At 68.6% G+C, this 54622-nt stretch carries 66 protein-coding genes (1 of these 66 cut by a window edge); 55 read left to right on the forward strand and 11 right to left on the reverse strand.

Annotated elements, in window-relative coordinates; translation table 11 throughout:
• Positions 1 to 156: 156 nt before the first annotated feature.
• From ABGB01_RS10960 to truA, 40 genes are all read left to right on the forward strand, one after another.
• Positions 157 to 4032 (forward strand): DNA-directed RNA polymerase subunit beta', encoded by a 3876-nt coding sequence (locus tag ABGB01_RS10960; protein ID WP_347772933.1) that lies wholly within the window; start codon positions 157 to 159, stop codon positions 4030 to 4032.
• A 717-nt stretch (positions 4033 to 4749) separates the two neighbouring features.
• Positions 4750 to 5124 carry a 30S ribosomal protein S12 gene (rpsL, locus tag ABGB01_RS10965; RefSeq protein ID WP_043623420.1) on the forward strand — a complete coding sequence of 125 codons (375 nt, stop codon included), beginning with the start codon at positions 4750 to 4752 and terminating at the stop codon, positions 5122 to 5124.
• Entirely contained in the window at positions 5124 to 5594 is a 471-nt protein-coding gene (gene rpsG, locus ABGB01_RS10970; protein ID WP_020542314.1) for a 30S ribosomal protein S7, read from the forward strand. Before rpsL ends, rpsG begins: the two co-directional genes overlap by 1 nt.
• A gap of 189 nt (positions 5595 to 5783) precedes the next feature.
• Positions 5784 to 7883 (forward strand): elongation factor G, encoded by a 2100-nt coding sequence (gene fusA / locus ABGB01_RS10975; protein ID WP_347772936.1) that lies wholly within the window; start codon positions 5784 to 5786, stop codon positions 7881 to 7883.
• 219 nt (positions 7884 to 8102) lie between these two features.
• A complete protein-coding gene (gene tuf / locus ABGB01_RS10980) occupies positions 8103 to 9296 on the forward strand; it encodes an elongation factor Tu (protein ID WP_347772938.1) in 1194 nt (397 codons plus the stop codon).
• 255 nt (positions 9297 to 9551) lie between these two features.
• Positions 9552 to 9860, forward strand: coding sequence for a 30S ribosomal protein S10 (gene rpsJ, locus ABGB01_RS10985; RefSeq protein WP_012887830.1), 309 nt, complete (start codon positions 9552 to 9554; stop codon positions 9858 to 9860).
• Between the two features lie 14 nt (positions 9861 to 9874).
• Positions 9875 to 10528, forward strand: a complete 654-nt coding sequence (gene rplC / locus ABGB01_RS10990; RefSeq protein ID WP_132336998.1) for a 50S ribosomal protein L3 — start codon at positions 9875 to 9877, stop codon at positions 10526 to 10528.
• Complete coding sequence (rplD, locus tag ABGB01_RS10995; RefSeq protein ID WP_347772940.1) at positions 10525 to 11169, forward strand: 50S ribosomal protein L4; 645 nt, start codon at positions 10525 to 10527, stop codon at positions 11167 to 11169. Before rplC ends, rplD begins: the two co-directional genes overlap by 4 nt.
• Positions 11169 to 11471, forward strand: a complete 303-nt coding sequence (rplW, locus tag ABGB01_RS11000) for a 50S ribosomal protein L23 (protein ID WP_080043238.1) — start codon at positions 11169 to 11171, stop codon at positions 11469 to 11471. The genes rplD and rplW overlap by 1 nt, the downstream gene beginning before the upstream one ends.
• A 131-nt stretch (positions 11472 to 11602) precedes the next feature.
• Entirely contained in the window at positions 11603 to 12439 is an 837-nt protein-coding gene (gene rplB / locus ABGB01_RS11005) for a 50S ribosomal protein L2 (RefSeq protein WP_132509668.1), read from the forward strand.
• Between the two features lie 11 nt (positions 12440 to 12450).
• Entirely contained in the window at positions 12451 to 12729 is a 279-nt protein-coding gene (gene rpsS / locus ABGB01_RS11010; RefSeq protein WP_090930455.1) for a 30S ribosomal protein S19, read from the forward strand.
• A 24-nt stretch (positions 12730 to 12753) separates the two neighbouring features.
• Positions 12754 to 13107, forward strand: a complete 354-nt coding sequence (gene rplV, locus ABGB01_RS11015) for a 50S ribosomal protein L22 (RefSeq protein WP_132599484.1) — start codon at positions 12754 to 12756, stop codon at positions 13105 to 13107.
• Positions 13107 to 13964: a 30S ribosomal protein S3 gene (gene rpsC, locus ABGB01_RS11020; protein WP_132599487.1), complete on the forward strand. Its 858-nt coding sequence runs from the start codon at positions 13107 to 13109 to the stop codon at positions 13962 to 13964. Before rplV ends, rpsC begins: the two co-directional genes overlap by 1 nt.
• Positions 13965 to 13966: 2 nt before the next feature.
• Positions 13967 to 14386 (forward strand): 50S ribosomal protein L16, encoded by a 420-nt coding sequence (gene rplP / locus ABGB01_RS11025; protein ID WP_347616789.1) that lies wholly within the window; start codon positions 13967 to 13969, stop codon positions 14384 to 14386.
• 82 nt (positions 14387 to 14468) lie between these two features.
• Entirely contained in the window at positions 14469 to 14705 is a 237-nt protein-coding gene (gene rpmC / locus ABGB01_RS11030) for a 50S ribosomal protein L29 (protein ID WP_132337013.1), read from the forward strand.
• Positions 14698 to 14991 (forward strand): 30S ribosomal protein S17, encoded by a 294-nt coding sequence (rpsQ, locus tag ABGB01_RS11035; protein ID WP_132509671.1) that lies wholly within the window; start codon positions 14698 to 14700, stop codon positions 14989 to 14991. The genes rpmC and rpsQ overlap by 8 nt, the downstream gene beginning before the upstream one ends.
• A 324-nt stretch (positions 14992 to 15315) precedes the next feature.
• Positions 15316 to 15687: a 50S ribosomal protein L14 gene (gene rplN / locus ABGB01_RS11040; protein WP_347616788.1), complete on the forward strand. Its 372-nt coding sequence runs from the start codon at positions 15316 to 15318 to the stop codon at positions 15685 to 15687.
• 8 nt (positions 15688 to 15695) lie between these two features.
• Positions 15696 to 16001 (forward strand): 50S ribosomal protein L24, encoded by a 306-nt coding sequence (rplX, locus tag ABGB01_RS11045; RefSeq protein WP_347617702.1) that lies wholly within the window; start codon positions 15696 to 15698, stop codon positions 15999 to 16001.
• A complete protein-coding gene (gene rplE, locus ABGB01_RS11050) occupies positions 16001 to 16576 on the forward strand; it encodes a 50S ribosomal protein L5 (protein ID WP_132509674.1) in 576 nt (191 codons plus the stop codon). Before rplX ends, rplE begins: the two co-directional genes overlap by 1 nt.
• Before the next feature lie 2 nt (positions 16577 to 16578).
• A complete protein-coding gene (locus ABGB01_RS11055) occupies positions 16579 to 16764 on the forward strand; it encodes a type Z 30S ribosomal protein S14 (RefSeq protein WP_132337023.1) in 186 nt (61 codons plus the stop codon).
• 208 nt (positions 16765 to 16972) lie between these two features.
• The gene (rpsH, locus tag ABGB01_RS11060) at positions 16973 to 17371 is read left to right on the forward strand and encodes a 30S ribosomal protein S8 (RefSeq protein WP_132509675.1); all 399 of its coding nucleotides are present in this window, start codon (positions 16973 to 16975) and stop codon (positions 17369 to 17371) included.
• 16 nt (positions 17372 to 17387) lie between these two features.
• Positions 17388 to 17930, forward strand: coding sequence for a 50S ribosomal protein L6 (rplF, locus tag ABGB01_RS11065; protein WP_347616787.1), 543 nt, complete (start codon positions 17388 to 17390; stop codon positions 17928 to 17930).
• A 2-nt stretch (positions 17931 to 17932) separates the two neighbouring features.
• Positions 17933 to 18316, forward strand: a complete 384-nt coding sequence (gene rplR / locus ABGB01_RS11070) for a 50S ribosomal protein L18 (RefSeq protein ID WP_347772946.1) — start codon at positions 17933 to 17935, stop codon at positions 18314 to 18316.
• A gap of 49 nt (positions 18317 to 18365) precedes the next feature.
• Positions 18366 to 18995, forward strand: a complete 630-nt coding sequence (rpsE, locus tag ABGB01_RS11075) for a 30S ribosomal protein S5 (RefSeq protein WP_347772948.1) — start codon at positions 18366 to 18368, stop codon at positions 18993 to 18995.
• A gap of 2 nt (positions 18996 to 18997) precedes the next feature.
• Positions 18998 to 19180, forward strand: a complete 183-nt coding sequence (gene rpmD, locus ABGB01_RS11080; RefSeq protein WP_080043226.1) for a 50S ribosomal protein L30 — start codon at positions 18998 to 19000, stop codon at positions 19178 to 19180.
• A 1-nt stretch (position 19181) separates the two neighbouring features.
• Entirely contained in the window at positions 19182 to 19649 is a 468-nt protein-coding gene (rplO, locus tag ABGB01_RS11085) for a 50S ribosomal protein L15 (RefSeq protein WP_132509680.1), read from the forward strand.
• A 169-nt stretch (positions 19650 to 19818) separates the two neighbouring features.
• Entirely contained in the window at positions 19819 to 21123 is a 1305-nt protein-coding gene (gene secY, locus ABGB01_RS11090) for a preprotein translocase subunit SecY (protein ID WP_347772951.1), read from the forward strand.
• Positions 21123 to 21773, forward strand: a complete 651-nt coding sequence (locus ABGB01_RS11095; protein ID WP_347772953.1) for an adenylate kinase — start codon at positions 21123 to 21125, stop codon at positions 21771 to 21773. Before secY ends, ABGB01_RS11095 begins: the two co-directional genes overlap by 1 nt.
• Before the next feature lie 112 nt (positions 21774 to 21885).
• Positions 21886 to 22695 carry a type I methionyl aminopeptidase gene (map, locus tag ABGB01_RS11100; protein WP_347772955.1) on the forward strand — a complete coding sequence of 270 codons (810 nt, stop codon included), beginning with the start codon at positions 21886 to 21888 and terminating at the stop codon, positions 22693 to 22695.
• Between the two features lie 14 nt (positions 22696 to 22709).
• On the forward strand, positions 22710 to 23135 hold the full coding sequence (locus tag ABGB01_RS11105; protein ID WP_347772957.1) for a DUF1707 domain-containing protein: 426 nt from the start codon (positions 22710 to 22712) through the stop codon (positions 23133 to 23135).
• Positions 23136 to 23229: 94 nt separating this feature from the next.
• A complete protein-coding gene (locus tag ABGB01_RS11110) occupies positions 23230 to 23631 on the forward strand; it encodes a VOC family protein (protein WP_347772959.1) in 402 nt (133 codons plus the stop codon).
• A gap of 84 nt (positions 23632 to 23715) precedes the next feature.
• On the forward strand, positions 23716 to 23901 hold the full coding sequence (locus ABGB01_RS11115) for a DUF4236 domain-containing protein (protein WP_347646486.1): 186 nt from the start codon (positions 23716 to 23718) through the stop codon (positions 23899 to 23901).
• 344 nt (positions 23902 to 24245) lie between these two features.
• Positions 24246 to 24467, forward strand: a complete 222-nt coding sequence (gene infA / locus ABGB01_RS11120) for a translation initiation factor IF-1 (RefSeq protein ID WP_030451477.1) — start codon at positions 24246 to 24248, stop codon at positions 24465 to 24467.
• Between the two features lie 24 nt (positions 24468 to 24491).
• Entirely contained in the window at positions 24492 to 24605 is a 114-nt protein-coding gene (gene rpmJ / locus ABGB01_RS11125; protein WP_003956441.1) for a 50S ribosomal protein L36, read from the forward strand.
• A 221-nt stretch (positions 24606 to 24826) separates the two neighbouring features.
• Positions 24827 to 25207 (forward strand): 30S ribosomal protein S13, encoded by a 381-nt coding sequence (rpsM, locus tag ABGB01_RS11130; RefSeq protein WP_132617274.1) that lies wholly within the window; start codon positions 24827 to 24829, stop codon positions 25205 to 25207.
• A gap of 45 nt (positions 25208 to 25252) precedes the next feature.
• Positions 25253 to 25657, forward strand: a complete 405-nt coding sequence (gene rpsK / locus ABGB01_RS11135) for a 30S ribosomal protein S11 (protein WP_132337049.1) — start codon at positions 25253 to 25255, stop codon at positions 25655 to 25657.
• Positions 25658 to 25678: 21 nt separating this feature from the next.
• On the forward strand, positions 25679 to 26305 hold the full coding sequence (gene rpsD, locus ABGB01_RS11140; RefSeq protein ID WP_347772964.1) for a 30S ribosomal protein S4: 627 nt from the start codon (positions 25679 to 25681) through the stop codon (positions 26303 to 26305).
• A gap of 133 nt (positions 26306 to 26438) precedes the next feature.
• A complete protein-coding gene (locus ABGB01_RS11145; protein WP_132337053.1) occupies positions 26439 to 27455 on the forward strand; it encodes a DNA-directed RNA polymerase subunit alpha in 1017 nt (338 codons plus the stop codon).
• A 180-nt stretch (positions 27456 to 27635) separates the two neighbouring features.
• Positions 27636 to 28160 carry a 50S ribosomal protein L17 gene (rplQ, locus tag ABGB01_RS11150; protein WP_347772966.1) on the forward strand — a complete coding sequence of 175 codons (525 nt, stop codon included), beginning with the start codon at positions 27636 to 27638 and terminating at the stop codon, positions 28158 to 28160.
• A gap of 75 nt (positions 28161 to 28235) precedes the next feature.
• Positions 28236 to 29120 carry a tRNA pseudouridine(38-40) synthase TruA gene (gene truA, locus ABGB01_RS11155; RefSeq protein WP_347772968.1) on the forward strand — a complete coding sequence of 295 codons (885 nt, stop codon included), beginning with the start codon at positions 28236 to 28238 and terminating at the stop codon, positions 29118 to 29120.
• On the opposite strand, the gene ABGB01_RS11160 is transcribed toward truA, so the two are convergent.
• From ABGB01_RS11160 to ABGB01_RS11170, 3 genes are all read right to left on the reverse strand, one after another.
• Positions 29085 to 31289, reverse strand: coding sequence for a hypothetical protein (locus ABGB01_RS11160; RefSeq protein WP_347772970.1), 2205 nt, complete (start codon positions 31287 to 31289; stop codon positions 29085 to 29087). The two genes, truA and ABGB01_RS11160, sit on opposite strands and share 36 nt — an antisense overlap.
• A gap of 101 nt (positions 31290 to 31390) precedes the next feature.
• On the reverse strand, positions 31391 to 32296 hold the full coding sequence (locus tag ABGB01_RS11165) for a hypothetical protein (protein ID WP_347772972.1): 906 nt from the start codon (positions 32294 to 32296) through the stop codon (positions 31391 to 31393).
• 24 nt (positions 32297 to 32320) lie between these two features.
• Positions 32321 to 33004 (reverse strand): CAP domain-containing protein, encoded by a 684-nt coding sequence (locus ABGB01_RS11170; protein WP_347772974.1) that lies wholly within the window; start codon positions 33002 to 33004, stop codon positions 32321 to 32323.
• A gap of 386 nt (positions 33005 to 33390) precedes the next feature.
• Between ABGB01_RS11170 and rplM the strand changes: the two genes are divergently transcribed.
• The 3 genes from rplM to glmM all read left to right on the forward strand — a co-directional run bounded on the left by rplM (position 33391) and on the right by glmM (position 35793).
• Positions 33391 to 33834: a 50S ribosomal protein L13 gene (rplM, locus tag ABGB01_RS11175; RefSeq protein WP_347616775.1), complete on the forward strand. Its 444-nt coding sequence runs from the start codon at positions 33391 to 33393 to the stop codon at positions 33832 to 33834.
• Positions 33835 to 33908: 74 nt separating this feature from the next.
• Entirely contained in the window at positions 33909 to 34433 is a 525-nt protein-coding gene (gene rpsI, locus ABGB01_RS11180; RefSeq protein ID WP_347616774.1) for a 30S ribosomal protein S9, read from the forward strand.
• 1 nt (position 34434) lies between these two features.
• Positions 34435 to 35793 carry a phosphoglucosamine mutase gene (glmM, locus tag ABGB01_RS11185; protein WP_347772977.1) on the forward strand — a complete coding sequence of 453 codons (1359 nt, stop codon included), beginning with the start codon at positions 34435 to 34437 and terminating at the stop codon, positions 35791 to 35793.
• 165 nt (positions 35794 to 35958) lie between these two features.
• Here the strand turns inward: glmM and ABGB01_RS11190 are convergent, their stop codons facing one another.
• The 6 genes from ABGB01_RS11190 to coaA all read right to left on the reverse strand — a co-directional run bounded on the left by ABGB01_RS11190 (position 35959) and on the right by coaA (position 41382).
• Positions 35959 to 36675, reverse strand: coding sequence for an ABC transporter permease subunit (locus ABGB01_RS11190; RefSeq protein WP_347772979.1), 717 nt, complete (start codon positions 36673 to 36675; stop codon positions 35959 to 35961).
• On the reverse strand, positions 36675 to 37589 hold the full coding sequence (locus tag ABGB01_RS11195; RefSeq protein ID WP_347772981.1) for an ABC transporter ATP-binding protein: 915 nt from the start codon (positions 37587 to 37589) through the stop codon (positions 36675 to 36677). The genes ABGB01_RS11190 and ABGB01_RS11195 overlap by 1 nt, the downstream gene beginning before the upstream one ends.
• Positions 37586 to 38443, reverse strand: a complete 858-nt coding sequence (locus tag ABGB01_RS11200; RefSeq protein ID WP_347772983.1) for an ABC transporter permease — start codon at positions 38441 to 38443, stop codon at positions 37586 to 37588. The genes ABGB01_RS11195 and ABGB01_RS11200 overlap by 4 nt, the downstream gene beginning before the upstream one ends.
• On the reverse strand, positions 38436 to 39344 hold the full coding sequence (locus tag ABGB01_RS11205) for an ABC transporter ATP-binding protein (RefSeq protein ID WP_347772985.1): 909 nt from the start codon (positions 39342 to 39344) through the stop codon (positions 38436 to 38438). The genes ABGB01_RS11200 and ABGB01_RS11205 overlap by 8 nt, the downstream gene beginning before the upstream one ends.
• A 39-nt stretch (positions 39345 to 39383) precedes the next feature.
• On the reverse strand, positions 39384 to 40310 hold the full coding sequence (locus ABGB01_RS11210; protein WP_347772987.1) for a DUF389 domain-containing protein: 927 nt from the start codon (positions 40308 to 40310) through the stop codon (positions 39384 to 39386).
• 169 nt (positions 40311 to 40479) lie between these two features.
• A complete protein-coding gene (gene coaA / locus ABGB01_RS11215; RefSeq protein ID WP_347617701.1) occupies positions 40480 to 41382 on the reverse strand; it encodes a type I pantothenate kinase in 903 nt (300 codons plus the stop codon).
• Between the two features lie 161 nt (positions 41383 to 41543).
• On the opposite strand from coaA, the gene ABGB01_RS11220 reads away from it, so the two are divergent.
• The 12 genes from ABGB01_RS11220 (at position 41544) to tsaD (ending at position 52144) form a co-directional block, all read left to right on the forward strand.
• Positions 41544 to 42956, forward strand: coding sequence for an alkaline phosphatase PhoX (locus ABGB01_RS11220; protein WP_347772989.1), 1413 nt, complete (start codon positions 41544 to 41546; stop codon positions 42954 to 42956).
• Between the two features lie 10 nt (positions 42957 to 42966).
• Positions 42967 to 43317, forward strand: a complete 351-nt coding sequence (locus tag ABGB01_RS11225) for a holo-ACP synthase (protein WP_347616766.1) — start codon at positions 42967 to 42969, stop codon at positions 43315 to 43317.
• Between the two features lie 9 nt (positions 43318 to 43326).
• Positions 43327 to 44850 carry an NAD(P)H-hydrate dehydratase gene (locus ABGB01_RS11230; RefSeq protein WP_347772991.1) on the forward strand — a complete coding sequence of 508 codons (1524 nt, stop codon included), beginning with the start codon at positions 43327 to 43329 and terminating at the stop codon, positions 44848 to 44850.
• An 80-nt stretch (positions 44851 to 44930) separates the two neighbouring features.
• The gene (gene alr / locus ABGB01_RS11235; protein WP_347773504.1) at positions 44931 to 46079 is read left to right on the forward strand and encodes an alanine racemase; all 1149 of its coding nucleotides are present in this window, start codon (positions 44931 to 44933) and stop codon (positions 46077 to 46079) included.
• A gap of 20 nt (positions 46080 to 46099) precedes the next feature.
• The gene (locus ABGB01_RS11240; protein WP_347772993.1) at positions 46100 to 47149 is read left to right on the forward strand and encodes an alpha/beta hydrolase; all 1050 of its coding nucleotides are present in this window, start codon (positions 46100 to 46102) and stop codon (positions 47147 to 47149) included.
• Positions 47149 to 47607 carry a tRNA (adenosine(37)-N6)-threonylcarbamoyltransferase complex ATPase subunit type 1 TsaE gene (gene tsaE / locus ABGB01_RS11245; protein ID WP_347772995.1) on the forward strand — a complete coding sequence of 153 codons (459 nt, stop codon included), beginning with the start codon at positions 47149 to 47151 and terminating at the stop codon, positions 47605 to 47607. Before ABGB01_RS11240 ends, tsaE begins: the two co-directional genes overlap by 1 nt.
• 167 nt (positions 47608 to 47774) lie before the next feature.
• Positions 47775 to 48449 (forward strand): hypothetical protein, encoded by a 675-nt coding sequence (locus tag ABGB01_RS11250; RefSeq protein ID WP_347772997.1) that lies wholly within the window; start codon positions 47775 to 47777, stop codon positions 48447 to 48449.
• Positions 48450 to 48452: 3 nt separating this feature from the next.
• Positions 48453 to 48989 carry a class F sortase gene (locus tag ABGB01_RS11255; protein WP_347772999.1) on the forward strand — a complete coding sequence of 179 codons (537 nt, stop codon included), beginning with the start codon at positions 48453 to 48455 and terminating at the stop codon, positions 48987 to 48989.
• A 32-nt stretch (positions 48990 to 49021) separates the two neighbouring features.
• Entirely contained in the window at positions 49022 to 49951 is a 930-nt protein-coding gene (locus ABGB01_RS11260; RefSeq protein WP_347773000.1) for an aminoglycoside phosphotransferase family protein, read from the forward strand.
• A gap of 78 nt (positions 49952 to 50029) precedes the next feature.
• Positions 50030 to 50677, forward strand: coding sequence for a tRNA (adenosine(37)-N6)-threonylcarbamoyltransferase complex dimerization subunit type 1 TsaB (gene tsaB / locus ABGB01_RS11265; RefSeq protein WP_347773002.1), 648 nt, complete (start codon positions 50030 to 50032; stop codon positions 50675 to 50677).
• Positions 50678 to 50688: 11 nt separating this feature from the next.
• A complete protein-coding gene (rimI, locus tag ABGB01_RS11270) occupies positions 50689 to 51120 on the forward strand; it encodes a ribosomal protein S18-alanine N-acetyltransferase (protein WP_347773505.1) in 432 nt (143 codons plus the stop codon).
• Positions 51113 to 52144, forward strand: coding sequence for a tRNA (adenosine(37)-N6)-threonylcarbamoyltransferase complex transferase subunit TsaD (gene tsaD / locus ABGB01_RS11275; RefSeq protein WP_347773004.1), 1032 nt, complete (start codon positions 51113 to 51115; stop codon positions 52142 to 52144). The genes rimI and tsaD overlap by 8 nt, the downstream gene beginning before the upstream one ends.
• Positions 52145 to 52179: 35 nt before the next feature.
• Here tsaD and ABGB01_RS11280 read toward each other — a convergent pair whose 3' ends face one another.
• Positions 52180 to 53991 (reverse strand): hypothetical protein, encoded by a 1812-nt coding sequence (locus ABGB01_RS11280; protein ID WP_347773006.1) that lies wholly within the window; start codon positions 53989 to 53991, stop codon positions 52180 to 52182.
• Positions 53992 to 54245: 254 nt separating this feature from the next.
• Positions 54246 to 54622 carry the 3' portion of a class I SAM-dependent methyltransferase gene (locus ABGB01_RS11285; protein ID WP_347773008.1) on the reverse strand. 802 nt of this gene lie beyond the right edge of the window, so the window shows 377 of its 1179 coding nt (coding positions 803-1179); the start codon falls outside the window, past its right edge; its stop codon occupies positions 54246 to 54248.

The raw sequence follows: 54622 nt of genomic DNA on the forward strand, positions 1-54622 counted from the left end.
TGTGCCTGAACGTCGAGGTGCTTTCCAGCGACGGCATGTCCATCGAGATGCGTGACACCGACGAGGACGTCTTCCGCGCCGCGGAGGAGCTCGGAATCGACCTGTCCCGGCGCGAGCCGAGCAGCGTGGAAGAAGTCTGAGGGGGAGATCGCACAAATGCTAGACGTCAACTTCTTCGACGAGCTTCGGATCGGGCTGGCGACGGCCGACGACATCCGTCAGTGGTCGCACGGCGAGGTCAAGAAGCCGGAGACCATCAACTACCGCACGCTCAAGCCGGAAAAGGACGGACTCTTCTGCGAGAAGATCTTCGGCCCGACCCGCGACTGGGAGTGCTACTGCGGCAAGTACAAGCGCGTCCGGTTCAAGGGCATCATCTGTGAGCGCTGCGGCGTCGAGGTGACCCGTGCCAAGGTGCGTCGTGAGCGGATGGGCCACATCGAGCTGGCCGCGCCGGTCACGCACATCTGGTACTTCAAGGGCGTTCCGTCGCGCCTCGGCTACCTGCTCGACCTGGCCCCGAAGGACCTGGAGAAGGTCATCTACTTCGCGGCCTACATGATCACGCATGTCGACACCGAGATGCGTGAGCGTGACCTGCCCTCGCTGGAGGCGAAGATCTCCGTCGAGCGGCAGCACATCGAGCAGCGCCGCGACGCCGACGTCGAGACCAGGCAGAAGAAGCTCGAGAGCGACCTGGCCGAGCTCGAGGCCGCCGGCGCCAAGGGCGACCAGCGCCGCAAGGTCCGTGAGGGCGCCGAGCGCGAGATGCGTCAGCTGCGCGACCGCGCCCAGCGCGAGATCGACCGGCTCGACGAGGTCTGGAGCCGCTTCAAGAACCTCAAGGTCCAGGACCTCGAGGGCGACGAGCTGCTCTACCGCGAGATGCGCGACCGCTTCGGCCGCTACTTCAAGGGCGGCATGGGCGCGCAGGCGATCCAGGAGCGCCTGGTCAGCTTCGACCTCGACGCCGAGGCCGAAAACCTGCGCGAGACCATCCGCAGCGGCAAGGGCCAGAAGAAGGCCCGCGCGCTCAAGCGGCTCAAGGTCGTGTCGGCGTTCCTCAACACGACCAACTCGCCGCGCGGCATGGTGCTCGACTGCATTCCGGTCATCCCGCCGGACCTGCGTCCGATGGTGCAGCTCGACGGTGGCCGGTTCGCGACCTCCGACCTCAACGACCTCTACCGCCGGGTCATCAACCGCAACAACCGGCTCAAGCGTCTGCTCGACCTCGGCGCGCCCGAGATCATCGTGAACAACGAGAAGCGGATGCTGCAGGAGGCCGTCGACGCGCTGTTCGACAACGGCCGTCGCGGTCGCCCGGTCACCGGTCCCGGCAACCGTCCGCTGAAGTCCCTGAGCGACATGCTCAAGGGCAAGCAGGGTCGTTTCCGCCAGAACCTGCTGGGCAAGCGCGTCGACTACTCCGGCCGTTCGGTCATCGTCGTCGGCCCGCAGCTCAAGCTGCACCAGTGCGGCCTGCCCAAGCAGATGGCGCTGGAGCTGTTCAAGCCGTTCGTGATGAAGCGGCTGGTCGACCTCAACCACGCCCAGAACATCAAGTCGGCCAAGCGCATGGTCGAGCGGGCGCGTCCCGTGGTGTGGGACGTTCTGGAAGAGGTCATCACCGAGCACCCCGTGCTGCTCAACCGCGCGCCGACGCTCCACCGCCTGGGCATCCAGGCGTTCGAGCCGCAGCTGGTCGAGGGCAAGGCCATCCAGATCCACCCGCTCGTCTGCACCGCGTTCAACGCGGACTTCGACGGCGACCAGATGGCCGTGCACCTGCCGCTGTCGGCTGAGGCCCAGGCCGAGGCACGCATCCTGATGCTCTCGACCAACAACATCCTCAAGCCGGCCGACGGCAAGCCCGTGACGATGCCCACCCAGGACATGGTCATCGGCCTCTACTGGCTGACCACCCAGAAGGACGGCGCGCTGGGCGAGGGCCGCGTGTTCGGCTCGATCGCCGAGGCTCAGATGGCCTTCGACCGCCGCGAGCTGGAGATCCAGGCGAAGATCCAGATCCGGCTGAAGGACGTCCTGCCGCCGCGTGACTGGGTCGCGCCCGAAGGCTGGGAGCAGGGCGACCCGATCCGGCTGGAGACGACGTTCGGGCGGTGCCTGTTCAACCAGACGCTGCCCGACAGCTACCCGTTCGTCGACTTCCAGGTCGGCAAGAAGCAGCTGTCCACGATCGTGAACGAGCTGGCGGAGACCTACCCCAAGATCGAGGTCGCCAACGCGCTCGACGCGCTCAAGGACGCCGGCTTCCGGTGGGCGACGCGCTCCGGCGTCACGATCTCCATCGAGGACGTCGTCGCGCCGCCCAACAAGACCGACATCATGGAGAGCTACGAGCGCCGGGCCGACAAGGTCCAGCGCGAGTACGAGCGCGGTCTGATCACCGACGAGGAGCGCCGTCAGGAGCTCATCGAGATCTGGACGCACGCGACGGCCGACGTCGAGACCGACATGGTCACCGCCTTCCCGGCGACCAACCCGGTCTGGATGATGGTCAACTCCGGCGCCCGCGGTAACAAGATGCAGGTCCGGCAGATCGCCGGCATCCGCGGCCTGGTGTCCAACACCAAGGGTGAGACGATCCCGCGGCCGATCAAGGCCTCGTTCCGCGAGGGCCTGTCGGTGCTGGAATACTTCATCTCCACCCACGGCCAGCGGAAGGGTCTCGCCGACACCGCCCTGCGCACCGCCGACTCGGGCTACCTGACCCGTCGTCTGGTGGACGTCGCCCAGGACGTCATCGTGCGCGAGATCGACTGCGGCACCGACCGCGCCGTCCCGCTGCACGTCGGCGAGCGCGACGCGGCCGGCAACCTGGCCAAGGCCGAGAACGCCGAGTCCAACGTGCACGGCCGCATCCTGGCCGAGGACGTCGAGGTCGACGGCAAGGTCATCGTCCCCGCGGGTGTCGACATCAACGACAACCACGTCGCGGCCCTGGTCGAGGCGGGCGTCGAGACGGTCCGCACCCGCAGCGCGCTCGTCTGCGAGGCCAAGATCGGTGTCTGCGCGACCTGCTACGGCCGCTCGCTGGCCACCGGCAAGCTCGTGGACGTCGGCGAGGCGGTCGGCATCATCGCCGCCCAGTCGATCGGTGAGCCCGGCACGCAGCTGACGATGCGTACGTTCCACACCGGTGGTGTGGCCGGCGCCGACATCACCCACGGTCTGCCCCGTGTCACGGAGCTGTTCGAGGCGCGCATCCCCAAGGGTGTCGCCCCGATCTCCGAGGCCGAGGGCCGGGCTCGCATCGACGAGACCGACAAGACCAGAAAGGTCGTGATCACCCCCGACGACGGCTCGGAGGAGATCGCCTACCCGGTGTCGATGCGCTCGCGCCTGCTCGTGCAGGACGGCCAGCGTGTCACGGTCGGTCAGCAGCTGGTCGCCGGTGCGGTCAACCCCAACGAGGTGCTGCGCATCCTCGGCCCGCGGGCCGTGCAGCTGCACCTGGTGGCGGAGGTCCAGCAGGTCTACCGCTCGCAGGGTGTGTCGATCCACGACAAGCACATCGAGATCATCGTGCGGCAGATGCTCAAGCGCGTGAACGTGCTGGAGTCCGGTGACACCGACCTGCTGCCCGGCGAACTCGTCGAGCGTCCGCGCTTCGAGCAGATGAACCGCGAGACGGTGGCGGAGAGCGGCTCCCCGGCCGCCGGCCGTCCGGTGCTCATGGGCATCACGAAGGCGTCGCTCGCCACCGAGTCGTGGCTGTCGGCGGCCTCCTTCCAGGAGACGACCAGGGTCCTGACGGACGCGGCGATCCACGCCAAGTCCGACTCGCTCCTGGGCCTGAAGGAGAACGTCATCATCGGTAAGCTCATCCCTGCGGGCACCGGCATGCCGCAATACCGCAACATCCGGGTGGAGCCGACCGAAGAGGCCAAGGCGGCCATGTACACCGTCGGCGGTTACGACGGCTCGGCGGCCGACTACACCTTCGGCACCGGCAGCGGCGAGGCCGTGCCGCTGGAGGAATACGACTTCGGCCAGTACAACCGGTGATTCCTTAGTCAACGGCAGCTGAACGCGCCCGGGTTTCCGATCAGGAGACCCGGGCGCTTCGCGTTCGCACCCGCGCGTGTCCGGGGTGGTTTCCGGCTCCTTGCGTTGTCCGGGCCTCGGCGTGGAGGTGGGGCGCGTCGCGGGGCGACCCGCGGGGGCGTGCCGGTGCCCGGCTGGCCACGGAGACGGCCCACAGGGCGCCGTAGCGGTGCTGTGCCACGTGCGGGGTCAGAGGGCGTCTCCCTGGAGGTCCCCAGCCCTGTACGGCGTCTGGGTGACGTCGGCACCGCCGTACCGGAAGGAAGGGGGTTGATCCTGACCCCCGTGCGGGGACGAACACGCCGGTCCGGGGGACGAGAGGGTCTGCGGGCCTATATCATGGTCGCGGAGCTGTAGATGGGCTGGATGAAATAGGCCCCGGCGATCCGGAGTGGCAAGGCTTGTCCGCCTTGTCGCGCCGTTTTGACGTGTCGCATGGGTCTGGGTAGTCTTGGACATCGTGCCCGTCTCTATGCGGGCTCTCGACCGTGCGCTCAATTGCGAGCGTAGGACGGCTTCCTGGCTCGTAATCCTCGCGGACGTGTCTGTGTGAATAGCGCGACACGCCCGAGCGCGGGGGCACCGGGACAGGGAAAGACAGCAGGTCATGACACCGGCAGAACCTGCACATGCACCACAACTGACGTAACACCGGCCAAGGCACGAAACGGAGTGGCAGTGCCCACTATTCAGCAGTTGGTCCGCAAGGGCCGGCAGGACAAGGTCGCCAAGACCAAGACTCCTGCCCTCAAGGGGAGCCCTCAGCGGCGCGGCGTGTGCCAGCGCGTCTACACCACCACCCCGAAGAAGCCCAACTCGGCACTGCGCAAGGTGGCCCGCGTTCGGCTCACGAACGGCATCGAGGTCACGGCCTACATCCCCGGTGTGGGTCACAACCTGCAGGAGCACTCCATCGTGCTCGTGCGTGGCGGTCGTGTGAAGGACCTGCCTGGTGTTCGCTACAAGATCATCCGCGGTTCGCTCGACACCCAGGGTGTCCGCAACCGCAAGCAGGCCCGTAGCCGCTACGGCGCGAAGAAGGAGAAGAGCTAATGCCTCGTAAGGGTTCTCCTGGCCGTCGTCAGCTCATGGCTGACCCGGTTTACAGCTCGCCGCTGGTGACCGCACTGATCAACAAGGTGCTCCTGGACGGCAAGCGCTCCATCGCGCAGTCCATCGTCTACGGCGCCCTCGAGGGCTGCAGGGAGAAGACGGGCAACGACCCGGTCGTCACCCTGAAGCGCGCGCTCGACAACGTCAAGCCCACCCTCGAGGTTCGCAGCCGTCGCGTCGGTGGCGCGACCTACCAGGTGCCGGTCGAGGTGCGCGCGGCGCGCAGCACCACCCTGGCCCTGCGCTGGCTGGTGCAGTACTCCCGCGCCCGCCGCGAGAAGACCATGACCGAGCGCCTCATGAACGAGCTCCTCGACGCCAGCAACGGCCTCGGGGCGAGCGTCAAGAAGCGCGAGGACACGCACAAGATGGCCGAGTCCAACAAGGCCTTCGCTCACTACCGCTGGTAGGCAGCGCGGCGCGCTGGTTGCCGGCCTGGAGCCGTCACCCTGGTGGCGACTCGCCGAAGGACAACCGTAGGCCCTTGCAACTGAGGGGGCGGGGAAGCTTGCTTCCCCGCGGATAAACGACCGTAGGCCCTAGCAGTTGTAGGGGGCGTGCGGAGGGCCCAGCCCTCCGCAGGAGAGGACGCGAGAGAAGTGGCCACCACGACCGCTCTTGACCTGGCCAAGGTCCGCAACATCGGGATCATGGCCCATATCGACGCGGGCAAGACCACCACGACTGAGCGCATCCTGTTCTACACCGGCATCAACTACAAGCTCGGTGAAGTCCACGAGGGCGCAGCCACGATGGACTGGATGGAGCAGGAGCAGGAGCGCGGCATCACGATCACGTCCGCCGCGACGACCTGTGAGTGGCTCAGTCACACCATCAACATCATTGACACCCCTGGGCACGTCGACTTCACCATCGAGGTGGAGCGTTCGCTGCGTGTCCTCGACGGCGCCGTCGCCGTGTTCGACGGTGTCGCCGGTGTCGAGCCGCAGTCAGAGACGGTGTGGCGACAGGCGGACCGCTACAACGTCCCGCGCATCTGTTTCGTCAACAAGATGGACCGTGTCGGCGCCGAGTTCCACCGCTGCGTCGACATGATGATCAGTCGTCTGGGCGCCACCCCGGCCGTCATCCAGCTCCCCTGGGGCGTTGAGGCCGACTTCAAGGGCGTCATCGACCTCATCACGATGAAGGCCCTCATCTGGAGCGCCGAGGCGGCCAAGGGCGAGATGTACGACACCGTCGACATCCCGGCCGACCACGCCGAGGCCGCCCGTGAGTGGCGCGACAAGCTGGTCGAGACCGTCGCCGAGAACGACGACGAGCTGATGGAGCTCTTCCTCGAGGGCACCGAGCCCACCGAGGAGCAGCTGGTCGCGGCCCTGCGCCGCGCGACGCTGTCGAGCGCCATCAACCCGGTCCTGTGTGGCACCGCGTTCAAGAACAAGGGCGTGCAGCCCCTGCTCGACGCGATCGTCGCCTACCTCCCCGCCCCGACCGACATCCCGGCCTTCAGTGGCCACGCGGTCGGCAACGAGGAGAAGGTCATCGAGCGGCACGCGGACCCGACCGAGCCGTTCTCGGCCCTGGCCTTCAAGATCGCCAGCGACCCGCACCTGGGCAAGATCACCTACCTCCGCATCTACTCGGGCACGCTCGAGGCCGGTTCACAGGTCGTCAACTCTGTGAAGGGCAAGAAGGAGCGGATCGGCAAGATCTACCAGATGCACGCCAACAAGCGCGAGGAGCGCCCGTCGGCGATCGCCGGCCAGATCGTCGCGGTCATGGGTCTGAAGGACACCACGACCGGCGACACCCTGTCCGACCCGGCGAACCAGGTCGTGCTCGAGTCGATGACGTTCCCGGCTCCGGTCATCAACGTCGCCATCGAGCCCAAGACCAAGGGCGACCAGGAGAAGCTGTCCACCGCCATCCAGCGGCTGGCCGAGGAGGACCCGTCCTTCCAGGTCCGCCGTGACGAGGAGACCGGTCAGACGGTCATCTGGGGCATGGGCGAGCTGCACCTGGAGGTGCTTGTCGACCGCATGCGGCGCGAGTTCAAGGTCGAGGCCAACGTGGGCCGCCCGCAGGTGGCCTACCGCGAGACCATCCGCCGCAAGATCGAGAAGGTCGACTACACCCACAAGAAGCAGACCGGTGGTTCCGGTCAGTTCGCGCGGGTGATCATCAACCTCGAGCCGCTGGGCGAAGGCAACGACGGCTACGAGTTCGAGAACAAGGTCACCGGTGGCCGCGTCCCGAGGGAGTACATCCCGTCGGTCGACGCCGGCGCCCAGGAGGCCGCCGAGTTCGGCGTGCTGGCCGGTTACCCGATGGTCGGCGTGAAGGTTACGCTGACCGACGGCGCCGCCCACGACGTCGACTCCTCGGAGATGGCCTTCAAGATCGCCGGATCCATGGCCTTCAAGGAGGCCGCGCGCAAGGCGGACGCCGTGCTTCTCGAGCCGATGATGGCCGTCGAGGTCACCACGCCCGAGGACTACATGGGTGACGTCATCGGTGACCTCAACGGTCGCCGCGGGCAGATCCAGGCGATGGACGAGCGGGCCGGCGCCCGTGTCGTCGAGGCGCTCGTGCCGCTGTCTGAGATGTTCGGCTACGTGGGTGACCTGCGTAGCAAGACGCAGGGGCGCGCGAGCTACAGCATGCAGTTCGACTCCTACGCGGAGGTGCCCCCGGGCATCGCCAAGGAGATCGTCGCGAAGGCCCGGGGCGAATAACCCCTGGTCCCGAGGCGGTTGAGGCGGCGGAGATCGTCGCCCCGCTGCCGAGGGGCCCGGGGCGAACAGTTCCTGGGCCGGTCCCTCCGGGGGCCGATCCAGGAACTGCGTCCTGGTCCCTGGCAGGGTGGTGAGAGCCACCCCGCCGCCAAGGGGTTCGGGAGTTCCCGGGCCCAAGTGTGCAGACGAAAGTCAGTCAGATTCTCAAGGAGAGAACCAGTGGGCAAGGCCAAGTTCGAGCGGAACAAGCCGCACATGAACATCGGCACCATTGGGCATATCGACCACGGTAAGACCACACTGACCGCGGCGATCACCAAGGTGCTCCACGACCGTTACCCCGAGCTGAACGCCGCGACGCCGTTCGACAAGATCGACAAGGCGCCGGAGGAGAAGGCTCGCGGCATCACGATCTCGATCGCGCACGTCGAGTACCAGACGGAGAAGCGTCACTACGCGCACGTTGACTGCCCGGGTCACGCCGACTACGTCAAGAACATGATCACCGGTGCCGCTCAGATGGACGGCGCCATCCTCGTGGTCGCCGCCACCGACGGCCCGATGCCGCAGACGAAGGAGCACGTCCTCCTGGCCCGCCAGGTCGGCGTCCCCTACATCGTCGTGGCCCTCAACAAGTCCGACATGGTCGACGACGAGGAGATCCTGGAGCTGGTCGAGCTCGAGGTTCGTGAGCTTCTCTCCGCTCAGGAGTTCCCCGGCGACGACCTGCCCGTCGTCCGCGTCTCCGCGCTCAAGGCTCTCGAGGGCGACGAGAAGTGGGCCGACAGCATCGTCGAGCTGATGAACGCGGTCGACGAGAACGTCCCCGAGCCCCCGCGTGAGACGGACAAGCCGTTCCTCATGCCGGTCGAGGACGTCTTCTCGATCACCGGCCGCGGCACGGTCGTCACCGGCCGTATCGAGCGCGGCATCGTCAAGGTCAACGAGCAGGTCGACATCGTCGGCATCAAGCCGGAGAAGACGACCACCACCGTCACCAGCATCGAGATGTTCAACAAGATGCTCGACGAGGGTCACGCCGGCGACAACGCCGCGCTGCTGCTCCGCGGCATCAAGCGCGACGACGTCGAGCGCGGCCAGTGCATCATCAAGCCGGGCACGACCACCCCGCACACCGAGTTCACCGGCCAGGTCTACATCCTGTCCAAGGACGAGGGCGGCCGCCACACGCCGTTCTTCAACAACTACCGTCCGCAGTTCTACTTCCGTACGACTGACGTGACCGGTGTGGTGAACCTCCCCGAGGGCACCGAGATGGTCATGCCGGGCGACAACACCGAGATGCGCGTTGAGCTGATCCAGCCCATCGCCATGGAGGAAGGCCTCAAGTTCGCGATCCGTGAGGGTGGCCGCACCGTCGGCGCCGGTCGGGTCGTCAAGGTCATCAAGTAGCTTGACCGCTGGGGCGGCGGTCGGCCCCGGATTCGGGACCGACCGCCGCGCCACGTCGCAGACTCCGCGCAAAAAGCGCCGTGATCCAGCAGTAGCTTCGGCCCAGTGACCGAAGTCACTGCCGGATCACGGAAGAAAAAGGCAGATCGACTCGTCTGCCTCGTGGGGTCACGCAGGTCCTGACCTGCAGTGAAGGAAGCGGCACAAGGCCGCACGATACTTTTCCAGACGACAGCGAAGGACACCGAGGCCACTATGGCGGGACAGAAGATCCGCATCCGGCTTAAGGCCTATGACCACGAGGTCATCGACAGCTCGGCCAAGAAGATCGTCGAGACGGTGACGCGGACTGGCGCGAAGGTCGCAGGCCCGGTGCCGCTGCCGACCGAGAAGAACGTGTACTGCGTCATCCGCTCGCCGCACAAGTACAAGGACAGCCGCGAGCACTTCGAGATGCGCACGCACAAGCGGCTGATTGACATCATCGACCCGACCCCCAAGACGGTCGACTCGCTCATGCGACTCGACCTCCCCGCGGGTGTCGACATTTCGATCAAGCTCTGAGGGAACGCACTGACATGGCTAAGACGATCAAGGGCGTCCTGGGCAAGAAGCTCGGCATGACCCAGGTCTTCGACGCGGACAACCGGATGGTGCCGGTGACCGTGGTCGAGGCCGGTCCGTGCGTGGTGACCCGCGTCCGCACTCCGGAGAAGGACGGCTACTCCGCCGTCCAGCTCGGCTTCGGGCAGGTCGACCCACGGAAGGTCAACAAGCCGCTCGGCGACTACCTGCGTAAGCACGACATCACCCCGCGCCGTTACTTCGCGGAGATCCGCACCGACGACGCGAACGACTACACCCTGGGCCAGGAGCTGCTGGCCGACACCTTCGAAGCGGGCCAGTTCGTCGACGTGACGGGCAAGAGCAAGGGCAAGGGCTTCGCCGGTGTCATGAAGCGGCACGGCTTCGGTGGTCTGGGCGCGTCGCACGGTACGCAGCGCAAGCACCGTTCGCCGGGTTCCATCGGTGGCTGCGCCACCCCGGGCCGCGTTTTCAAGGGTCTGCGCATGGCTGGCCGGATGGGTAACGTCCGCACCACTGTGCAGAGCCTGAAGGTTCACTCCGTGGACGCCGAGAAGGGTCTCATCCTGATCAAGGGTGCGATCCCCGGCGCCAACGGAAGCCTCGTCCTCGTCCGCACCGCTGCCAAGAAGGGGGCTGCGAAGTGACAAGCATTGACGTCCTCGACGCCAGCGGTGCCAAGGCCGGCACGGTCGACCTGCCCGAAGACATCTTCGGCGCCAAGGTCAACGTTCCGCTGATCCACCAGGTGGTCGTGGCCCAGCTCGCCGCTCGCCGGCAGGGCACCCACAAGGCCAAGACCCGTGGCGAGGTCTCCGGCGGCGGCAAGAAGCCGTACCGCCAGAAGGGCACCGGCCGGGCCCGCCAGGGTTCGACCCGCGCTCCGCAGTTCGCCGGCGGTGGCATCGTCCACGGACCGGTGCCGCGCGACTACTCGCAGCGCACGCCCAAGAAGATGAAGGCCGCCGCGCTGCGTGGCGCCCTGTCCGACCGGGCCGGTGGTGGCCGCGTGCACGTGGTCAGCTCGCTGGTCTCGGGCGAGACGCCCAAGACCAAGGCCGCCCTGGACGCCCTGCGCAAGATCACCCAGGCTCCCCGCGTCCTCGTCGTGGTCGACGAGAACGACGAGCTGACCTGGCTGAGCCTGCGCAACGCTCCCGAGGTCCACCTGCTGGACGCCGGGCAGCTCAACACCTACGACGTGCTCGTGCACGACGACGTGGTCTTCACCCAGGAGGCGTACGACCAGGTCGTGGCGCGGCTGAGTGGCGGGAAGGAAGACGCCTGATGGAGAAGATCGCCGACCCGCGCGACATCATCATCAAGCCGGTGGTCTCTGAGAAGAGCTACGGCCTGATCGACGAGAACAACAAGTACACGTTCCTGGTGAAGAAGACCGCGAACAAGACTCAGGTCAAGATCGCCGTTGAGCAGATCTTCGGGGTCAAGGTCACCAGCGTGAACACCATCAACCGGCAGGGCAAGCGCAAGCGCACCCGCACCGGTTATGGCAAGCGTCCCGACACCAAGCGCGCGATCGTGAGCCTGGTCGAAGGCGATCGGATCGACATCTTCGGTCAGATCGGCTGACCTGCGGGGGGCTTGGCCCCCCGCATTCCCCCCGTGTCGCCTTCGGGCGGCAAAGTCTTTGGGGGCTTTGCACGATTGAATGATCCAGAACCCTCTGGATTCTGGATTCCGACGAAGGATGAACGAAAAAGATGGGCATCCGTAAGTACAAGCCGACGACCCCGGGTCGCCGCGGGTCGAGTGTCTCGGACTTCTCCGAGATCACCCGCAGCACGCCCGAGAAGTCGTTGCTTGCGCCCCTTCACAGTAAGGGCGGCCGCAACGTACACGGCCGGGTCACCGCTCGCCACCAGGGCGGCGGTCACAAGCGCGCCTACCGGATCATCGACTTCCGTAGGCATGACAAGGACGGCATTCCGGCCAAGGTCGCTCACATCGAGTACGATCCCAACCGCACCGCCAATATCGCTCTGCTCCACTACGCCGATGGCGAGAAGCGCTACATCATCGCGCCGACCGGCCTCAAGCAGGGCGACCGCATCGAGAACGGGCCCTCGGCCGACATCAAGCCGGGCAACTGCCTGCCGCTGCGCAACATCCCGACCGGTACCTTCATCCACGCGGTGGAGCTCCGTCCGGGTGGTGGCGCCAAGCTGGGCCGTTCCGCGGGCGCCCAGATCCAGCTGCTCGCCAAGGAAGGTCAGTACGCCACGCTGCGTATGCCGTCCGGCGAGATGCGCATGGTCGACGTGCGCTGCCGGGCCTCGGTGGGCCAGGTGGGCAACGCCGAGCAGGCCAACATCAACTGGGGCAAGGCCGGCCGTATGCGATGGAAGGGCAAGCGCCCCACCGTTCGCGGTGTCGCCATGAACCCGGTCGACCACCCGCACGGTGGTGGTGAGGGCAAGACCTCCGGTGGTCGCCACCCGGTGAACCCGAAGGGCAAGCCCGAGGGCCGCACCCGCCAGGCCAACAAGGCCAGCGACCGGCTGATCATCCGTCGGCGGAGCAAGAGGAAGAAGCGGTAGGAGCAGCCGAAATGCCACGTAGCCTAAAGAAGGGTCCCTTCGTGGACGACCACCTTCAGAAGAAGGTGGACGCCCAGAACGAGAAGGGCAGCAAGAACGTCATCAAGACGTGGTCGCGGCGCTCCATGATCGTTCCCGACATGCTCGGGCACACGATCGCCGTACACGACGGCCGCAAGCACGTCCCGGTGTTCATCACCGAGTCGATGATCGGTCACAAGCTCGGAGAGTTCGCTCCCACGCGTACGTTCCGCAGCCACGTCAAGGAAGACCGCCGCAGTCGGCGGTAAGCGTCCCGGAAGTAGGAGAAAGCGATGGAAGCCAGGGCTCAGGCGCGGTTCGTCCGTGTCACGCCCCTAAAGGCCCGCCGCGTGGTGGACCTTATTCGCGGGCTGCCCGCTTCGGAGGCGCAGGCCGTGCTGCAGTTCGCTCCCCAGTCGGCGAGCGAGCCGATCTTCAAGGTGCTCAGCAGCGCCATGGCCAACGCTGAGCACAACTTCGATCTCGACCCCAGCACGCTCGTCGTGAGCCGCGCGTGGGTCGACGAGGGCCCGACGCTGAAGCGGTTCCGTCCGCGCGCACAGGGTCGTGCCTATCGGATCAACAAGCGGACGAGCCACATCACCGTGATCGTGGAGTCCCGCGAGCCGAAGGGAAGGACCCGATAGTGGGCCAGAAGGTTAACCCGCACGGGTTCCGCCTCGGCATCACGACCGACTTCAAGAGCCGGTGGTACGCCGACAAGCTGTACAAGTCGTACGTCGCCGAGGACGTGTCGATCCGCCGCATGCTGCAGAAGGGCATGGAGCGGGCCGGCATCTCCAAGGTGGAGATCGAGCGCACCACCGACCGCGTGCAGGTGGACATCCACACCGCGCGGCCCGGCATCGTGATCGGCCGGCGCGGAGCCGAGGCGGACCGCATCCGCGGCGACCTGGAGAAGCTGACCAAGAAGCAGGTCCAGCTCAACATTCTCGAGGTCAAGAACCCGGAGATCGACGCCCAGCTCGTCGCGCAGGGCGTCGCCGAGCAGCTGTCGAGCCGTGTCTCGTTCCGCCGTGCCATGCGCAAGGCGATGCAGTCGGCCATGAAGTCCGGCGCCAAGGGCATCCGTGTCCAGTGCTCCGGCCGTCTGGGCGGCGCCGAGATGTCGCGGTCGGAGTTCTACCGCGAGGGCCGCGTGCCGCTGCACACCCTCCGCGCGGACATCGACTACGGCTTCTACGAGGCCCGTACGACCTTCGGCCGCATCGGCGTGAAGGTCTGGATCTACAAGGGCGAGGCTCCGACGAGCCGCGCTGAGCGCGAGGCGGCCGCCGCAGGCGCTCGTGCCGGCCAGCGTCGTGACCGTGACGACCGTCGTGGTGGCGGCGACCGTCCGCGCCGTGGTGGCGGTGACCGTCCGCGTCGTGGCGGTGGTCGTGGCGACCGTGACCGCGCCCCCCGCACCGAGTCCCAAGCGGCACCCGCCCAGGGGACTCCCGAGACCGGCCCGGCTGCGCAGCCGGGTGCTGAAGGGAGCTGACCATGCTGATCCCGCGCAGGGTCAAGCACCGCAAGCAGCACCGGCCCGACCGCAGCGGCGCCGCCAAGGGCGGCACGAGGGTCGTGTTCGGCGAGTTCGGCATCCAGGCGATTGAGCACTCCTACGTGACCAACCGCCAGATCGAGTCCGCCCGTATCGCCATGACCCGTCACATCCGCCGTGGCGGCAAGGTGTGGATCAACATCTACCCCGACCGTCCGCTCACGAAGAAGCCGGCCGAGACCCGCATGGGTTCCGGTAAGGGCTCGCCGGAGTGGTGGGTGGCCAACGTCAAGCCCGGACGCGTGATGTTCGAGCTGTCGGGCGTGACGGAGTCGGTCGCTCGCGAGGCGCTTCAGCGTGCGATCCACAAGCTGCCTATGAAGTGCAAGATCGTTAAGCGTGAAGTGGGTGAGGCCTGATGTTCGCTTCGCGAACCACAAGCTGCCGATGCTGCGCTTACTCAACATGCAAGAGCGTAAAGCGTGAAGTGGGTGAGGCGTGATGGCTAAGGGCCTGACCGCCGGAGAGCTGCGGCTCGAGGACGAGGAGACCCTCGTCCAGAAGCTGAAGGAGGCGAAGGAAGAGCTGTTCAACCTTCGTTTCCAGTCGGCTACCGGTCAGTTGGAGAGCCACGGGCGGCTGCGGGCCGTCCGCCGCGAGATCGCCCGTATCTACACCGTGATGCGCGAGCGCGAGCTCGGCATCGTCACGGTCGAGAAGGAGACGAGCGATGGCTGAGACCGAGACCACTGAGACCACGGAAACGAAGGACGCGCGGCACTTCCGCAAGGTCCGTGAGGGCCTCGTCGTCAGCGACAAGATGGACAAGACCGTCGTCGTCGCCGTCGAGGACCGCGTCAAGCACCGCCTGTACGGCAAGGTCATCCGCCGTACGACGAAGTACAAGGCACACGATGAGGCCAACGCCTGTGGCGTGGGCGACCGCGTGCTGCTCATGGAGACCCGCCCCCTCTCCGCCACCAAGCGGTGGAGGGTCGTGGAGATCCTCGAGAAGGCGAAGTAACACTCCTTCTCGGATATACCGCGCCTCGTGGGGGCTCTCGTGGCCCCCATGACGGCGTCCAAGGACGCGGGGCCGCCAGGCCTCGCGTCGCCTGCGGTGCGGCCCTCCACGGAGGGCTGTGGCCGGAGGAACAAGACAACAGCAGGTTCCGCCAGGCTCACGCGGAAGCTCGCTTCCGCGGCCTCGTGATGGGCGTGCGAAGCACGATCCGGTGGTCACGGGATTTCTTCCCGCGACTTCCATGGAGAGCGTGCGGAGCACCATCTGGGGATCGCGGGGGGCGGCGCCCCCGCGTGAGAACCGGCGCGACTAACAGGAGTGAAAGTGATCCAGCAGGAGTCGCGGCTCAAGGTCGCCGACAACACGGGTGCCAAGGAGATCCTCTGCATCCGTGTTCTCGGTGGCTCGGGCCGACGCTACGCCGGTATCGGCGACATCATCGTCGCCACTGTCAAGGACGCGCTGCCCGGCAGCACGGGCGTCAAGAAGGGCGACGTGGTCCGGGCCGTGATCGTCCGCACGGTCAAGGAGCGCCGCCGGCCCGACGGCTCCTACATCCGGTTCGACGAGAACGCCGCCGTCATCATCAGGGAAAGCGGCGACCCTCGTGGCACCCGTATCTTCGGCCCGGTCGGCCGCGAGCTGCGCGACAAGAAGTTCATGCGCATCATCTCGCTCGCCCCGGAGGTGCTGTAATGCCGAAGCTGCATGTGAAGAAGGGTGACCTGGTCCAGGTCATCGCCGGCAAGGACAAGGGTGCCAAGGGTCATGTCATCGCCACCTTCCCGCGCGAGGACCGCGTGGTGGTCGAGGGCGTCAACATGATCAAGAAGCACACCAAGGAGACCCACCAGGGCCCGCGCGGCGCCAAGACCGGCGGCGTGCAGACCATGGAGGCTTCCATCCACGTGAGCAACGTGAAGAAGCTCAAGGACGACAAGCCCGCCGACAAGAAGCCCGCCGAGGAGAAGTCCGAGGCCAAGGCCGACGAGACGGGTGAGGACAGCTGATGACTGCCACGACCACTGAGACAGAGCGCCCGACGCCACGACTGAAGACGAAGTACCGCGAGGAGATCGCGGCCCAGCTTCGCGAGCAGTTCGGCATCGAGAACGTCATGCAGATCCCGGGCCTGACCAAGATCAAGGTCAACATGGGTGTCGGTGAGGCGGCTCGTGACTCCAAGCTCATCGAAGGCGCCGTCCGCGACCTCACCGTGATCACCGGCCAGAAGCCGGCCGTCGTCCGGGCGCGCAAGTCGATCGCGCAGTTCAAGCTGCGCGAGGGCATGCCGATCGGCGCGCACGTCACGCTGCGCGGCGACCGCATGTGGGAGTTCCTCGACCGGCTGCTGTCCCTCGCGCTGCCGCGCATCAGGGACTTCCGCGGCCTGTCGCCGAAGCAGTTCGACGGCAACGGCAACTACACGTTCGGTCTGACCGAGCAGGTCATGTTCCACGAGGTCGACCAGGACAAGGTCGACCGGCCGCGGGGCATGGACATCACGATCGTGACCACCGCGAAGAACGACGACCAGGGCCGGGCGCTGCTGAAGCTCCTCGGGTTCCCCTTCAAGGAGGCCTGATCATGGCGAAGAAGTCGCTGATCGCCAAGGCAGGGCGCAAGCCGAAGTTCCAGGTCCGGGCGTACACTCGTTGCTCGCGCTGTGGCCGGCCGCGCGCCGTCTACCGCAAGTTCGGGCTGTGCCGCGTGTGCTTCCGCGAGATGGCGCACCGGGGCGAGCTGCCCGGCATCACCAAGTCGAGCTGGTAGTCCCGACGAGCGGATTTTCCGTCGGATAACCTGTGGGCGGCCTTCGTGCCGCCCGCGGGTGACCGCCCGCCTCCCATATTTCCGAAGAAGACCAGGATGTTCCCTCACGGGAATGTCCATGACCACGCCGAAGGTCCACCGGCAGAGAGCCCCGGGTCACGGGTGCTGCTTGGCCGACTGGAAACCGCGGCGAGGAAGGCCACTGGCCATGACGATGACCGACCCGATCGCAGACATGCTCACACGTCTGCGCAATGCGAATTCGGCGTACCACGAGAGCGTGGCGATGCCGTACTCGAAGATCAAGGCGCACATCGCCGAGATCCTCCAGCAGGAGGGTTACATCCAGGCTTGGACCGTCGAAGACGCCAAGGTGGGCAAGAACCTCGTGGTGGAGCTCAAGTTCGGGCCTACCCGTGAGCGGTCGCTCGCGGGCCTGCGCCGGGTTTCCAAGCCCGGTCTGCGGGTTTATGCGAAGAAGGACAACCTGCCTCGGGTCCTGGGGGGGCTGGGCGTCGCGATCATCTCGACGTCCGCCGGCCTCATGACCGACAAGCAGGCCGGCAAGCGTGGTGTGGGCGGGGAAGTCCTCGCCTACGTCTGGTAGAGGGGAGGAACACAGCATGTCACGAATCGGACGGCTGCCCATCCCTGTGCCGAGCGGCGTAGACATCACGATCAACGGCCAGGATGTCCAGGTCAAGGGCCCGAAGGGCACGCTCACTCACACGGTCGCCGAGCCCATCGCGGTCGCTCGTGACGAGGACGGCAGCATCGCCGTCTCCCGGCCCAGTGACGAGAACAAGGTCCGTGCGCTGCACGGCCTGTCCAGGACGCTCATCGCCAACATGGTGCAGGGCGTCACCCAGGGCTACTCCAAGAGCCTTGAGATCGTCGGGGTCGGTTACCGCGTCCAGGCCAAGGGCCCGACGCAACTGGAGTTCTCCCTGGGCTTCAGTCACCCGGTCATCGTCGACGCCCCCGATGGCGTCTCCTTCCGCGTCGAGAAGCCGACCCTGTTCCACGTGGACGGCATCGACAAGCAGAAGGTGGGCGAGGTCGCGGCCAACATCCGCAAGTTGCGCAAGCCTGACCCGTACAAGGGCAAGGGCGTGCGCTACCAGGGCGAACAGATCCGCCGCAAGGTCGGAAAGGCTGGTAAGTAGGCATGGCTCCGAAGACTGCGTTCAGCAAGCACACGGCTGCCCGCACGGTCTCGCGGGCCCGCCGTCACCGCCGCGTCCGCAAGTACGTCGTCGGCACGAGCGAGCGTCCGCGCCTGGTCGTCAACCGCTCGACCCGTCACATGTTCGTCCAGATCGTGGACGACACCGTCGGCCACACGCTGGTGAGCGCGTCCACCATGGACGTCTCGCTGCGCTCGCTGGAGGCGGACAAGACCGAGAAGGCCAAGAAGGTCGGCGAGCTCCTCGCTCAGCGGGCCAAGGACGCCGGGATCACCAAGGTCGTCTTCGACCGCGGTGGCAACCGGTATGCGGGTCGGATCGCGGCGCTGGCCGACAGCGCGCGCGAGAGCGGGCTCGAGTTCTGATGAGGGCCCGGGGATCGCAACTAATGGCAACTGAGATGAGGAACCACTGATGGCTGCAGCTCCGCGTCGCGGTGGCGGCACCGGTGGCGAGCGGCGGGACCGTCGTGACGATCGCCGCGGTGGCGCCGCCGACAAGGGCGTCTCGTACATCGAGCGCGTAGTGAAGATCAACCGAGTGGCCAAGGTCGTGAAGGGTGGTCGTCGCTTCAGCTTCACCGCCCTCGTCGTCGTCGGCGACGGCAACGGCATGGTCGGCGTCGGCTACGGCAAGGCCAAGGAAGTGCCCGCGGCCATCGCCAAGGGTGTCGAAGAGGCCAAGAAGCACTTCTTCAAGGTGCCTCGGATCCAGGGCACCATCCCGCACACCGTGCAGGGCGAGGAGGCGGCTGGCGTCGTCTTCCTCCGTCCGGCCTCGGCCGGTACCGGCGTCATCGCCGGTGGCCCGGTGCGTGCGGTCCTGGAGTGCGCCGGCATCCACGACGTGCTGTCCAAGTCGCTCGGCTCGGACAACCCGATCAACATCGTGCACGCCACCGTGGCGGCTCTGAAGGGCCTCTCGCGCCCCGAGGAGATCGCTGCCCGCCGTGGCCTGCCGATCGAGGACGTGGCCCCGGCCCGCATGCTCAAGGCGCAGCGTGAGGGCCTCGCCGAGGCCGCGGCCACCAAGGCGGTGAGCTAGTCGTGGCACGCCTGAAGATCACTCAGGTTCGCTCGAAGATCGGTGGCAAGCAGAACCAGCGTGACTCGCTGCGTTCGCTTGGCCTGAAGCGAATCGGCGACGTCGTCGTCAAGGAGGACCGCCCCGAAATTCGCGGGATGGTCTCCGTGGTGACGCACCTCGTCGAGGTGGAAGAGGTCGATTGACGTGACTGACAGCTCCAACAACGCTGCTCCGCTCAAGATCCACGACCTGCGTCCTGCCCCTGGTGCCAACAAGGCCAAGACCCGCAAGGGTCGCGGCGAGGCGTCCAAGGGCAAGACGGCCGGTCGGGGCACGAAGGGCAGCCACGCCCGCACGACGGTCCCCCTCGGTTTCGAGGGTGGCCAGGTGCCGCTGCAGCGGCGTCTGCCGAAGCTCAAGGGCTTCTCCAACGCGCTGTTCAAGACGACCTACCAGGTCGTCAACCTGGACAGGCTCGGCGAGCTGTTCCCCGAGGGTGGCGAGGTCACCGTCGAGGCGCTGGTCGCCAAGGGCGCCGTTCGCAAGAACCAGCTGGTGAAGGTGCTCGGCACCGGCGAGATCTCGGTCGCGGTCAACGTGCAGGCCCACGCCTTCTCGTCGTCCGCGAAGGAGAAGATCGCCGCAGCCGGTGGTTCCGTTACCGAGCTGTAAGAGCTATTACGTGGCGTGGGGGCTTTGACAATGGGCCCCCACGCCCGTAGTGCGTTAGAGTTCGCCAGACGGCAGGATTCTGTCCGGCTCGTTTGACCTGAGACTTTCAGATGGCAGATCCCCGCACCATCGCATACTCACACCGCCGTAAAGGCGCGCAGGAGGGACCGTGCTGACCGCGTTTACCCGGGCGTTCCGGACACCGGACCTGCGCAAGAAGTTGCTCTTCACCCTGGGCATCATCGCGCTGTTCCGTCTCGGCTCGGTTCTTCCGACTCCGGGAGTCCACGTCGAGAACCTCGCCGCCTGTTTCGACCAGGCGCGCAGTGGAGAAACCGGCAACATCTACGGGATGGTGCAGCTGTTCAGCGGCGGCGCGCTCCTGAAGTTGTCGGTGTTCGCGCTGGGCATCATGCCTTATATCACCGCGAGCATCATTCTGCAGCTGCTCGTCGTGGTGATCCCGCGCCTCGAGGCGCTCAAGAAGGAAGGCCAGGCCGGTCAGACGAAGATCACGCAGTACACGCGTTATCTGACCATCGGGCTCGCCGTCCTGCAGTCGACCGCCTTCATCGCGCTGGCGCGCACCGGCCAGTTGTTCCCCAACTGTCAGCAGGACGTCCTGCTCGACCCGGACAACATCTTCGGCATCGTCACGATGGTCGTGATCATGACGGCCGGCACCTCAGTGATCATGTGGCTCGGTGAGCTCATCACCGACCGCGGCGTCGGCAACGGCATGTCCATCCTGATCTTCACCCAGATCGTGGCGGTCTTCCCCTCCGAGCTCGCCAACATCTTCCAGGCCAACAAGTTCACCTTCGCGATCGTCATGGTGGTCGGCGTCTTCATGATCGCCGCGGTGGTCTTCGTCGAGCAGGGGCAGCGGCGCATCCCGGTCCAGTACGCCAAGCGGATGGTCGGCCGCAGGATGTACGGCGGCACGTCCACCTACATCCCGCTCAAGGTCAACCAGGCCGGCATCATCCCGGTCATCTTCGCGTCCTCGCTGCTCTATCTGCCGCAGCTGCTCACGTCGCTGTTCCAGACCAGCGACAACGTGGTCATCCAGTGGATCTCGCAGAACCTCGCGACGGGCGACACGCCGATCTACATGGCCACGTTCTTCCTGTTGATCGTTTTCTTCACCTACTTCTACGTGTCCATCACGTTCAACCCCACTGAAGTCGCCGACAACATGAAGAAGTACGGTGGTTTCATTCCGGGCATCCGCCCCGGCCGTCCGACGGCTGAATACCTGAACTTCGTGCTCACCCGTCTGACCGCGCCCGGCGCGCTCTATCTGGGTCTGATCTCCATGGTCCCGATCGTCGCGCTGGCGATTGCCGGTGCGAGCCAGAACTTCCCGTTCGGAGGGACGAGCATTCTGATCATGGTAGGCGTCGGCCTTGACACGGTGAAGCAGATCGAGAGCCAGCTGCAGCAGCGTAACTACGAAGGTTTCCTGAGGTAGTGCGTCTCGTTCTGGTCGGGCCCCCCGGAGCGGGTAAGGGGACACAGGCCCAGTACATCGCATCCAACCTGTCCATCCCGAAGATCTCGACAGGTGACATTTTCCGTGCCAACGTCTCGGGGGGCACGGACCTCGGCAAGCTGGCCAAGACGTACATGGACCGCGGGGACCTGGTGCCCGACGAGGTCACCATCGCCATGGTGCGTGACCGGCTGTCCGAGGACGACGCGCAGGACGGCTTCTTGCTCGACGGGTTTCCGAGGAACGTCGCGCAGGCCGAGATCCTGCGCGACATGCTCAAAGACTGGGGCCAGGCGCTGGACCTCGTTCTCGAGCTCGTCGTGGACGACGACGAGGTGGTCAGGCGGCTGGCCGGCCGGCGCACCTGCAGCCAGTGCGGCCGCATCTGGCACGTCGAGTTCGACGACAAGAAGGACGACAAGTGCGACGCGTGCGGGGGCGCGTTGTTCCAGCGTGACGACGACAAAGAGGAGACCGTCAGGCACCGCCTGGAGGTCTATCAGGAGCAGACGGCGCCTCTGGTCTCCTACTACGCGGACGAGGGCATCCTGGTCGGTGTGGACGCCACGGGCCCGGTCGAAGAGGTCACGCAGCGAGCCATGGACGCGATCAGGCCGTATATGGGCTGAGTTCCACTATCAACCGATTTGGGCGAGGTGGCACGGGATTCCGTGCCACCTCGCGGCTATTGTGGGGGAATTGGGCTCCCAGGTGGCCCGTTGAGACCCAGGGGGGCAGTACATGTTCAAGCGCAACCGGCACGGAATCCAGATCAAGTCGGCCGAGCAGCTCGAGAAGATGCGGGCGGCGGGCCTGGTGGTGGGTCGCACGCTCGACCTGCTCTGGCGCTCTGTCGAGCCCGGCATGACACCCCTGGACCTCGACGTGATCGCCGAGAAGGCGATCAGGGACGAGGGCGCGATCCCGTCGTTCAAGGGATACCAGGGTTTCCCCGCGACGATCTGCGCGTCGGTCAACGAGGAAGTGGTCCACGGCATCCCGACGAACGCCCGCAAGCTGCGCGAGGGCGACGTCATCTCGATCGACTGCGGCGCGATCCTCGAGGGCTGGCACGGCGACTCGGCCGTGACGGTGCCGATCGGCGAGGTCGACCCCAAGCTGACGGAGCTGATGCGTGTCACGGAGGAGGCCATGTGGCGCGGCATCGGCGCGCTGACCGTCGGCCGCCACCTGTCGGACATCGGCTACGAGGTCGAGCGGTACGTCAGGTCGCAGGGCCGCTACGGCATCCCCCAGGAGTACGGCGGCCACGGCATCGGCACCGAGATGCACATGGACCCGTGGATCGCCAACCACGGCAAGCCCGGCCGGGGCCCGGCGCTCGAAGAGGGCATGTGTCTGGCCATCGAGCCCATGGTCAACCTGGGCACCGACCGCACCCGTGTGCTGTCCGACGACTGGACCGTGGTGACCGTCGATGGCAAGCAGTCCGCGCACTTCGAACACAGCGTCGCGGTGACACATAATGGTCCTTGGGTGCTTACCGCCCTAGATGGGGGCAAAGAGCGCCTGACCCAGCTGGGATTCTGACCGGGAGTGGTGGGATGGCGAAGAGCCCCGAGATGCGAGCGTCCGACGCCGACCGCGACCGGGTGGCCGCCATCCTGCGCGAGCACACGGCGCAGGGCCGCCTCACGATGGAGGAGTTCAACGAGCGGCTCGAGCAGCTCTACCAGACCAAGACGTACGGCGAGCTGGCCCGGCTGACCTCCGACCTGCCCGACGTCGACCTGCGCAACCGCCCGGCCAAGGTCGAATCCAAGTCCGTCAAGAAGAGCGCGCATCCCGGCCTGGTGGCGGCCTGGCAGACGTGGGCCGTGGCCAGCGGCATCAACTGGGTGATCTGGCTCATCGTGAGCATCACCTCGAGTGACCTGGTCTATCCGTGGCCGCTGTGGGTCATGGGCCCGTGGGGAGTGGTCCTGCTCATGAGCACCATCTTCGGCGCCTCCAAACCCAAGACGGAATAGGGCCCAGCGTCGGCAAGATCGGGCGTGGCGGGCCCCAGGCGCTGGGAAGTACGATGCGGCTGGCTGGTTGCCTCCACCGTAAGGAAAGCCTGACATGCCGCCTCGCCTTCAGCTGACCTCCGTGACCGTCGGCACGTCGAAGCCGCGCGAGCTCGCCCGCTTCTACGCCCGGCTGCTCGAGTACGAGGTGGTCGAGGAGGAGGGGCCCGGCCCCGATGAGCCCGAGCACGCGGCTTGGCTACTGCTCCGGCCGCCGGCGGGCGGAAGCGGCCCGGCGGTGGGCTTCGAGTACGAGCGCTCCTACGTCCGCCCGGTGTGGCCGAGCGAGCCTGGAGCCCAGAACGCCTCCCAGCACCTCGACATCAAGGTCGACGACCTGCCCACGGCCGTGGAATGGGCGCTGGCCTGCGGGGCGGTCGAGGCGGCGTACCAACCGCAGGCGGACGTGCGCGTGATGCTGGATCCGGACGGGCATCCTTTCTGTCTCTACCTCTGAAGAGCAAACAGACTGTTACCAAACCCGATATGTCGCTTTTGATTGGGTAGCTGGAAGACCTCCCGCACTTTGGAGGCAAGCGACATGGGATGGAGCTATCGAAAGTCGATCAAGTTCGGGCCGTTCCGGCTGAACCTGTCCCGCCGCGGGGTGGGGCACAGCTGGGGCAACCGGCTGTTCCGGGTGACCCGCACGGCCGACGGACGCCGTACGGTCTCGGTCAACCTGCCCGGCGGCTTCCACTGGCGCAAGACCCGCAGCACTCGCTGATGAGTGGGGATACGGACGGGCCGGAGGCGCCGAGCCTCCGGCCCGATCCCCTGCGTATTCGGGCGGGCCTGCTCAAACCGTTCGCGAGATGGGCGGAGCGCGTGCGGCTCCGGCTAGGCGGGCTCGGGCGCGGCAAACGTGGGGTACACTGGCAGATGGTTGTGTCAGGACACCTGGCACGCATTTCGCGTTCTGGGCTCAGGTGTCGTACACTCCTAAATCGGCTCACTATGACCTACACGCGTCGGCGGTCTTTGCCGATCGCCGCTCTCTTCGAAGCGTGAGGTCGCGGCTGCTTAGTGAACCGGAGCCTCAGACGATCGATCAGTGAAACGCGAGGAATTTTGGCCAAGAAAGACGGCGCCATCGAGATCGAGGGCACTGTGGTCGAGTCGCTCCCGAACGCCATGTTCCGGGTGCAGCTCGACAACGGCCATAAGGTCCTGGCCCACATCAGCGGACGGATGCGGATGCACTACATCCGGATTCTGCCGGACGACCGGGTTGTTGTTGAACTGAGCCCCTACGACCTGACTCGTGGGCGGATCGTCTACCGATACAAGTAAGACGTCTGAGGAACACAAAGGACAATGAAGGTAAAGCCGAGCGTCAAAAAGATCTGCGACAAGTGCAAGGTGATTCGCCGGCACGGTCGCGTCATGGTGATCTGCGACAACCTGCGCCACAAGCAGCGCCAGGGCTAGTCGCCGCAAGGCTTCTCCGAGTCCGCCCCGTCAGGGAGCGGGCTCGACGCATGAGAAGCCTGAGTCAGTAATCGCGTGTCACACCCGGGCAGGCGGGCCTTTCACGAAAGGTTCGAACCACTCGGGAGACCCCCGGTCGGAGGCCGGGGCCCTCACCCCGGGCATTGGGGAGGGGCAGTGAGGCGCTAGACCTCCGCCACACAAGAAGGAGAATGCCCGCCATGGCTCGCCTGGTTGGCGTCGACCTCCCCCGCGACAAGCGGCTGGAGATCGCTCTCACCTACATTTACGGAATCGGCCGCACCCGCGCCCAGGAGATTCTCCAGGCCACCGGGGTCAGCGGCGACCTCCGCGTCCACCAGCTCTCCGACACCGAGCTCGTCCCGATGCGTGACTACATCGAGGCGAACTACAAGATCGAGGGTGACCTGCGCCGCGAGGTTCAGGCCGACATCCGTCGCAAGATCGAAATCGGTTGTTACCAGGGCATCCGGCACCGCAAGGGCCTGCCGGTCCACGGTCAGCGCACGCAGACCAACGCGCGCACCCGTAAGGGCAAGAAGAAGACCGTCGCCGGCAAGAAGAAGCCCGGTAAGAAGTAGTCCTCGCAGCCGCGGGACCGAAGACCTCAGGAGTTATGGCAAACAATGCCTCCTAAGAGCCGCCAGGGTGCGCCGAAGAAGGTGCGCCGCAAGGAAAAGAAGAACGTCGCTCACGGGCACGCCCACATCAAGAGCACGTTCAACAACACGATCGTCTCGATCACTGACCCGCTGGGCAACGTGATCTCCTGGGCCAGCGCCGGCCACGTGGGTTTCAAGGGCTCCCGGAAGTCCACCCCGTTCGCCGCGCAGATGGCCGCGGAAAACGCCGCTCGCCGCGCCATGGAGCACGGCATGCGCAAGGTCGACGTCTTCGTCAAGGGTCCCGGCTCCGGCCGCGAGACCGCGATCCGCTCGCTGCAGGCCACCGGCCTCGAGGTGGGCTCGATCCAGGACGTGACGCCGGTCCCGCACAACGGTTGCCGTCCGCCGAAGCGCCGCCGCGTCTGACATTCCAGGAGATATAGAGAAATGGCTCGTTACACGGGCGCGGACTGCAAGCTCTGCCGTCGCGAGAAGACCAAGCTCTTCCTCAAGGGCAGCAAGTGCGAGTCCGCCAAGTGCCCCATCGAGATCCGTCCTTACCCGCCGGGTGAGCACGGCCGAGGCCGTCCGAAGGACACCGAGTACCAGCTTCAGCTTCGCGAGAAGCAGAAGACCCGCCGCATCTACGGCGTCCTCGAGAAGCAGTTCCACAACTACTACGAGGAAGCCGCCCGCAAGAGCGGCAAGTCGGGTGAGGTGCTGCTCCAGATCCTGGAGAGCCGCCTCGACAACGTCGTCTACCGCGCCGGGTTCGCCCAGTCGCGTGACGCCGCCCGCCAGCAGGTGCGTCACGGCCACATCATGGTGAACGGCAAGAAGGTCGACATCCCGTCCTACCGCGTTCGCGAGCACGACATCATCGAGGTCCGCGAGACCAAGCGCAACCTGCTGCCCTACGAGGTGGCCCGCGCCACCGCCGGCGAGCGCACGATTCCCGCGTGGCTCGGCGTCGTGCCCGACAAGCTCCGCGTCCTGATTCACCAGCTGCCGGTTCGCCAGCAGATCGACACCCAGGTCCAGGAGCAGCTGATCGTCGAGTACTACTCGAAGTAGTCACTCGCCTGTCCGGCCCGGATACGCATCGCTGCCGTCGCGAGCACCTCGCGGCGGCGCGTACCCGGGCTAGGCTGTTCATCGGAGTGGCGTCATATAGCGGGCGCCACACGAAAAAGGGGAGATCCCACTCATGCTGATCGCTCAGCGTCCGACTCTTCTCGAAGAGTCGATCGACGACACCCGGTCCCGATTCGTCATCGAGCCGCTGGAGCCGGGTTTCGGCTACACCATCGGCAACTCCGTGCGCCGCACGCTGCTGTCGTCCATTCCGGGCGCGGCCGTGACGAGCATTCGCATCGAGGGCGTGCTGCACGAGTTCTCGACCGTTCCCGGGGTCAAGGAAGACGTCACCGACATCATCCTCAACCTCAAGGAACTGGTCGTCTCCTCCGAGCACGACGAGCCGGTCGTGATGTACCTGCGCAAGCAGGGCCCGGGTGAGGTCACCGCCGCCGACATCGCGCCGCCGGCCGGTGTCGAGGTGCACAACCCCGAGCTGCGCATCGCCACGCTCAACGGCAAGGCGAAGCTGGAGATGGAGCTGACCGTCGAGCGCGGTCGCGGCTACGTCTCCGCCGCCCAGAACAAGCAGCCGGGCCAGGAGATCGGTCGCATTCCGATCGACTCGATCTACTCCCCGGTGCTCAAGGTCACCTACAAGGTCGAGGCCACCCGAGTCGAGCAGCGTACCGACTTCGACCGCCTCATCCTCGACGTCGAGACCAAGCCCGCGATGAAGCCCCGCGACGCGGTGGCCTCCGCCGGCAAGACCCTCGTCGAGCTCTTCGGCCTGGCCCGCGAGCTCAACGTCGAGGCCGAGGGCATCGACATCGGCCCGTCGCCGACCGACGCCGCCCTGGCCGCCGACCTGGCGCTGCCCATCGAGGAGCTCAACCTCACGGTCCGTTCCTACAACTGCCTCAAGCGCGAGGGCATCCACACCGTGGGCGAGCTCGTCGCGCGCAGCGAGCAGGACCTGCTCGACATAAGGAACTTCGGCGCCAAGTCGATCGAAGAGGTCAAGCAGAAGCTGCACGAGATGTCGCTGGCGCTCAAGGACTCCCCGCCCGGGTTCGACCCGAGCGCGGTGGCCGGCGGCGGCTACGACGACGACGACAGCGCGTACGTCGAGACCGAGCAGTACTGACAACGTCCCGCGGTTCGTCAGCGCGTTCTCCGCGAGGACGGCGGCCGGTTCGCGGACCGGCCGCGTCCTCACGAGGCGCGGGGCAGGCGGGTGAACGTAACGGCGCCGCGCGACCGCGGCGCCGGCCCGACTCCGGTACCTGATACGGCCGGGGCGGGTTAATCCACAAGGAGAGATGACATGCCCAAGCCCACCAAGGGTGCACGTCTTGGCGGCAGCCCGGCGCACGAGCGGCTGATCCTGGCGAACCTCGCCACCGATCTGTTCCGCCACGGCAAGATCCGCACCACGGTCACCAAGGCCAAGCGCCTGCGTCCGGTGGCGGAGCGCCTGATCACCAAGGCGAAGAAGGGCGACATCCACAACCGTCGCCAGGTCCTGACCGTCGTCAGGGACAAGGGCGTCGTTCATCACCTCTTCACCGAGATCGCGACGACGTTCGCCGAGCGGCCCGGTGGCTACACCCGCATCACCAAGGTCGGCGCGCGCAAGGGCGACAACGCGCCGATGGCGGTCATCGAGCTGGTGACCGAGCCGATGAGCGGCGTCACCACCCGCCGCACCGAGGCTCCCGCCCCGGCGCCCGCCGCCGAGGAGACGAAGGCCGAGGAGACCGAGGCTGAGGAGACCAAGGCCGAGGCCCCCGAGGCCGCCGCCGAGGAGACCCCGGCCGCCGAGGCCGAGGCGAAGAAGGACGAGGCCTGATCGTTCAGATCGGCTGAAACGGGCCCGGACCCCTCTGCGGGGGTTCGGGCCCGTTTCGTACGAAGGAGAATCATCGTGGTACGGCTCCGCCTCGACCTCGCGTACGACGGGACCGAGTTCTCCGGATGGGCACGGCAGCCGGGGCGGCGCACGGTCCAGGGCGAGATCGAGCAGGCGCTCGGCCGGATCCTGCGCCTCGGCGAGCCCGCCCAGCTGACCGTGGCCGGCCGTACCGACGCCGGGGTGCACGCGCGCGGCCAGGTGGCCCACGTCGACGTGCCGGAGGGCTCCATGGCCGAGCTGGACGGCAACAGGGGACCGCTGAGCGTCGATGAGCGGCTCGCTGCGCTCGTGAGGCGGCTGGGCGGGGTTCTGCCCCCGGATGTACGCGTTCAACGGGTCTCGGTGGCTTCTGAGGGCTTCGACGCCCGGTTCTCGGCCCTCTTCCGGCGGTACGCGTACCGGGTGAGCGACGCGGTGGGCGGTGTCGATCCGCTGCGCCGCCGCGAGGTCGTCTGGCACAACCGGCCGCTGGACGACGGCGCGCTCAACGCGGCCGCCGCGCGGCTGATCGGCGAGCACGACTTCGCCGCGTTCTGCAAGAAGCGCGAAGGGGCCACCACGATCAGGGAACTGCAGCGCCTCGACTGGGTCCGCGAGCAGGACGGCACCCTTGTGGCCACCGTCGTGGCCGACGCGTTCTGCCACTCGATGGTGCGGGCCCTGGTCGGCTCCCTGCTGGCCGCCGGTGACGGGCGGCGGCCGGTGGAGTGGCCCGGCGAGGTGCTCGGCAGGGCCGTACGCGACTCGGGCGTGCACGTGGCGCCCGCGCACGGGCTCTGCCTGGAGGAGGTGGGCTACCCGCCGGACGCGGAGCTCGCCGCGCGGGCCGCGGCCACCCGGCGGGTGCGCACCCCGGCGGGCTCAGCCGCCGTTGACGCGGCGCTCGAGGACGAGTGACGTCTCGTCGCGGAACGCCCCGCTCACCTTGGGCAGCGTCTTCTCGTTGGACGACGGGGTGTGGCCGTCGGCGTGGGTGGCGTAGCTGAAGACGATGTAGCGGCCCCACAGCAGGCCCGCCGCGTAGCCGCCCGCGATGTGCACCCGCTCGCCGCCCGAGCCCTCACCGCCGGGAAGCGGGCGGAACCAGACGTTGCGCGACAGGTTCTTCGCCTGGTCGACGGCCTCGGCCGCGGTCTTGTCAGGCAGCACGGCGATGCCCGTGGTCACGGCGTAGCGCCGTTTTTTGTCGACATAGGTGGCCCTGAGCACGCGGCTGCACTTCTGCTCCTTGAGGGCGTCGGCGAAAGCACCCATGGCCGCCTTGTCGCAGGCCGTCTCGATGCCGGCCTTGACCCGTGTGAACGTCGTGCCGGCCGCGCTCACCTTCTTGTCGGGGAACGCCTCCGACAGCGACAACTTCTGCGGGTCGGTCCGCTCGGAGTTGAGCGTGGACGTGCCCTCGGCGGGTGGGGAGGCGGCCGGCTCCGAACTCGGCTGGACGGACGCGCTCGGCCGCGCGGCGGCGGTCGTCGGCGCGGGGTCGCTCACGGCCTGCCAGGCGAAGAACCCGCCGGTGGCCACACCCGCCAGGGCCAGCGCGCCGAGCGTGACGAGCAGGGCACGCCTGCTCCTGCCCGGTGAGGCGGGAGGTGGGGGCGGGGCCTGGAACGGGGGTTGTTTGAACGCTCCAGCCGGGAAGGCGGGGTTGCCCGCCGGTGGTGTGGGCGAGTCGAGCGAGACCGGTGGCTTCTGGCCCCAGGTGTCCCGGGAGAAGGGGAGATCGGGAAGTTTGTCCTCCTCTGAGGGGAGGGGCGGCCAGACGGGTACGTCGCCCGGCTCGGGCGCGCGCGCCGGCGGGTCGCCGGGCTCGGATGCCTTCCCCTGACGCGCGGCGTCACGCCTGGCGGCCTTCGGGTCGAAGTAGTGGGCCGGCTTCTTGGACTTCGTGACTTCCTGCCCGACTGGGCGGGAGATGTCGTTGTGGGCGAAGGGCCGGGTGTCTTCGCGTTCGGCGGTGACGGGGGCCGAAAGGGGAGGCTCGCCGGACGCGTCGCCGGGCCGGGGCTTCTCTGTGACATCCGCCTCCCCGGGGACGCCGGGTGAGGTGGTTGCGGGCTGGGCCATGCCGGACGGGGTGGATTCCGGCTCGGCGGCCGGTGCGGCGGCTCCGGCTTCGACAGGGCCGGGGGTGGTGGCTCGGGGTGCTTCTGGCTGGTCGGTGCCGGGCCGGGGGTCTTCGGCCTGATCGGTTTCCGGGTGGGTCGCGTCGGCCGGGCGGGTGAAGCCCTCCGGATCAGTGGCGTTCGGGTCGAAGGAGCCGGGCTCGTCGGGGTCGGGGTCGGCCACGAGCTCGCCGGTGGCGGCCGGCCATGGCGGCATGGCGTGCGGGTCGCCGGTGGGCGCGGGCCACACGGGCATGCCGGCCGCGGCGGCGGTGAACGCGGGTGGCGGCTCCCACGACGGCGCGCTGGGCACCACCGGCTTGGCGGGCCAGCGGCCGCTCCCCTCCGGCGCGTCCCACTCCGGAGGGACCTGCGCCTGCGGATCGCGTACCTGTGCGTCCTGTTCGTGTGTGGACTGCATGCGCTCGGCCGGGGACCGGCGGGCCGTGGTGTGGCCGGGGCGCGCGGGATCGGCCTGCTCGCGACCGGTCCGCGGGCCGCTGAGGAGCTCACGCGCGGCCGAAGGGCGGCCGGGGAACGCCTGGTGGGCGTGCGGATGGTCGGCCCACCCCTGGTCGGCGGGGTCGACGCCGGTGTGGTCGGCGAACCAGTCGTAGGGCGCGGTGTCGTCGCCCGACACCTCCCACGGCTGCGCACCCGGCCGGTCGTCAGGCGACGGCAGGTCGGGTGGCGGGCCCTGGAAGACGGGAATGGCGGGGCGCGCCCTGGTCGCCGCCCCTTCGCCGGAAGCGGCTCCGGTCGATGGGGTGCCGTAGGGGGCGCCGCCGTACGGGATGCCGGTGGCGGTGTCGGATGGGGTGCCGGATGGGGTGCCGGAGGGGGTGAACGCCGGTGGAACGTCTCGCCCGTCGGTCTGGCCGAAGCTCGGCGGTGGCGTCGCTGGTGCGGCCGAGTTGTCGGCTTCCCTGCGATCGTGCTCAGACCCGGGTTCCTGGCCACGCATAGGGCGAGCCTAGCGAGAGAGACGAGATCGTTACGTCGGTATGAGCGTTCCCGAAAGGATCCGGCATCCTGTTTGAGGCATTATGCGCGCGAAGCCGGGTTTCAGATTCGCGGGCTTCCGGTGACCGACCGGTTGTCCAGCGCCTCGAACACCGTGGCCTTGGTGATGTCGTTTACGGCGGCGAAGAGCTGCTTGCTGCCCTTATTGTCGGGCTTTGTGCCGTCCTTGTTCTGGAACCACACCATGATCGCGTAGTGTCCGTGCGTCAGGATCCTGGTGCCGCCACTGCCCGAGCCGATGAACTTGGTGACACTGTCCTTACCCGCCAGCGGTTTGACGTAGTTTTCCGTGTCGCCGACCTTGGCCACCTTGCTCGCGGCCTTGGTGCTGGTGAGGTTGGCCACGCCGATCGTGCCGATCACCTTGCCCGCCTTGTCGCGGAAGCTGGCGCGGACGAGCTGGGTGCACTTGCCGGACTTGAGCGCCTTCTTGAGATCGTCGCCCAGGGCGCCGTCGGAGCACTTCTTGTCCTTCTTGGTGATCGTCCGCTCGTACGAACGCTTCGACACGGTGATCTTCTTGTCACTGCCGAAGATCTCCTTCACCGAGATCGGGTCGGGGTCCGTGGAACGGCTGGCGGCGAAGCCGTACTCGCCGGGAGGCGCGGACGGCAGGGGCGCGGTGGTCATGCGGGGCCTGGCGGTTTCGGTGGCGACGGGGTCGTCGGCGTTCCACATGAGCACCAGGCCACCGCCGAGCAGGCCGAGCACGGCCACACCGCTGATCGCGAACCACAACGGGGCGCGCGAGCGCGAGCCCTCGTCGTACGGACTCCACCCGACCTTGCTCTGCGGGCTCTTCGGCGCCTGCTCCTGGGGTTCGCCGGCGGCGCGTTCCTTGCGGCGCGGGCGGCGGAAGGCGCTGCCCGGCTCCTCGGGCGCATCTCCCATCCCGTAGGGGGCGCCGCCCGCGCCGCTCTCACGTTCCCCGTTGCCGTTGGAAACCATGGGGCGACATTACCGTGATGTTCGTCATCGGGTTCCGAAGTCCTGGGTCCACCACGGACCGTTGGGGCCGTCGGCGACGCCGACGCCGATGGCCTTCAGCCGGCAGTCGAGGATGTTCCTGCGGTGGTCGCGGCTGTCCAGCCAGCCGCGTACGGCCTCGTCAGGCGTGGTGTAGCCGGCGCCGATGTTCTCGGCGGCGCCCCAGTGGTATCCCGCGCGCTCCATCCGGTCCCACGGGGACCCGCCGTCGGGGGAGTTGTGCACGAGCCGCCCGGTGCGGGCCATCTCCAGCGAGTGCGTACGGGCGGAGCGGGTGAGCCCGCGGTCGACCCTGAGCGCCCCGCACCCATGCCTGGCCCTGGCGGCGTTGGTGAGCGTGACGACCCTGGACGCCATGCCCGCCATGACGCGCACGCCCTCGCCGTCGGTGCGGAGCTCGGCGGAGCCGTCGCCGTCGCTGGTGAACCCGGGGATCTGCCCGTCGGGCTTCTTGGTGACCTTGGGGGTCGTCCTGCCGCGCGGTGTGGGTCTGGTCGTGATCTCCCTGGGAATCCGCTCGGCGTGCGGCCGGGCCTTCTTCGAAGCCTTGGGCGTCGCGTGGGCGGTGGCGGCCGCGGGCGGGACGGTCTCTTCGAGGTAGACGTGGCGGGCGGGCTCGGCGTCGTCGGTCAGCCGGCCGATCAGCACGCCCGTGAACAGAACCGCCATCAGGCAGGTCAGCACACCCAGGTGATTCCGGCGCCGAGCGCCCCGCTGGGTTGGCCGGGTGTGAGAGTTCTGCCACATACCGCCATCAACGATAGGGATGTCTGGTCCTGGGAAAGAAGAGGTCCCAGGGAAACGAAATCGAACCGTTCTGCGGTCGGGTAGACTCGTGCGAGGTTACCGGTCTTTTGACCAGCGCGCCTCCGGGCGGGTAGCCTAATCGTTCGTTGTGTGCATAGGTCCAGCGTGACCAATGCGCGGCGCGTCCGGCGTCATCTCCCGTGTTGCGGAGACGGAAGGTCCGGGCCGTCGTGTGCCCGCACCGACCGACCAATGTTGCTGTCGCATCCGACAGCGCCGAAGACGCGAGCATAAAGAAGGCTACGACCGTGCGCACGTACTCACCGAAGCCCGCCGACGTCCAGCGTCAGTGGTACGTCATCGACGCGACCGATGTCGTGCTGGGCCGGCTGGCCAGCCACGTCGCGACCCTGCTCCGCGGCAAGCACAAGCCGATCTTCGCCAACCACGTCGACACCGGTGACTTCGTCATCGTCATCAACGCGGACAAGATCGCGCTGAGCGGCAACAAGCTCGAGCAGAAGAAGGCGTACCGTCACTCGGGTTACCCGGGCGGTCTGCGTTCCGTCACCTATGGCGAGCTCATGGAGAAGCGGCCGGAGAAGGCCGTCGAGAAGGCTGTCAAGGGCATGCTGCCGAAAAACTCCCTGGGCCGGAAGATGGCGAAGAAGCTGAAGGTCTACGCGGGCTCCGAGCACCCGCACCAGGCCCAGCAGCCGGTGCCGTTCGAGATCAGCCAGATCGCCCAGTAAGTAGACCCGCGGGGGAGACCCCGTCGCATGCCCCGCAAGGGGTAGCGCCGAGTTTCGAAAGTAAGAGGAGAACCGTGGCTGAGCCCACCGGTGTCGAGACGGCCGTCGAGACGGCCGAGGTGGAGGACTTCTCCAGCGAGGAGTTCCCGTCCGAATACACCACAGAATCAACCGCCAGCGCTGACGCTCCCGTGCGCAAGCCCGTCACCACGGGCAACTCGTACGGCACCGGCCGCCGCAAGGAGGCGATCGCCCGCGTGCGCATCGTCCCCGGCACCGGCAAGTGGACGATCAACGGTCGTTCGCTGGACGTCTACTTCCCGAACAAGGTTCACCAGCAGATCGTCAACGAGCCGTTCGTGGTGCTCGGCGCCGAGGAGGCGTTCGACGTCATCGCGCGCATCGACGGCGGCGGCGTCACCGGTCAGGCCGGCGCGCTGCGCATGGGCCTGTCCCGCGCCCTGGCGATCCTGGACGTCGACGTCAACCGCCCGCCGCTGAAGAAGGCCGGCTTCCTCACCCGTGACGCCCGCGCCACGGAGCGGAAGAAGTACGGCCTCAAGAAGGCCCGCAAGGCTCCGCAGTACAGCAAGCGCTAAGTTGGCGCGCCTTTTCGGCACCGACGGGGTTCGCGGGGTCGCGGGTCGCGACCTCACGGCGGAGCTCGCCATGGACCTTTCGGTCGCGGCGGCTCATGTCCTCGGCGATGCGGGCGCGTTCTCCGCTACCGGGCCCAGCCGTAAGAGCAGGCCGGTAGCGGTCGTAGGCCGGGACCCACGCGCCTCGGGAGAATTTCTCGAGGCCGCGGTGGTCGCCGGCCTCGCGGCGTCTGGAGTGGACGTGCTGCGCCTCGGCGTGCTGCCCACCCCGGCCGTCGCCCACCTCACGGCCGCGCTCGGCGCCGACCTCGGCGTCATGCTGTCGGCGTCGCACAACCCGGCGCCCGACAACGGCATCAAGTTCCTGGCCCGCGGCGGCTTCAAGCTGTCCGACGCGGTCGAGGACGAGATCGAGCGGCGACTGGGCGAGGAGTGGAGCTTTCCCGTCGGTTCGGCCGTGGGCCGCGTGCGCGACGCGTACGGTGAGGCCGACCGCTACATCTCCCACGTGCTGACCACGATGAGCGCCTCACTCGACAGCCTCCACATCGTGGTCGACTGCGCGCACGGCGCCGCCCACATGGTGGCGCCCGAGGCGCTCGTACGCGCGGGGGCCAGGGTCGAGGCCATCGGCTCCAGGCCCGACGGGCTCAACATCAACGCCGGCCACGGCTCGACCCACCTGGACAAGCTCCAGCAGGTGGTCGTCTCGCGCGGGGCCGACCTGGGCGTGGCCTACGACGGCGACGCCGACCGCTGCCTGGCCGTCGACCACACCGGCTCGATCATCGACGGCGACCGCATCATGGCCGTGCTCGCCGCCGCCATGCACGGCGAGGGACTGCTGGCGAAGGACACCGTGGTCGCGACCGTGATGTCCAACCTCGGTTTCAAGCTGGCGATGCGCGACGCGGGCATCACCGTGGTCGAGACCGCGGTGGGTGACCGCTACGTGCTGGAGCGCATGAAGCACAACGGTTACAACCTCGGCGGCGAGCAGTCGGGGCACGTCATCATGCTCGACCACGCCACCACCGGCGACGGCCTGCTCACCTCGCTCCACCTGCTGGGCGTGGTGGCCAAGACGGGCGTGCCGCTGAAGGAGCTGGCCTCGGTGATGACGCCACTGCCGCAGATCCTGATCAACATCAAGGACGTCGACAAGGGCAAGGCCTCCGTGCCCGAGCTCGTCGCCGCCGTCCAGCAGGCGGAGGCCGAGCTGGGGGAGACGGGGCGGGTGCTGATCAGGCCGAGTGGCACCGAGCCGATGATCCGGGTCATGGTCGAGGCCGCGTCGGAGGAGCACGCCACCCTGGTGGCCGGCCGCCTCGCCGACGTGGTGCGCAAGGCCTGCATCTGAAGAGTTCCTCATGTCGGGTACGGCACGCGGTGCCGTACCCGACGCTCATGAGCGGGACCTGAGCTGCGCGTCCCGCCCGTCAGGCAACCGCGCGATATGGTTGCCGGCCCCGATCACTGTGGTCACGGGGCTCAAACGGCAGCCGCGGGAGCAGATCAAAGGTGTCTACTCGTCGCCGGTGAGCGAGAAGGCCCGCAGCCTGCGGCCCGCCCAGAAGACGGCGGCGACCGTGACGATGATCAGCGCCGGCACGGCGAAGCCGAGCGTCACGTCGGCCTTGAGGAACGCCGAGTCGGAGATTTGGTCGGCGATCGACTTGCCCCACTGCTGGATCGAGAACTTGCGGGCACCCGGCAGGAACCCGCCCACCAGGGTCTCCCACACCAGGGCGTAGATGATGCCGATCGCCACCGCGTGCCGTGTCAGGACGCCCAGCAGGAGGAAGACGGCGGCGTAGGCGATGCCGGCCAGCAGCGCCCCCAGGGCGAACCCCGAGGCGATGCCGTCCTCGTTGCTGACGAGGAGCCAGGCCGACACGTACGTCGGGATCGCCCCGAACACGGCCAGCAGCGACGCCGCCACCAGGAACTTCGTCCGGATGATGACGGGGCGGGAGATCGGCTTGGACAGCAGGTGGATGATCGTGCCGTCGTCGATCTCCGGCGCGATGACGCCCGTGCCCGCGATCAGGCCCAGGAGGGGCAGCATCGTGTTGATCGCGAAGTTGTCCATCAGCAGCATGGCCGAGCGCTGGCCGGTCTCGCCGAACAGGCGCAGCAGCACCGCCAGGCCGATGAGACCCAGCGGCAGCACCAGCAGCAGGATGATGCGCCGGCGGCCCAGCAGGGCGCGGTACGTGATACCCGCGACCACGGTGTTCATCAGGTGCTCCTGGTGATGAGGTAGGAGAAGACGCTTTCCAGGTCCTCGTCCGCGGGGGAGATCTGGTGCAGGTGCACGCCTTCCTCCTTGGCGACCCGGGGGAGGAGCCGGGCGAAACGGCGGAACTCGATGGCCTGTACCTCCAGGCCGTCGGGGCGGAGGGTGATGCCGCCGGCCGAGGGGTCGCGGATGAGCGCGGCTGCGAGCTTCCTGTCGTCGCTCGAACGGATCATGAACAGGTGTGGCCGGTCGGTCATCAGGCGGCGGATCTCGCGGAAGTTGCCCGACGCCGCGTGGCGGCCCGCCACCAGGACCTCGATGTGCTGGGCGACCCGTTCGACCTCCTCCAGGATGTGGGAGCTGAACAGGATCGTCTTGCCCCCTGCGCCCATGGAGCGGATGAGGTCCATCAGCTGGAGGCGCTGGCGGGGGTCCATGCCGTTGAACGGTTCGTCGAGCAGCAGCACCGGCGGGTCGTGGACGAGCGCCGCGGCGACCTTGACGCGCTGGCGCATGCCTTTCGAGTACGTCTCGACGCGGCGGTCCTTCGGCTCCTCCATGTCGACCGTGGCCAGGGCTTTGCGGGCGGCTTCCGTGGGGTCGGGCAGGCCGTGGAGCCTGGCGGCGGAGAGCACGAACTGCCAGCCGGTCAGGAAGCCATACACGCCCTCACGTTCCGGGACTAGGCCGATATTTCGGTAAATGCGGTGGTTCTTCCAGACCTTGGTCCCGTCCAGCGTGACCGAGCCGCCCGACGGGGCCAGGAAGCCGGCCATCATGTGCAGGAGCGTCGACTTGCCCGCGCCGTTGGGCCCGAGCAGGCCGGTGACGCCGGGGCCGATCGTCATCGTCACGTCGTTGACCGCCACCACGTTGCCGTACCAGCGGGAGACCTGCGAGAGCTCGATCTTCATCGCGCGGCCGCCTTCCTGTAGCGCAGCGCGAGGGCGGCCAGCCCGGCGCAGATCAGCACGACGAGGATCGCCGCCGAGGCGGGGCCGTTCGGGTAGTCGCCCTCGATGGAGTGGGGCGGCGTGCCGAACACCCACGACTGCACGGAGTCGACCAGCCAGAACGGGTTGATCAGCCACGCCCAGGCGGCCTGCGACTCGTTGCCGGTGGAGGCCAGCGTGCCGTAGATCACCGGGACCGCCGCGAACGACAGCAGGTAGACGGTGATCACCGAGGCCACGCCGAGCCCGCGCCGGGGCGTGAACGAGGCCAGTGCGAGGCCGAAGGCCGACAGGAGCAGCGCCAGCACGAGCGCCATGGTCATGGAGCCGGCGTACTCGCCGGTGGCCGGCGGGCCGGGGAGGTCGATCACCAGTTCGCTCACGTACATCAGCGTGAGCGGCACGGCGATCAGCAGGAACACCGACGCGGTCATCGCGGCCACCTTGGCCCCGACGTACTCGTTGATCGCCACGGGGCGCGACAGGTAGAGCGGCAGCACGCGGTAGCGCAGGTCGGGGGCGACGACGGTGGGGGCCTGCGAGGCCAGGAAGATCGCCACCACGGCCTGCATGATGACCGCGTAGCCGCTGTAGGGGATCTCGCTCCTCCTGAGCAGGGCCATCAGCGCGATGTTGACGATCGCCGGCACCAGCATGATGGTGGCCAGGGAGAACGGCATGATCTTGCTGCGGGCCGGGCGGCCGAGGCCGAAGATGCCGCGCAGGCTGTGCAGGGTCAGGGCCCTGGTGGAGTAGCCGCGGCCGAGCCGGGGGCCGTCGTAGTGCCGATAGCCGATGTCGTAAATTTCAGACACTTGTGCTCTCCTCCCGGAAGACGTCCTCGATGCTGTGACGTCCCTGTTCCAGGCGGATGAGGCAGAGGTCCAGGTCGACGGCGGCGTCGCGGATGGCGTCGTACGTCTCGGGCCCGAGCACCTTGACCACCAGCATGCGGCCTTGCGGCGAGACGGTCTGGCCGTCGCCGGTCAGGCGGGCGGTCAGCGCGTCAAGGCCCTCGTCGACCTCGACCGTGACGGTCTGCGTCGCCTGGGTGAACTCGCCGATCGTCGAGGAGCGCAGCAGCCGCCCCGCGTCGATGACGATCACGTGGTCGCAGATGCGTTCCAGCTCGCCCAGCAGGTGGGAGGTGACGAGCACGCTGATGCCGAACTCGGTGCCGATGCGCCGGACCAGCGTCAGCATCTCGTCGCGGCCGCGCGGGTCGAGCCCGTTGGTGGGCTCGTCGAGGAAGATCAGTTTCGGGTCGTGGACCAGGGCCTGGGCCAGCTTGACCCGCTGCTTCATGCCGGTCGAGTAGCCGCCGACGGGACGGTAGCGCTCTTCCGCCAGGCCGACGTGGCGCAGGACGTCGGCGGCGCGCTCGCGGGCCGCCGTGCGCGGCAGCCCGGACATCTGGGCGAGGTGGACGACTAATTCGGTGGCGGAGACGTCGGGCGGGAGACACTCGTGCTCGGGCATGTAGCCGACGAGCCTGCGGATCTCCGCGCCCCGCGCGGTCACGTCCAGATCGAGCACCCGCGCGGTGCCGCCGGACGGAGGCAGCAGACCGAGCAGGATCTTGATCAGTGTCGACTTGCCCGCGCCGTTCGCCCCGACCAGGCCGGTGACACCGGGCCCCACGGTGACGGAAAGCTGATCGACCGCCGTGACGGTGGGAAAGCGCTTGGTCAGCCCCTCGGTGGCGAGGATGTGCATGTGCCGGACACTACCGGGCGAGCAGCGCCGTGGCCTCGTTCACACGGATGAACGGCGTCCTACTTGAGGCCAGAATTTCCGCTGGACCATCAGGGTCGTGGTGCCCGCCAGGATCATGCCGGCGACGTTCACCGACAGCTGCGACACCGAGCCCGCGACCTGCGCCCACTGGCCGAGCGCGAGTGCGACGGCCAGGTAGCCGGCGGCGGGCACGGTGGTGACCGAGATGAACACGCCGATCAGGGCCGTCGACTTGCCCGCCGTGATCGACAGCACTCCGGCCACGCCCGCGAGCAGCGCCACGATGAACGACCACCGGTCCGGCGTGACGATGAACCTGACCTCCTCGCCGGTGGCGAGGTCGCCGGGGCCGATCCAGCCGAGCCAGTGGGAGACGAGTGCGCAGGCGAAGGTGACCGCGATCGCCGCCGCGAACCCCGTGGCCAGCGTACGGAGCGCGTGGACGACCAGCCGCCACCTGCGGCGCAGCAGGCCGAAGCAGACGGCCGCGATCGGGCCGAACTCAGGGCTGAGCACCATCCCGCCGATGATGAGGATGACGGAGTCCTGCAGCACGCCGATGCCCGCCAACTGCGTGGCGATGGCGAGGAAGACCAGGAACGCCCACGTGATGCCGGACTCGCCCTGCACCCGGTGCGCGAACTCCTCCCAGATGACCGCGTCGTCGGGCTCGCCCGGCGCCTCCTCGATCGCCTCCTCCGCCGTCCTGGACAACGACAGGTCGACGTGCTCGATGGCGATCGAGCCCTCCTTCTCCAGCCACTTGAGCCGGCCCAGCACTTCGTTGGCCGACTCCCTGGCGGCGTCGCAGAGGATCACGTCGCCGCTCGGCAGGCGGGCCGCCCCGGAGAGGACGACGATGTTGGTGACGCCAGGGCAGTCCTCCAACACCGCCGTCACCTCATCAGCGCGTGAGGGCGGGCAGATCAGCCGTAGATGGAGCATCCGGCCATTGTCGTCGATCGGACGTTGACGTGGTTTTGACAGATGTGCGCGAGGGTTTCTCGCATGTGCCGCTTCAACTGCCACGACCACGGTGAGGAGTGCTGGTTCGCCGGCATCGACGACCAGGAGTGCGGGGGCAGGTTCGCACGTTACGTGTACGAGGAGGCGTTCAGGTCTGGCGGAGCCGTACGCGCTGCACCGAGTGATCGGCGCCCTTCTTGAGCACGAGGTCGGCGCGGCCTCTGGTGGGGGCGATGTTCTCGACGAGGTTGCGTTCGTTGATGTCGCGCCAGACGTTGACCGCGAAGTTCGTGGCCTCGTCGTACGACAGCTCCGCGATGTGCCGGAAGTACGACTTCGGGTCCTCGAAGGCGGTCCGGCGAAGCTTGTGGAACCGTTCGACGTACCAGGTGCGGATGTCCTCGACCTTGGCGTCGACATAGATGGAGAAGTCGAAGTAGTCGTTGACGGCGAGGGAGGTGGGCGGGGCGGGCTGGAGGACGTTGAGGCCCTCGATGATCAAGATATCCGGACTTTTCACGGTCTGGTGTGCGCCGGGGACTATGTCGTACTCCAGGTGGCTGTAGACCGGCGCCCGCGTCGCCGCCGCCCCGGCCTTGACCTCCGCCACGAACCTGACCAGCGCCCGCCGGTCATAACTCTCGGGGAAACCCTTGCGATGCATGATGCCCTTCGACTCCAGCACCGCGTTCGGGTAGAGGAAGCTGTCGGTGGTGACCAGCTCCACGTGCATGTGCTCGGGCCAGCGGGCGAGGAGGGTGTGCAGCAGCCGCGCCGTCGTCGACTTGCCGACCGCGACGCTGCCCGCGATGCCCAGGATGTACGGCACCCGCTGCTCGTCACGCCCGAGGAAGGCGCTCAGCACGCTGCTGCGCTGTTTGGACCCGGTGAAGTGCAGGTTCAGCAGCCGGGTCAGGGGGAGGTAGATGTCGGTGACTTCGGTGAGGTCGATGGGGTCGTCGACGCCGCGCAGCTCTTCCAGCTCGTCTGCGGTGAGAGTCAAGGGCGTGTTCTTGCGGAGCTCGCTCCACTGCTCCCTGCTCAGTTCCACGTAGCCGTTGTTCACCTAGGCAGCGTAGCGATGGAGGAAACAGCGGATCTTGGCGGGGCACGGGCCGGCTGTCCACAGGTTGTGGACGACGGCCGGAGATTGCCGCCGATTCCGGTATGCGAAGGTTTGTCGGGAGCTACTGTTGCTGGCGGGAGGCTTCCGTGGACCGTCGTCGTTTCATCACCAGCGTGGTCGCCGCAGCCGGCGTCGCGGGCCCCTTCGCCGGGGTCGCCTGCGCGGGCGCTCAGGGAGGGGCGAAGCCGGTCCGCGCGTACGGGCCGCTGCGTCCCGTACGAGATCTTCGTGACGGCAAGGTGCGCCTGCACCTGCCCGACGGGTTCAAGTACCGCTCGTTCAGCCTCGCCGGCGACCGGTTCGGCGACGGCTCGGCCGTGCCCGGCAGGCACGACGGCATGGCGGCCTTCACCGGCCCCAAGGGCAGCGCCGTCCTGGTCCGCAACCATGAGGTCAACGGGCCTGTCGGCGCGTTCGGCGACAAGGGCAGGGCGTACGACCCCATGGCCGGGGGAGGCACCTCGACGCTGCAGGTCACCCGCTACGGAGAGGTGATCAGGAGCGGCCCCTCGCTCAGCGGCACCATGATGAACTGCTCGGGCGGCCCCATGTCGTGGGGGGCCTGGGTGACGTGCGAGGAGACGGTCAACGGCCCCGACGTGGGCGACGACTTCTCCGGCGGCGACAACTCCAAGCTCACCCGCCCGCACGGCTACATCTTCGAGGTGCCGCTCGACCGCCCCGCCGCCGCCCGGCCGATCAGGTCCGCGGGGCGTTTCCCGCACGAGTCGGCCGCCTTCGACCCGTCCACGGGCGCGATCTACCTCACCGAGGACAACTTCGGTTTCCCGTCCGGCTTCTACCGCTACCTCCCGCCCAAACATCCCGCCGTGGCGGGGCGGCTGCTCGACGGCGGCAGGCTGCAGATGCTCGCCGTCAAGGGCACCAGGCGCAAGGACCTGTCCGGGGGCCAGGAGCCGGGTGCCTCGTACGCCACCACGTGGGTGGACATCGACGACCCCGACCCCCGCTTCACGGGCACGCCGTCCAACGACGAGGCCGTCCAGGCGGTGGGCCGGCAGGGCAGGGCGGCCGGCGCGGCGATCTTCTCCCGGCTGGAGGGCGCGGTCTACCACCAGGGGACGGTCTACTTCGTCTCGACGCAGGGCGGGGCCACCGCGTCCGGTGACACGCCGCCCGACGGGTTCGGCAAGGGACGGGGACAGGTGTGGGCGTACGAGACGTGGAGCGGCCGGCTCAGGCTCGCCTACGAGTCGCCGCGCTCGGAGGTGCTCGACCTGCCCGACAATGTGACGGTCAGCCGCCGCGGCACGCTGGTGCTGTGCGAGGACGGCGATGGCGCCAACTACCTGCGCGGGCTCAGCAGGGCGGGGAGGATCTTCGACTTCTGCCGCCTGGAGCCGATCCCCGGCGACGGGGGAGCCGAGTTCGCCGGCTCCACGTTCGGGCCCGGCGGCCACACGCTCTACGTCAACATCCAGGCCGAACACGGCATGTCGATCGCCATCTGGGGGCCCTGGGAGAAAGGGCTGTTCTAGGCTTGGTGCGGTGATCCTGGGCATCGGGGTGGACATCGTGGACATCTCCCGCTTCGAGGCGACGCTGCGCCGCACGCCGCGCCTGCGCGAGCGGTTGTTCACCGAGGCCGAGCGGCCGCTGCCGGTGCACTCGCTGGCCGCCAGATTCGCCGCCAAGGAGGCCGTGGCCAAGGCGCTCGGCGCTCCACAAGGGCTGGGGCACCAGGAGGCCGAGGTGCGCTGCGACGACCTCGGCAAGCCCGAGCTGGTGATCACCGGGCGGGCCGCGGAGGTGGCGTACGAGCTCGGGATCAAACGCTGGCACCTTTCGCTCAGCCATGACGCGGGCGTCGCCGTGGCCTACGTGATCGCGGAGGGATAGCTTCGGATCATGCGCACCGCCTACACCGCCGACCAGATCCGTGGCGCCGAGCACGCGCTCATGGCCCTCCTGCCGGAGGGCACGCTGATGCAGCGGGCCGCGTCGGGGCTCGCCGCCGTCTGCGCCGACCTCCTCGGCCGGGTGTACGGCAAGCGCGTCGTGCTCCTCGTCGGCAGCGGCGACAACGGCGGTGACGCCCTCTACGCGGGCGAGCGGCTGGCCCGGCGCGGCGCACGGGCAGGCGCGGTCCTGGCCGGGTCCAAGACCCACGAGGCGGGCCTGCTCGCGTTCACGCGGGCGGGCGGCCGGGTCGTCGACCGGGCGGCGATCGCCGATGCCGATCTGATCATCGACGGGCTCGTCGGCATCGGGGCGGCGGGGGCGCTGCGGGAGCCGTACGCGGAGCTCGCCGCGCGGGCCAACGCCGCCCGCGCCGCGATCGTCGCCGTGGACGTGCCGAGCGGGGCCGACGCGAGCAGCGGCCGGGTGCCGGGCGCGGCCGTGCGGGCCAAGGTGACCGTGACGATGGGGGCGTACAAGACGGGGTTGCTCGTCGATCCCGGCGCGGCCTGCGCGGGCGCGGTCGAGCTGGTGGACATCGGGCTCGGCGGCCACCTGCCCGATCCCGACGTGGCCGCGCTGACCGGCGGCGACGTCGACCTCCTGCTGCCGCGGCCGGCCACCGAGTCCGACAAGTACCGCAGGGGAGTCCTGGGGGTCGCGGCGGGCAGCGACCTCTACACCGGCGCCGCCGTGCTCGCCGTGGGCGGCGCGCTGCGCGCCGGGGCGGGCATGGTGCGCTACGCGGGGCGGCACGCGCCCGTGGCGCAGGTGCGCGCGCACTGGCCCGAGGCGGTCGTCACCGAGCTTGACCGGCCCTCGATCGACGGCGTCGGGCGGGTGCAGGCGTGGGTGCTCGGGCCGGGGCTGGGCACCGATGACTGGGCGCACGAGCTGGCGGCCAAGGTGCTCGCCTCCACCGTGCCCGTACTGATCGACGCCGACGGGCTGACGCTGGTGGCCAGGGACCGCGGGCTGCTGCGCCGCGGCGCGCCCGTGCTGATCACCCCGCACGCGGGCGAGCTGGCGCGGCTGATCAGGGCCGAGCGTGACGACATCGAGGCGGCCAGGCTGGAATACGCCCGCAGGGCGGCGGCGGAGCTCGGCGTGACCGTGCTGCTCAAGGGCTCCACCACGGTGGTGGCCGAGGACGCGAGGCCGGTGCGGGTCAACGTCACCGGCTCGCCGTGGCTGGCCACAGGGGGCACGGGCGACGTGTTGTCCGGGGTGGCGGGCTCGCTGCTCGCCCAGGGGCTGAGCTGCTACGACGCCGCGTCCTGCGGCGCCTACCTGCACGGGCTGGCCGGGCGGCTGGCCGCCGGGGGCGCGCCGCTGACGGCGGCCGACGTGGCCACCGCCGTCCCCGCGGCCATCCGCGCAGTGAGCGGCGGCCCACCAGGCGGCCCACCAGGCGGCTCACCAGGCGGCCCACCAGGCGGCTCACCAGGCGGCTCACCAGGCGGTGCGGCCTAGCGGGCGGCGGGGGTCGCGAGGGAGGATAATGACGCTCGACCACGTGCGTGACCTGCCACACTAGAAGGATGTACTCCCCGATGACCACGCCCGCGCAGGCTCGGGTCGACCTGGCCGCGATCAGGCACAACGTGGCCCTGCTCAAAGAGCGGGCCGGCGGCGCGGAGCTGATGGGCGCCGTCAAGGCCGACGCCTACGGCCACGGTCTGGTGCCCTCGTCCGAGGCGGTCCTGGAGGGCGGCGCGAGCCGGCTCGGCACCGCGTTCATCGGGGAGGCGCTCGCGCTGCGCGAGGGCGGCGTGACGGCGCCGATCCTGTCCTGGCTCGTCACCCCGGGAGAGCCGCTCGACGAGGCCGTGCAGGCTGACGTCGAGCTGTCGGCCTCCGACGAGGGGATGCTCGGCGAGATCGCCGCCGCCGCACGGCGCACGGGCCGCACCGCGAAGCTGCACCTGGAGGCCGACACCGGCATGAGCAGGGGCGGCTGCCCGCTCACCGCCTGGCCGGCGTTGCTGGCCGCGGCGCTGCGGTTGCAGGCCGAGGGCGCCGTCGAGATCGCCGGGCTCTGGTCCCATCTCGCCTGCGCCGACATCCCCGGCCATCCGTCGGTCGGGCGGCAGCTGGAGGCGTTCGAGGCGGCGCTGAAGCTCGCCGAGCAGGCGGGCGCGGCCGGCTCCCACGTGATCAGGCACATCGCCAACTCCGCCGCCACCGTGACCCTGCCCGAGGCCCGCTACGACCTGGTCAGGCCCGGCATCGCGATCTACGGCCTGAGCCCCATCCCCGAGCTGGGCGACTTCGGCCTCAGGCAGGCCATGACGCTGGTGGCCCAGGCCGGGCTGGTCAAGCGGGTCCCCGAGGGCTCCGGGGTGTCCTACGCCCACCTCTACGTCACCGGACGCGAGACCACGCTCGGGCTCGTGCCGCTCGGATACGCCGACGGCATCCTGCGGCACGCGACGGGAAAGGCCGAGGTGCTGGCGGGCGGGCGGCGCAGGACGATCGCCGGCCGGGTGTGCATGGACCAGTTCATGATCGACATGGGCGACGACGCACTGTCGGCGGGCGACGAGATCGTGGTGTTCGGGCCGGGTGACGAGGGCGAGCCGACCGCTCAGGAGTGGGCGGATAATCTCGGCACGATCACGCATGAGATCGTGACCAGGATCGGTTCGCGTGTGCCGAGGGTCTACGCGCACAGGACTCTGAGCACCTCGCGGCGGGCATGAGCGGGAGAAGGGTCGGGGAGATGACGACGACAAGACGGCGAAGGGTGGGGATCGCCGGCGCGCTCGTCGGTGCGGCTTCCGCCGGTGTCGCGGCGGCGGCGCTGGCCAAGCGCTATGCGGTCGGCCGCATCAGGCTGCGCCCCGACGACGAGGCCAGCGAGCCGTTCGGCGAGTTGCGGGGCAGGGAGCGCACGCTCGTCACCTCCGACGGCAAGGCGCTGCACGTCGAGATCGACGGGCCGGACGACGCGCCGCTGACCATCGTCTTCTGCCACGGCTACTGCCTCAGCCTGGAGTCCTGGCACTACCAGCGTAAGGATCTGCGGGAAAACTACCGTCTCGTGCTGTGGGATCAGCGCTCCCACGGCCGCTCGCAGCGTGCGGGCTCCGACGACAGCACGATCGACCGGCTTGGCGATGACCTGGCCGAGGTGATCGAGGCCCACGTGCCCGGCCCGTGCGTGCTGGTCGGCCACTCCATGGGCGGCATGACGATCATGGCGCTGGCCGACCGCCGTCCCGAGCTGTTCGGCGAGAGGATCCGCGCGGCCGCGCTCGTCGCGACCTCGGCCGGCAAGCTGGCCGAGATCACCCTCGGCCTGCCCGCGCTGCTGTCCAAGGTCGTGCACAAGATGGCCCCCACCACGGTGTCGATGCTGGGCAAGCGGGGCGCGCTGGTCGACCGCACCCGCCACGCGGGCAGCGACATCGCCTTCCTGATCACCCGCTACATGGGCTTCGGCGACTCCAAGAACGTCAGCCCGACCCTGGTCGACTTCGCCGAGTCGATGATCAGGGCGACGCCGACCGAGGTGGTCGCCGACTTCTACCCCGCGCTGATGAACCACGACAAGCTCTCCGCGCTGCACGTCCTCGACCCGGTGCCCACCGCGATCCTGGTGGGCGACAGCGACTGGCTGACCCCGCCCGAGCACAGCAGGGCCATCGCCGCCGCGCTGCCCAAGGCGCAGCTCACCGAGGTGCCCGACACCTCCCACCTGATCCAGCTGGAGCGCCCGGGCATCGTCAACGACGCGCTGCGCGACCTGGCGAAGAGGGTGGAGCTCTAGTGCGGCTCGCGACCCCTGAGGACATGCGCGCCTACGGCGCCCGCCTGGCCGCGCGGCTGCGCCCCGGAGACCTGCTGGTCCTGTCGGGCCCGCTCGGCGCGGGCAAGACCACGCTCGTGCAGGGCATCGCGGAAGGCCTCAAAGTACGCGGCCCGATCACCTCGCCCACGTTCGTGATCGCCAGAGTGCACCCGTCCCTGCGCCAGGGGCCGCCGCTCGTCCACGTCGACGCCTACCGGCTGGGCGGCGACCTTGAGGTCGACGACCTCGACCTGGACGCCTCGCTGGAGGAGTCGGTCACCGTCGTCGAATGGGGCGAGGGGCTCGTCGAGGGCCTGGCCGACGACCGGCTGGAGATCCACATCGACCGCGAGGCGGGCGACGAGGCCCGCGTCGTGACCCTGCGCGGCGTGGGCGAAAGATGGGCCGACACGCCGTCTGAGCCGCCGGAAGAGTAAAACGGCGGTCATGTTCCGGCAATGCTGGCACCCTTGACGTACCCGGCCGATGATGTAAATCATGATCGTTGACTAGGGTTCGCCCAGAATTTCTGGGTATCAGGAGGGGCGACATCCATCTCTTTGGTGGATGCTGGGGTGTAACACGGCAAAGTGGGGTGCGGCCGGTGCTCAGGGTCAGGCGAGTCGCGTACGCGGGAGCCATCGTCATTCTCGGTCTGACCGGCTGCACAGCCTCGGCCGAGACCGATCCGACAACGACACCCTCGCCCACGGCCAGCGGCACCACCGCCGCCCCGACCGCCAGCGGCAGCCCGAGCGCCACGGCCACCAGGCAGACCATCTCGGTCCAGCTCAACCCCGACCGCGTCACCGCGGGCGAGACGTCCACGGTGTGGATCCTGGCCAACTGCCCGGTCCCGACCGGCGGCCCCGCCCACACCGGCACCGCCACGTCCAAGGCCTTCATCAACGGCGTCACGCTCAACCCGGTCCCCGCGGCGTCGGTGACCCCCACCCCGACGGCCACCCCTGCCAACGGCTCGCCGTGGGTGCGCGGCGAGGCGCAGATCTCCGGGACGGTCCGGCGCGACAGCTACCGCGTCGACGTCAAGTGCGACGGCACCAACGACATGGGCAGGGCCACGCTCAGGGTGGTCGCGGCCGAGCCCGACGACGACCCGACCGGCGTGCCCACCAAGGCGCCCAAGGCAGGCGGCGGCGGCACATACGCGAAGGACGCCGACGACGAGTCGTCCATCCCGCTCGGCCCTGCCGGGGCGTTGATCGCGCTGGCGCTGGCCGCCGGCGTCGGCATTGCGGTCAAGCGCCGTAAGGCATAGACCGTGGCCCGCCCAGGACGGGTGGTGCTCGCGGGCGCCGTGACGGGACTGCTGCTGGTCGCGTTCGGCAACAACCTCAAGACCGGCACCACCCCCGCACAGGCCGTCGTGCCGGAGAGCATCGACATCCCGTCGATCGACGTCGAGGCCCCGCTGATGGAGCTCGACCTGCTGAAGAACGGCGAGATCGAGCTGCCGCCCTACGAGAAGCCGAAGATGGCCGGCTGGTTCACCGGCAGCGCGGTGCCCGGCGAGAAGGGCGCCTCGGTCATCATCGGCCACGTCGACACCAAGACGGCGCCCGCCGTGTTCTACAAGCTCAGGAACTTACGCAAGGGCGAGACCGTCAAGGTCGAACGCAGCGACGGCAAGACCGTGACCTTCCGGGTCGACGGGATCGAGCAGGTGCACAAGGACGACTTCCCCGCCAAGCGCGTCTACGTCGAGGACGGGCTCAAGCTGGTCACCTGCGGCGGCAAGTTCGACTATGCCAAGGGCGAATACCTGGACAACATCATCGTGTACGCGTCCCGGGCCTGAAAAGCGGTTGCGCCCTCCCGGACGATGGAGACATGAGCGTGGACACCATCCCGCCCGCGTCCGGCGCCCGCTTGCCGTGGCACGCCGTGCACCCGCCGGTGCGCGCGGCGGTCGAACGTTTCCTCGGCGGGCGCGTGGCGGAGGCGACGACGCAGCCCGGCGGCTTCTCGCCGGCGGCCGCCGTCCGGCTGCGCACCGAGGGCGGCAGGCGGGCGTTCGTCAAGGCCGTCGGCCCCGAGCCGAACGCCGACAGCGTTCGTATGTACCAGAACGAGCTCAAGATCGCGGCAGCGCTGCCCGCGTCCGTGCCCGCCCCCCGCCTGCTCACGGGTTTCGAGCTGGACGGCTGGGTGACGCTGGTCTTCGAGGACGTCGAGGGCGCGCAGCCCGAGCTGCCGTGGCGGCGCGACCAGCTCGACCGGGTGCTGGCCGCCCTCGACGAGATGTCGGCCGCGCTCACTCCCTCACCGATCGACGTGCCGCGGATGGGCGAGACGCGCGGTTCGTCGTTCGGCGGCTGGGGCAGGCTGCTCGACGAGGACACCACCGGCCTCGACCCGTGGGTGCTGCGCCACCTCGATGAGCTGGCCGGGCTGGAGTCGGGCTGGGCCGCGGCCGCGGCGGGAGACACCCTGGTCCACGCCGACGTGCGGGCCGACAACATCCTGCTCACCGACGATCGTGTCTACTTCGTCGACTGGCCGTGGGCCTGCCTGGGCGCGCCCTGGGTCGACCGGGTCTACCTGCTGCCGTCGGTCGGCATGCAGGGCGGGCCGCCGCCGTACGAGCTGTGCACCGACCCCGATCCCGCCGTGACCGCGACGGTCGCGGCCATGGCCGGCTATTTCGTCCACCACGGCCGCCTGCCCGACCCGCCGGGACTTCCCACGGTCAGGGCGTTCCAGCGGGCGCAGGGCGTGGTGGCGCTCGACTGGCTGCGGCGGCGTACGGGCTGGGCCTGACACGTCCCGCACCGGCTTGTCGCCGGGCGTACCGGTAACGGCCGGGAGAGACCCTGACGGCGGGTACGCTAAACAGTCGTGCTGGTCCTGGCCTTTGATACCGCGACACCTGCCGTCACCGCCGCCCTCCACGACGGGGAGCGGGTGCTCGCCGAGTCGACGACGATCGACGCACGGCGCCACGGCGAGTTGCTCGCCCCCACCATCGAGCGTGTCCTGGCCGAGTCGGGGGCGTCGCTGCGCGACGTCACGGCCGTCGTGGCGGGCAGTGGCCCCGGGCCCTACACCGGGCTGCGTGTCGGCCTGATGACCGCGCAGGGGTTGTCCACGACGCTTGGAGTGCCCTCCTACGGCGTGTGCACGCTCGACGCGGTCGCGTTCGGCAGCGGCCTGGCCGAGCCGTTCCTGGTGGCCACCGACGCGCGGCGCAAAGAAGTGTTCTGGGGGCGTTATGCCGACATGCGCACTCGGGTCGAAGGGCCGTTCGTCAACCGGCCCGCGGAGGTGCCGGTTGACGGGCTGCCGGTCGTGGGGGCGGGTGCTGCGCTATATCCCGAAATTTTGGGAAGCGGGAGCGGCGTGCCTCCATACCCCAGTGCGGGGGCGCTGGCCGCGCTCGCGGCCGGGCGGCTCGCCGAGGGCGCCCCGCTCGATCCGCCCCGCCCGATCTACCTGCGCAGGCCCGACGCCGTGGTGCCGGGCGCGCCGAAGAGGGTGACGGCGTGAAGCTCAGGCCGATGACCGAGGCCGACCTGCCGGCGGTCATGGCGATCGAGCAGGCCACCTTCCCGCTCGACGCGTGGAGCGAGGGCATGATGCGCGGCGAGCTGGCCGACATGCCGCGCACGCGCCACTACGTGGTGGCCCTGGTCGACAGCGAGATCGTCGCCTACGCCGGGCTCGCCGCCGCGGCCGACCAGGCCGACGTCCAGACCATCGCCGTGCTGGAGAAACACCAGGGCACCGGCATCGGCAGCGCGATGCTCACCGAGTTGCTGGCCGAGGCCCAGCGCAGGGGAGCGCGGGAGATCTTCCTGGAAGTACGCGCCGACAACGCGCGCGCGCAGATGGTCTACCGGCATTTCGGGTTCGAGGAGATCGGCACCCGCCGCCGCTACTACGACGACGGCACCGACGCGATCATGATGAGAAGGAAGCTCGATGGCTGACGAACCGCTGGTCCTGGGGATCGAGACCTCCTGCGACGAGACCGGCATCGGCATCGTCAGGGGTCACACGCTGCTGGCCAACACCATCGCCTCCAGCATGGAGGAGCACGCCAGGTTCGGTGGCGTGGTGCCCGAGGTCGCCTCGCGCGCCCATCTGGAGGCCATGACGCCGACCGTGGAGGCCGCCCTGGCCGAGGCCGGGCTGACGTTCTCCGACATCGACGCCGTCGCCGTGACCGCGGGCCCAGGGCTCGCCGGCGCGCTGCTGGTCGGGGTGGCCGCGGCCAAGTCCTACGCGCTCGGCCTCGGCGTGCCCCTCTACGGCGTCAACCACCTGGCCGCCCATGTCGCCGTCGACCAGCTGGAACACGGGCCGCTGCCCAAGCCGTGCGTCGCCATGCTGGTCTCGGGCGGCCACTCGTCGCTGCTGCTCGTGCCCGACGTCGCCGAAGACGTGATCTCGCTCGGCTCCACCGTGGACGACGCGGCCGGTGAGGCGTTCGACAAGGTGGCGCGGGTGCTGGGGCTGCCCTTCCCCGGCGGACCGTACATCGACAGGGCCGCGCGCGAGGGCTCCGGCGAGGCGATCGCGTTCCCGCGCGGCAAGATCGACGACGGCACGCTCGACTTCTCCTTCTCCGGGCTCAAAACGGCCGTGGCACGCTGGGTCGAGGCCCGCGAGGCGTCAGGGCAGGCCGTGCACGTGCCCGACGTCGCCGCCTCGTTCCAGGAGGCCGTGGTCGACGTGCTGACCCGCAAGGCGCTGCAGGCGTGCAGGAAATACGGGGTGGACGATCTGCTGATCGGCGGCGGTGTGGCGGCCAACTCCCGGCTGCGCACGCTGGCGCAGGAGCGCTGCGAGGCGGCCGGAGTGCGCCTGCGGGTGCCGCGGCCCGGGTTGTGCACCGACAACGGCGCCATGGTCGCCGCCCTGGGTTCCGATCTGGTAGCGGCCGGCGTCACCCCCTCGACCCTGGAGATCCCGGCCGACTCCTCGCTCCCGATCACGACGGTCCACGTGTAGGGCGCGGGCAGGCCGGCGCGTGCCCGCGCGAGCGGTCAGTCTTTCGACCTGGTCGGGCGGAGCAGGGCCTCGGCCAGCGCCAGCATGGTCTCCTCCAGGGCGCCGAGACGCTTGTTGAGGTCTTCGGCGGCGGGCTGGACGATGCCGGTGACCGTCTCGGCCAGCTCGTCGCGGTCGGGACGTGTCCTGACCAGCTCGGTGAGCGCGGTGGCGGCGGTGGCCAGCCGCTCGGCCTGGTCGCCGGTCTGCGAGCGGATCAGCTCGCCGACCCGCTCGGGGATGGCCAGGGCGGCGGGCAGCTGGCCGACGCGCTGGTTGACCGACTCGATGCGGTCGTCGACGGACTCCAGGTGCTCCCTGGCCTGCTCGGCGCGGGTGGCCAGGCCGTTGACGTGGGTGTCGAGGACGTTGAAGCGGCTGTCGAGCCCTCCGAGGTGGCCGTCGATGGCGTCGAAGCGGCTGCTCAGGTGCTCTTCGGCCTCGCCGAGGCGCTCGTCGATGGCGTCCATCTGGCCGTCGAGACGGTTGAAGCGGCCCTCGGTGCGGGTGGTGCTCTCGCCCACGCGCTGCTCGGTGGCGGCCATGCGCTCGTCGAGCGCGGTGAAGCGGGCGTCGACGCGTACGTCGAGCGCGTCGAAGCGGTCGTCGTGGCGGCCCAGGTGGCCGTCGAGGATGCCCAGGCGCTTGTCGACCGCGCCGAGCTGGCCGTCCATCGACGCGAGACGCTTGTCAACGCCGCCCACCCGGGTGTCGAGGCCGTCGATCCTGGTGTCGATGTCGGCCAGGCACTCGTCGGCGGACTCCAGCCGGCCGCCGAAGTCGGCGACCCTGGTGTCGAGGCCGGTGAGCGCGCTTTCCGCCCGGTCGAGCCGGGCGTCCACGCCGCCGAGCCGGGCGGTCAGGCGCTGCTCGCTCTCGCCGAGCTGGACGGCCAGGTGGCGGTCGGTCTCGTCGAGCCTGGCGGTGAGCCGCTGCTCGACGTCGGAGAGGCGGCCGGTGAGCTGGTCGTCGGCCTCCTTGAGCCGGATGGCGAGCCGCTCGTCGGCCTCGACGAGGCTCCTGGCCAGCCGCTGGTCGGTCTCGTCGAGCCGGGCGGTCAGGCGCCGGTCGGTGCCCTCCAGGCGCACGGTGAGCCGCTCGTCGGTCTCGTCGAGCCGGGTCGTGAGGTGCTGGCCCGCCTCGTCGAGCCGGGCGGTGAGGCGCTGGTCGGTCTCGTCGAGGCGGGCCGCCATGCGCTGCTCGGCGGCGTCGAGGCGGGCCCGCGTCTGCTCGGCCGAGTCGGCGATGCCCTCGGACAGATCGCTGATCACGCCCTCGACGCGGTCGGTGCGGGTGGCCAGGTCGGCCATCGACCGGTCGAGCCTGGTGAAGCGGCCGGCGGCGGCCTCCATGCTGGAGCTGAGCGTGGTCAGCCTGGCGGTGAAGTCGGACATGCCCTTGGTGATGCCGTCGGCGGTGTCGAGCACCGCCTGCAGGCGGTTGAGCGCCTCGTCGACGCCCTCGCCGACGGCGCCGACGCCGGCCTGCAGGCTGGGCAGCTCGGACACCGGGGCGACGCGGGCGTCCACGCCGCTCACCCGCTCGCCGACGGCGTCGACGTGGTCGCGGACCGCCTCCACGTGCTGCGCCAGGCCCTCGGCCCACATCGGCGGCTTGGCGGTGATGTCGTCCAGCCGTCCGTTGACCGCCTCAAGGGTGCCGCTCAGGCCGCCGAGCTCGCGCTCGCGCACCTCGCGCAGGAGCCACTCCATGCCTTCGAGCCGCTGGCGGATCTCGTCGAGCATGGCGCCCTGCGTGCGCTGCTCGTAGACGTGATCCTGGGAGGCGCGCTGCAGTAGGTCTCGCATTCTCTCTGAAATGGCCAGATGGCCGCCTGCCTGGAGAAGGGTGGTGTGGTTGGAATGATCCACCGAAAGCTCCTTCGCTCGCCGACGGTCTGCCGCGCAGCGGTGGGGTAGGTCAGGTTTGCAGATGAAAGAGCGAGAACACGGTTAACCGCACTGGGGAGAACTCCCGCCCGCCCACCTTAGCCTTTTGATCAAGGTCCGTCAGCGCCGAATGGAAAGATCGATCGAAACCGAAGAATGCCCGAGATGCCAGCTCAGCGGGGTGATGGCGGATTGCAGATGATGACCGATGGTTTATCAAGAATACGGGTCAGGATGACGACGGCTGTTCTGTCCCCGTTGAGTCGCAAATCGCTGCGCAGGCGTTCGATGTCGACGGCTGAGGCGCGCTTCTTGATAGTGACATTTCCGATTTTCCGCTCTCGGAGTGCGGCGCGTAGTTTCTTCAGCGAGAACGGGAGTACGTCGTCTATCTCGTATCTCGTGGCCCATGGGGTGTCCACGGGGTCGTCGCCCGTGATGTACGCGATCATCGGATCGAGCAGGCGGCCGCCGACGATCTCGGCCACCTCGCCCACGAGGTGCGCGCGGATGGCGGCGCCGTCGGGCTCGTAGACGTACCGGCCCGGCG

The sequence above is a fragment of the Nonomuraea sp. B5E05 genome (assembly GCF_039880665.1).
In the GTDB taxonomy this organism is placed as follows: Bacteria; Actinomycetota; Actinomycetes; order Streptosporangiales; family Streptosporangiaceae; genus Nonomuraea.

Bases quoted from the DNA above. Each gene is read 5' to 3' on its own strand.
- rpsK (WP_132337049.1), top strand. From the start codon at position 25,253: ATGCCTCCTAAGAGCCGCCAGGGTGCGCCGAAGAAGGTGCGCCGCAAG.
- rplW (WP_080043238.1), top strand. From the start codon at position 11,169: ATGGAGAAGATCGCCGACCCGCGCGACATCATCATCAAGCCGGTGGTC.
- tsaD (WP_347773004.1), top strand. From the start codon at position 51,113: ATGGCTGACGAACCGCTGGTCCTGGGGATCGAGACCTCCTGCGACGAG.
- rplF (WP_347616787.1), top strand. From the start codon at position 17,388: ATGTCACGAATCGGACGGCTGCCCATCCCTGTGCCGAGCGGCGTAGAC.
- ABGB01_RS11165 (WP_347772972.1), bottom strand. From the start codon at position 32,296: ATGGTTTCCAACGGCAACGGGGAACGTGAGAGCGGCGCGGGCGGCGCC.
- rplQ (WP_347772966.1), top strand. From the start codon at position 27,636: ATGCCCAAGCCCACCAAGGGTGCACGTCTTGGCGGCAGCCCGGCGCAC.
- ABGB01_RS11205 (WP_347772985.1), bottom strand. From the start codon at position 39,344: ATGCACATCCTCGCCACCGAGGGGCTGACCAAGCGCTTTCCCACCGTC.
- rpsQ (WP_132509671.1), top strand. From the start codon at position 14,698: ATGGCTGAGACCGAGACCACTGAGACCACGGAAACGAAGGACGCGCGG.
- rpsS (WP_090930455.1), top strand. From the start codon at position 12,451: ATGCCACGTAGCCTAAAGAAGGGTCCCTTCGTGGACGACCACCTTCAG.
- ABGB01_RS11145 (WP_132337053.1), top strand. From the start codon at position 26,439: ATGCTGATCGCTCAGCGTCCGACTCTTCTCGAAGAGTCGATCGACGAC.
- rpsG (WP_020542314.1), top strand. From the start codon at position 5,124: ATGCCTCGTAAGGGTTCTCCTGGCCGTCGTCAGCTCATGGCTGACCCG.
- rpsJ (WP_012887830.1), top strand. From the start codon at position 9,552: ATGGCGGGACAGAAGATCCGCATCCGGCTTAAGGCCTATGACCACGAG.
- ABGB01_RS11190 (WP_347772979.1), bottom strand. From the start codon at position 36,675: ATGAACACCGTGGTCGCGGGTATCACGTACCGCGCCCTGCTGGGCCGC.
- rplR (WP_347772946.1), top strand. From the start codon at position 17,933: ATGGCTCCGAAGACTGCGTTCAGCAAGCACACGGCTGCCCGCACGGTC.
- map (WP_347772955.1), top strand. From the start codon at position 21,886: ATGTTCAAGCGCAACCGGCACGGAATCCAGATCAAGTCGGCCGAGCAG.
- ABGB01_RS11115 (WP_347646486.1), top strand. From the start codon at position 23,716: ATGGGATGGAGCTATCGAAAGTCGATCAAGTTCGGGCCGTTCCGGCTG.
- rpsH (WP_132509675.1), top strand. From the start codon at position 16,973: ATGACGATGACCGACCCGATCGCAGACATGCTCACACGTCTGCGCAAT.
- rimI (WP_347773505.1), top strand. From the start codon at position 50,689: ATGACCGAGGCCGACCTGCCGGCGGTCATGGCGATCGAGCAGGCCACC.
- rplP (WP_347616789.1), top strand. From the start codon at position 13,967: ATGCTGATCCCGCGCAGGGTCAAGCACCGCAAGCAGCACCGGCCCGAC.
- ABGB01_RS11230 (WP_347772991.1), top strand. From the start codon at position 43,327: ATGCGCACCGCCTACACCGCCGACCAGATCCGTGGCGCCGAGCACGCG.
- ABGB01_RS11240 (WP_347772993.1), top strand. From the start codon at position 46,100: ATGACGACGACAAGACGGCGAAGGGTGGGGATCGCCGGCGCGCTCGTC.
- rplV (WP_132599484.1), top strand. From the start codon at position 12,754: ATGGAAGCCAGGGCTCAGGCGCGGTTCGTCCGTGTCACGCCCCTAAAG.
- rpsM (WP_132617274.1), top strand. From the start codon at position 24,827: ATGGCTCGCCTGGTTGGCGTCGACCTCCCCCGCGACAAGCGGCTGGAG.
- ABGB01_RS11170 (WP_347772974.1), bottom strand. From the start codon at position 33,004: ATGGCGGTTCTGTTCACGGGCGTGCTGATCGGCCGGCTGACCGACGAC.
- rplE (WP_132509674.1), top strand. From the start codon at position 16,001: ATGACTGCCACGACCACTGAGACAGAGCGCCCGACGCCACGACTGAAG.
- rpmC (WP_132337013.1), top strand. From the start codon at position 14,469: ATGGCTAAGGGCCTGACCGCCGGAGAGCTGCGGCTCGAGGACGAGGAG.
- ABGB01_RS11110 (WP_347772959.1), top strand. From the start codon at position 23,230: ATGCCGCCTCGCCTTCAGCTGACCTCCGTGACCGTCGGCACGTCGAAG.
- rpsD (WP_347772964.1), top strand. From the start codon at position 25,679: ATGGCTCGTTACACGGGCGCGGACTGCAAGCTCTGCCGTCGCGAGAAG.
- rpmJ (WP_003956441.1), top strand. From the start codon at position 24,492: ATGAAGGTAAAGCCGAGCGTCAAAAAGATCTGCGACAAGTGCAAGGTG.
- ABGB01_RS11160 (WP_347772970.1), bottom strand. From the start codon at position 31,289: ATGCGTGGCCAGGAACCCGGGTCTGAGCACGATCGCAGGGAAGCCGAC.
- ABGB01_RS11105 (WP_347772957.1), top strand. From the start codon at position 22,710: ATGGCGAAGAGCCCCGAGATGCGAGCGTCCGACGCCGACCGCGACCGG.
- rpsE (WP_347772948.1), top strand. From the start codon at position 18,366: ATGGCTGCAGCTCCGCGTCGCGGTGGCGGCACCGGTGGCGAGCGGCGG.
- ABGB01_RS11210 (WP_347772987.1), bottom strand. From the start codon at position 40,310: ATGCTCCATCTACGGCTGATCTGCCCGCCCTCACGCGCTGATGAGGTG.
- ABGB01_RS11195 (WP_347772981.1), bottom strand. From the start codon at position 37,589: ATGAAGATCGAGCTCTCGCAGGTCTCCCGCTGGTACGGCAACGTGGTG.
- ABGB01_RS11280 (WP_347773006.1), bottom strand. From the start codon at position 53,991: ATGCGAGACCTACTGCAGCGCGCCTCCCAGGATCACGTCTACGAGCAG.
- alr (WP_347773504.1), top strand. From the start codon at position 44,931: ATGACCACGCCCGCGCAGGCTCGGGTCGACCTGGCCGCGATCAGGCAC.
- ABGB01_RS11260 (WP_347773000.1), top strand. From the start codon at position 49,022: ATGAGCGTGGACACCATCCCGCCCGCGTCCGGCGCCCGCTTGCCGTGG.
- ABGB01_RS11055 (WP_132337023.1), top strand. From the start codon at position 16,579: ATGGCGAAGAAGTCGCTGATCGCCAAGGCAGGGCGCAAGCCGAAGTTC.
- rplC (WP_132336998.1), top strand. From the start codon at position 9,875: ATGGCTAAGACGATCAAGGGCGTCCTGGGCAAGAAGCTCGGCATGACC.
- ABGB01_RS10960 (WP_347772933.1), top strand. From the start codon at position 157: ATGCTAGACGTCAACTTCTTCGACGAGCTTCGGATCGGGCTGGCGACG.
- rplB (WP_132509668.1), top strand. From the start codon at position 11,603: ATGGGCATCCGTAAGTACAAGCCGACGACCCCGGGTCGCCGCGGGTCG.